General features: G+C 39.7%; 52 protein-coding genes, 1 tRNA gene and 1 riboswitch (2 of these 54 only partly in view). Of the genes, 50 read left to right on the forward strand and 3 right to left on the reverse strand.

Going from position 1 to position 57,671, the window contains the following annotated elements; all coding sequences use genetic code 11:
• The 3 genes from LG336_RS11605 to LG336_RS11615 form a co-directional block, all read left to right on the forward strand.
• Nucleotides 1-1,068, forward strand: partial view of a metallophosphoesterase gene (locus LG336_RS11605; protein WP_404332682.1) — the 3' portion only. It extends 30 nt beyond the left edge of the window; 1,068 of the gene's 1,098 nt are visible here — the last part of the coding sequence; its start codon lies beyond the left edge, outside the window; the stop codon is at nucleotides 1,066-1,068.
• 149 nt (nucleotides 1,069-1,217) lie between these two features.
• A complete protein-coding gene (locus LG336_RS11610; RefSeq protein WP_404332683.1) occupies nucleotides 1,218-1,703 on the forward strand; it encodes a hypothetical protein in 486 nt (161 codons plus the stop codon).
• A 107-nt stretch (nucleotides 1,704-1,810) separates the two neighbouring features.
• Complete coding sequence (locus LG336_RS11615; protein WP_404332684.1) at nucleotides 1,811-2,164, forward strand: hypothetical protein; 354 nt, start codon at nucleotides 1,811-1,813, stop codon at nucleotides 2,162-2,164.
• 85 nt (nucleotides 2,165-2,249) lie between these two features.
• Here the strand turns inward: LG336_RS11615 and LG336_RS11620 are convergent, their stop codons facing one another.
• Nucleotides 2,250-2,990, reverse strand: coding sequence for a TIGR02206 family membrane protein (locus LG336_RS11620; protein WP_404332685.1), 741 nt, complete (start codon nucleotides 2,988-2,990; stop codon nucleotides 2,250-2,252).
• Nucleotides 2,991-3,177: 187 nt separating this feature from the next.
• Between LG336_RS11620 and LG336_RS11625 the strand changes: the two genes are divergently transcribed.
• From LG336_RS11625 to LG336_RS11730, 22 genes are all read left to right on the forward strand, one after another.
• Entirely contained in the window at nucleotides 3,178-4,257 is a 1,080-nt protein-coding gene (locus LG336_RS11625) for a cytochrome c peroxidase (protein ID WP_404332686.1), read from the forward strand.
• Nucleotides 4,258-4,593: 336 nt separating this feature from the next.
• Nucleotides 4,594-6,066 carry a sodium/proline symporter PutP gene (gene putP, locus LG336_RS11630; RefSeq protein WP_404332687.1) on the forward strand — a complete coding sequence of 491 codons (1,473 nt, stop codon included), beginning with the start codon at nucleotides 4,594-4,596 and terminating at the stop codon, nucleotides 6,064-6,066.
• 142 nt (nucleotides 6,067-6,208) lie between these two features.
• Nucleotides 6,209-6,844, forward strand: a complete 636-nt coding sequence (locus LG336_RS11635; protein WP_404332688.1) for a TetR/AcrR family transcriptional regulator — start codon at nucleotides 6,209-6,211, stop codon at nucleotides 6,842-6,844.
• A gap of 126 nt (nucleotides 6,845-6,970) precedes the next feature.
• Nucleotides 6,971-8,113: an acyl-CoA dehydrogenase gene (locus LG336_RS11640; RefSeq protein WP_404332689.1), complete on the forward strand. Its 1,143-nt coding sequence runs from the start codon at nucleotides 6,971-6,973 to the stop codon at nucleotides 8,111-8,113.
• 17 nt (nucleotides 8,114-8,130) lie between these two features.
• Complete coding sequence (locus LG336_RS11645) at nucleotides 8,131-9,768, forward strand: AMP-binding protein (protein WP_404332690.1); 1,638 nt, start codon at nucleotides 8,131-8,133, stop codon at nucleotides 9,766-9,768.
• A 16-nt stretch (nucleotides 9,769-9,784) separates the two neighbouring features.
• Complete coding sequence (locus tag LG336_RS11650; RefSeq protein ID WP_404332691.1) at nucleotides 9,785-11,143, forward strand: acetyl-CoA carboxylase biotin carboxylase subunit; 1,359 nt, start codon at nucleotides 9,785-9,787, stop codon at nucleotides 11,141-11,143.
• Between the two features lie 13 nt (nucleotides 11,144-11,156).
• A complete protein-coding gene (locus tag LG336_RS11655) occupies nucleotides 11,157-11,369 on the forward strand; it encodes an acetyl-CoA carboxylase biotin carboxyl carrier protein subunit (RefSeq protein ID WP_221870584.1) in 213 nt (70 codons plus the stop codon).
• Nucleotides 11,370-11,381: 12 nt separating this feature from the next.
• Nucleotides 11,382-12,299: a hydroxymethylglutaryl-CoA lyase gene (locus tag LG336_RS11660; protein WP_404332692.1), complete on the forward strand. Its 918-nt coding sequence runs from the start codon at nucleotides 11,382-11,384 to the stop codon at nucleotides 12,297-12,299.
• The gene (locus tag LG336_RS11665) at nucleotides 12,296-13,090 is read left to right on the forward strand and encodes an enoyl-CoA hydratase (protein WP_404332693.1); all 795 of its coding nucleotides are present in this window, start codon (nucleotides 12,296-12,298) and stop codon (nucleotides 13,088-13,090) included. The genes LG336_RS11660 and LG336_RS11665 overlap by 4 nt, the downstream gene beginning before the upstream one ends.
• A gap of 52 nt (nucleotides 13,091-13,142) precedes the next feature.
• Nucleotides 13,143-14,681, forward strand: coding sequence for an acyl-CoA carboxylase subunit beta (locus LG336_RS11670; RefSeq protein WP_404333143.1), 1,539 nt, complete (start codon nucleotides 13,143-13,145; stop codon nucleotides 14,679-14,681).
• Between the two features lie 65 nt (nucleotides 14,682-14,746).
• Complete coding sequence (locus tag LG336_RS11675; RefSeq protein ID WP_404332694.1) at nucleotides 14,747-15,436, forward strand: CoA transferase subunit A; 690 nt, start codon at nucleotides 14,747-14,749, stop codon at nucleotides 15,434-15,436.
• Nucleotides 15,437-15,446: 10 nt separating this feature from the next.
• Entirely contained in the window at nucleotides 15,447-16,103 is a 657-nt protein-coding gene (locus tag LG336_RS11680) for a CoA transferase subunit B (protein ID WP_404332695.1), read from the forward strand.
• Nucleotides 16,104-16,251: 148 nt separating this feature from the next.
• Nucleotides 16,252-17,613, forward strand: a complete 1,362-nt coding sequence (locus tag LG336_RS11685) for a sigma-54 interaction domain-containing protein (RefSeq protein ID WP_404332696.1) — start codon at nucleotides 16,252-16,254, stop codon at nucleotides 17,611-17,613.
• Nucleotides 17,614-17,806: 193 nt separating this feature from the next.
• On the forward strand, nucleotides 17,807-18,583 hold the full coding sequence (locus LG336_RS11690; protein WP_404332697.1) for an enoyl-CoA hydratase/isomerase family protein: 777 nt from the start codon (nucleotides 17,807-17,809) through the stop codon (nucleotides 18,581-18,583).
• A 52-nt stretch (nucleotides 18,584-18,635) separates the two neighbouring features.
• Complete coding sequence (locus LG336_RS11695) at nucleotides 18,636-19,778, forward strand: acyl-CoA dehydrogenase family protein (RefSeq protein WP_404332698.1); 1,143 nt, start codon at nucleotides 18,636-18,638, stop codon at nucleotides 19,776-19,778.
• Between the two features lie 65 nt (nucleotides 19,779-19,843).
• Nucleotides 19,844-20,683 (forward strand): 3-hydroxyacyl-CoA dehydrogenase family protein, encoded by an 840-nt coding sequence (locus LG336_RS11700; RefSeq protein WP_404332699.1) that lies wholly within the window; start codon nucleotides 19,844-19,846, stop codon nucleotides 20,681-20,683.
• 12 nt (nucleotides 20,684-20,695) lie between these two features.
• Complete coding sequence (locus LG336_RS11705) at nucleotides 20,696-21,472, forward strand: enoyl-CoA hydratase/isomerase family protein (RefSeq protein WP_404332700.1); 777 nt, start codon at nucleotides 20,696-20,698, stop codon at nucleotides 21,470-21,472.
• 14 nt (nucleotides 21,473-21,486) lie between these two features.
• Nucleotides 21,487-22,668, forward strand: a complete 1,182-nt coding sequence (locus LG336_RS11710) for a thiolase family protein (protein WP_404332701.1) — start codon at nucleotides 21,487-21,489, stop codon at nucleotides 22,666-22,668.
• Nucleotides 22,669-22,688: 20 nt separating this feature from the next.
• Entirely contained in the window at nucleotides 22,689-24,176 is a 1,488-nt protein-coding gene (locus tag LG336_RS11715) for a class I adenylate-forming enzyme family protein (RefSeq protein WP_404332702.1), read from the forward strand.
• 163 nt (nucleotides 24,177-24,339) lie between these two features.
• Nucleotides 24,340-25,479 carry a TRAP transporter substrate-binding protein DctP gene (gene dctP / locus LG336_RS11720; protein ID WP_404332703.1) on the forward strand — a complete coding sequence of 380 codons (1,140 nt, stop codon included), beginning with the start codon at nucleotides 24,340-24,342 and terminating at the stop codon, nucleotides 25,477-25,479.
• A gap of 63 nt (nucleotides 25,480-25,542) precedes the next feature.
• On the forward strand, nucleotides 25,543-26,865 hold the full coding sequence (locus LG336_RS11725; protein ID WP_404332704.1) for a TRAP transporter large permease subunit: 1,323 nt from the start codon (nucleotides 25,543-25,545) through the stop codon (nucleotides 26,863-26,865).
• Nucleotides 26,866-26,924: 59 nt separating this feature from the next.
• Nucleotides 26,925-27,449 (forward strand): TRAP transporter small permease, encoded by a 525-nt coding sequence (locus tag LG336_RS11730; RefSeq protein ID WP_404332705.1) that lies wholly within the window; start codon nucleotides 26,925-26,927, stop codon nucleotides 27,447-27,449.
• A gap of 42 nt (nucleotides 27,450-27,491) precedes the next feature.
• On the opposite strand, the gene LG336_RS11735 is transcribed toward LG336_RS11730, so the two are convergent.
• Nucleotides 27,492-28,661, reverse strand: a complete 1,170-nt coding sequence (locus LG336_RS11735) for a pyridoxal phosphate-dependent aminotransferase (protein WP_404332706.1) — start codon at nucleotides 28,659-28,661, stop codon at nucleotides 27,492-27,494.
• Nucleotides 28,662-28,744: 83 nt separating this feature from the next.
• On the opposite strand from LG336_RS11735, the gene LG336_RS11740 reads away from it, so the two are divergent.
• The 7 genes from LG336_RS11740 (at nucleotide 28,745) to LG336_RS11770 (ending at nucleotide 37,917) form a co-directional block, all read left to right on the forward strand.
• Nucleotides 28,745-29,527 (forward strand): carbon-nitrogen family hydrolase, encoded by a 783-nt coding sequence (locus tag LG336_RS11740; protein ID WP_404332707.1) that lies wholly within the window; start codon nucleotides 28,745-28,747, stop codon nucleotides 29,525-29,527.
• 102 nt (nucleotides 29,528-29,629) lie between these two features.
• Nucleotides 29,630-29,734: riboswitch (SAM riboswitch) on the forward strand.
• 112 nt (nucleotides 29,735-29,846) lie between these two features.
• Nucleotides 29,847-30,860: a methionine ABC transporter ATP-binding protein gene (locus tag LG336_RS11745; RefSeq protein ID WP_404332708.1), complete on the forward strand. Its 1,014-nt coding sequence runs from the start codon at nucleotides 29,847-29,849 to the stop codon at nucleotides 30,858-30,860.
• On the forward strand, nucleotides 30,850-31,521 hold the full coding sequence (locus LG336_RS11750; protein ID WP_404332709.1) for a methionine ABC transporter permease: 672 nt from the start codon (nucleotides 30,850-30,852) through the stop codon (nucleotides 31,519-31,521). Before LG336_RS11745 ends, LG336_RS11750 begins: the two co-directional genes overlap by 11 nt.
• A gap of 210 nt (nucleotides 31,522-31,731) precedes the next feature.
• Nucleotides 31,732-32,565: a MetQ/NlpA family ABC transporter substrate-binding protein gene (locus LG336_RS11755; RefSeq protein ID WP_404332710.1), complete on the forward strand. Its 834-nt coding sequence runs from the start codon at nucleotides 31,732-31,734 to the stop codon at nucleotides 32,563-32,565.
• Nucleotides 32,566-32,989: 424 nt separating this feature from the next.
• On the forward strand, nucleotides 32,990-34,660 hold the full coding sequence (locus LG336_RS11760; RefSeq protein ID WP_404332711.1) for a class I adenylate-forming enzyme family protein: 1,671 nt from the start codon (nucleotides 32,990-32,992) through the stop codon (nucleotides 34,658-34,660).
• Between the two features lie 58 nt (nucleotides 34,661-34,718).
• Nucleotides 34,719-35,888, forward strand: a complete 1,170-nt coding sequence (locus LG336_RS11765) for an acyl-CoA dehydrogenase family protein (protein ID WP_404332712.1) — start codon at nucleotides 34,719-34,721, stop codon at nucleotides 35,886-35,888.
• Between the two features lie 397 nt (nucleotides 35,889-36,285).
• A complete protein-coding gene (locus LG336_RS11770; protein WP_404332713.1) occupies nucleotides 36,286-37,917 on the forward strand; it encodes a class I adenylate-forming enzyme family protein in 1,632 nt (543 codons plus the stop codon).
• 25 nt (nucleotides 37,918-37,942) lie between these two features.
• Here the strand turns inward: LG336_RS11770 and LG336_RS11775 are convergent, their stop codons facing one another.
• Nucleotides 37,943-40,081, reverse strand: a complete 2,139-nt coding sequence (locus LG336_RS11775; protein WP_404332714.1) for a sigma 54-interacting transcriptional regulator — start codon at nucleotides 40,079-40,081, stop codon at nucleotides 37,943-37,945.
• Between the two features lie 253 nt (nucleotides 40,082-40,334).
• Here LG336_RS11775 and LG336_RS11780 point away from each other — a divergent pair, with 253 nt between their 5' ends.
• From LG336_RS11780 to pstB, 18 genes are all read left to right on the forward strand, one after another.
• Nucleotides 40,335-41,120 carry an enoyl-CoA hydratase/isomerase family protein gene (locus tag LG336_RS11780; protein ID WP_404332715.1) on the forward strand — a complete coding sequence of 262 codons (786 nt, stop codon included), beginning with the start codon at nucleotides 40,335-40,337 and terminating at the stop codon, nucleotides 41,118-41,120.
• Nucleotides 41,121-41,145: 25 nt separating this feature from the next.
• Entirely contained in the window at nucleotides 41,146-41,364 is a 219-nt protein-coding gene (locus tag LG336_RS11785; protein WP_404332716.1) for an acetyl-CoA carboxylase biotin carboxyl carrier protein subunit, read from the forward strand.
• A 19-nt stretch (nucleotides 41,365-41,383) separates the two neighbouring features.
• The gene (locus LG336_RS11790) at nucleotides 41,384-42,748 is read left to right on the forward strand and encodes an acyclic terpene utilization AtuA family protein (protein WP_404332717.1); all 1,365 of its coding nucleotides are present in this window, start codon (nucleotides 41,384-41,386) and stop codon (nucleotides 42,746-42,748) included.
• A 3-nt stretch (nucleotides 42,749-42,751) separates the two neighbouring features.
• Nucleotides 42,752-43,096 (forward strand): hypothetical protein, encoded by a 345-nt coding sequence (locus tag LG336_RS11795; RefSeq protein ID WP_404332718.1) that lies wholly within the window; start codon nucleotides 42,752-42,754, stop codon nucleotides 43,094-43,096.
• A gap of 10 nt (nucleotides 43,097-43,106) precedes the next feature.
• Nucleotides 43,107-44,255 carry an acyl-CoA dehydrogenase family protein gene (locus tag LG336_RS11800; protein ID WP_404332719.1) on the forward strand — a complete coding sequence of 383 codons (1,149 nt, stop codon included), beginning with the start codon at nucleotides 43,107-43,109 and terminating at the stop codon, nucleotides 44,253-44,255.
• A gap of 18 nt (nucleotides 44,256-44,273) precedes the next feature.
• The gene (locus LG336_RS11805; protein ID WP_404332720.1) at nucleotides 44,274-45,449 is read left to right on the forward strand and encodes an acyl-CoA dehydrogenase family protein; all 1,176 of its coding nucleotides are present in this window, start codon (nucleotides 44,274-44,276) and stop codon (nucleotides 45,447-45,449) included.
• A gap of 26 nt (nucleotides 45,450-45,475) precedes the next feature.
• The gene (locus LG336_RS11810; RefSeq protein ID WP_404332721.1) at nucleotides 45,476-47,014 is read left to right on the forward strand and encodes an acyl-CoA carboxylase subunit beta; all 1,539 of its coding nucleotides are present in this window, start codon (nucleotides 45,476-45,478) and stop codon (nucleotides 47,012-47,014) included.
• 40 nt (nucleotides 47,015-47,054) lie between these two features.
• Nucleotides 47,055-48,572: a long-chain fatty acid--CoA ligase gene (locus LG336_RS11815; protein WP_404332722.1), complete on the forward strand. Its 1,518-nt coding sequence runs from the start codon at nucleotides 47,055-47,057 to the stop codon at nucleotides 48,570-48,572.
• Between the two features lie 14 nt (nucleotides 48,573-48,586).
• Nucleotides 48,587-49,024, forward strand: a complete 438-nt coding sequence (locus tag LG336_RS11820; protein WP_404332723.1) for a MaoC/PaaZ C-terminal domain-containing protein — start codon at nucleotides 48,587-48,589, stop codon at nucleotides 49,022-49,024.
• A gap of 18 nt (nucleotides 49,025-49,042) precedes the next feature.
• Nucleotides 49,043-50,590 carry an AMP-binding protein gene (locus tag LG336_RS11825; RefSeq protein WP_404332724.1) on the forward strand — a complete coding sequence of 516 codons (1,548 nt, stop codon included), beginning with the start codon at nucleotides 49,043-49,045 and terminating at the stop codon, nucleotides 50,588-50,590.
• A gap of 115 nt (nucleotides 50,591-50,705) precedes the next feature.
• Nucleotides 50,706-52,058 (forward strand): acetyl-CoA carboxylase biotin carboxylase subunit, encoded by a 1,353-nt coding sequence (locus tag LG336_RS11830; RefSeq protein WP_404332725.1) that lies wholly within the window; start codon nucleotides 50,706-50,708, stop codon nucleotides 52,056-52,058.
• 11 nt (nucleotides 52,059-52,069) lie between these two features.
• Nucleotides 52,070-52,834, forward strand: coding sequence for a 2,4-dienoyl-CoA reductase (fadH, locus tag LG336_RS11835; protein WP_404332726.1), 765 nt, complete (start codon nucleotides 52,070-52,072; stop codon nucleotides 52,832-52,834).
• 51 nt (nucleotides 52,835-52,885) lie between these two features.
• A complete protein-coding gene (locus LG336_RS11840) occupies nucleotides 52,886-53,662 on the forward strand; it encodes an enoyl-CoA hydratase/isomerase family protein (RefSeq protein WP_404332727.1) in 777 nt (258 codons plus the stop codon).
• Between the two features lie 388 nt (nucleotides 53,663-54,050).
• Nucleotides 54,051-54,124: transfer RNA gene (locus LG336_RS11845), tRNA-Arg, on the forward strand.
• A 240-nt stretch (nucleotides 54,125-54,364) separates the two neighbouring features.
• A complete protein-coding gene (locus LG336_RS11850) occupies nucleotides 54,365-55,333 on the forward strand; it encodes a PstS family phosphate ABC transporter substrate-binding protein (protein WP_404332728.1) in 969 nt (322 codons plus the stop codon).
• 109 nt (nucleotides 55,334-55,442) lie between these two features.
• Entirely contained in the window at nucleotides 55,443-56,387 is a 945-nt protein-coding gene (gene pstC / locus LG336_RS11855; protein WP_404332729.1) for a phosphate ABC transporter permease subunit PstC, read from the forward strand.
• 2 nt (nucleotides 56,388-56,389) lie between these two features.
• Entirely contained in the window at nucleotides 56,390-57,274 is an 885-nt protein-coding gene (pstA, locus tag LG336_RS11860; RefSeq protein WP_404332730.1) for a phosphate ABC transporter permease PstA, read from the forward strand.
• A 23-nt stretch (nucleotides 57,275-57,297) separates the two neighbouring features.
• A protein-coding gene (gene pstB / locus LG336_RS11865) for a phosphate ABC transporter ATP-binding protein PstB (protein ID WP_404332731.1) crosses the window boundary here: on the forward strand, nucleotides 57,298-57,671 show its beginning. It continues 457 nt past the right edge of the window; the window shows 374 of its 831 coding nt (coding positions 1-374); its start codon is at nucleotides 57,298-57,300; its stop codon lies beyond the right edge, outside the window.

Consider the following 57,671-nt stretch of genomic DNA (forward strand, 5'->3'; position numbering starts at 1 on the left):
CTATTTATCCTTATTTACACCGCCATTTGTTATTATGTTGGCTATAATGGTTGGGTGTGGCTGAAAGCGACACGCCTAAGATTGAATAAATGGGTATATATAGGTATCATCGCATTTCTTTCGCTTTCAATGTTTATTGGTCAGTTTAGTTTATTCCTTCCAATTAAACTAATTGGTTATCTTTGGATTGTTGTAATAGGTTACAGCCTTATTCTTTTACCTTTGGCGAATATCCTCGTTTTTATTTTAAAAAGAAGAGGCGTTTTTTGGATAGGCACAACGATTATCGGGATGTTTATCCTTATTTTAGGTTTTGGATTGTATAATGCATGGTCACCAGTTGTTAGAACTTATGATATAAACATTAGTAAAAACACAGACACAGAGGCTGTCAAAATCATGATGGCGTCAGACTTCCATCTCGGCCAAATTGTCGGTGAAAAACACCTTCAGAGATTTGTTGATATTGCGGATGAAGTGCAACCTGACATCATCTTAATTCCTGGTGATCTAATTGATGACTATATTGAGCCGTACCTAGAGAACGATATGGGTAAAACCATGGCAAAATTAAAGGCTCCACTGGGTGTTTATGCTGTTTCGGGAAATCATGACTATTACGGTAATGACCTAAAAATTTTGGTTGAAGAGGTTGAAAAAGCTGGAATTCAGATGGTCATGGATGAATCGGTGTTAATTAATGATGATTTCTATATTGTTGGGAGGAATGACTTAACTGACGAGAAGCGGAAGGAGGTGAAGGAGCTTGTGAAGAATTTGGATCGTTCAAAGCCAATAATCATGATGGACCACCAGCCAAAGGATTTAGATATTGCTGAAGACAATGGTGTGGATCTGCTTTTATCGGGCCATACTCATCGGGGACAAATGGCTCCTGCTCATCTTATAACAAGGAGGGTATTTGAAAATGATTGGGGATACCTACAAAAAGGCAACCTCCACTCTCTTGTTTCTTCAGGATTTGGTACATGGGGTCCACCGCTTAGAATCGGTAGTCAAGCAGAAGTCATGGTCATAAACCTAACATTTGGATCAACTAAGAACTAGGGATTGGTATCCTAGTTCTTTTTATATAGATATAAATAAATTGAAGAAATTTGAAAAAATAACAGGGTTTTAGGATGTACATGTTGAATAAACAATTAATCGAAATTTGACGTATTTTTTCAACTCCAGGCAGAAGGTAGGTATCGAAAATGAGCAATTGCTTTTTTGCTGACTACAAAAAATTTATTGTCATCCCCAAGGAAGAAGAAAAGTTTAGTGCAAAAGGCTTCGAGCCTCACGAATTTGCCTCTCATTTTATCCTAACATTGTCCATTTTTGATCCTGTTATTTCTAGTTGGGCAGAAGCTAGTAAACATGATATAGAAGTTGAAAAAAGCATCGAGCATGTTTTAGACGTCTTCAATCAAAGAAATCATGGAAATTATCATCTAAAATTACTCGAACTAGAAAAGGATAAAACCTATTTTGTCCTTGCACTCTCCGTCAAGGATAAAATCGAGAGGGGGCAGGCCGAATTTGAAATCTCAAATATCATAGAGAGAATGATTTCAAATCCTTTTTATATCGGTCAATCTTGGTATAAATTCACGAGTGAAAAAGGACGTGTGGAACGAAAGCTCTTTTGCTTTTCTTTTAAGGAATATACATACGGTCTTGTGACAGAAAACAGTTAGGATGTGTGAGGGCTGCCGGTAAGGTGGTTTCTTTTTTTTCTAGAAATATATCCTATCTGCTTTCATAAATATTAAAAAAGTTATTTTTTGATAAAGGTTGTGAATCCATGGAACTAAATCAACAAAAAGCTCTACTGTTAGCCAGGAATATTAAGGAATTCGTTGACATCGTTAAAAACGGTAAAAATCATCCATTCGGCCAGATGTCAAATCCAGAGAAATTGTATAGGTTAACCCTAATTGTCGAGGAGTTCAGAATTGGGACAATAGCTGATGAGTTGTTGCGAGTAAACACCTATACATGGGATGAACAAGCGTCGCGGATCCTTATCGAAAGATTTAAAACGGCATTTATTCATATTAGTGAATATGTCCAGAACAATTACAATGACTTGTTTTTCTTTTCAGCGAGAATTTATACGTTGGAGCATGATTGCCGTTTATTTCCTCCCACAGAATGACCTGAAAAGTGCTGGAGAACAATGCTTTTTCTTATCTAAACAGAACCTTAAAGCACAAAAGGAAAGCTTGCTCTAATTATAATAGTTAGCTTTTGTCATGAAGTTTATTAGCCTCCACCTTGTTGTTTTTTTCTCTTAAAAGCAACCAGACAACTAGACTCAAAATGAGGAGGAGCCCTTCTAAAGAAAGGATATACCAAGGGTAAGGACCAAGATAGTCTAGTAAGCTAGGGGTCCTTGGTTTGTGACTTAAAAACATATAATTTCCATCCACAAGTTTATTAACCACAATGACAATAGGAAGTAAGATATTCAGAAAAACAAAAACCTTACCTACTGAACGAATCGTTGGTCGATACCCCTTCACCCAAGTAAAATACAACGCCACCCAAATCATCATGATATGAGTATAGAAAAAGTAAAAGAAACGAATATGAGGAAAGTCATAATATAGTACGGGTGTGATTAAAGCCTGAGTCGCTCCTAATAGGGCCGTAAATAATAACAATTCATAGATGGTTCTATTTCCTGTTAACAGTAAGATAATGGCTAAAAATAAACTAATGCTACATAGCTCAATGGGTACGGAGTCACTTATGTCCCAATAGGTAGATGCAAGTAACCAGACATGAAAGGCCAGTTCGAAAAAAAACAAGGATAAGGCAATCCCGATTTCAATGGGTCTCCATTTTACTTGTTTTAATTTTTGACGACAGATGAAAATGACTATGGAGCCTAATAGAAAGAGGAGAAGGACAACAATATGGCTAGTTGAAAACATTTCAAAAATACTATGTTTGTCATTGTAAATAGTCGCCCACGTCATCAATCCATACCTCCCTTTTCTATCTTTATAGGATGTCGACCACAATCTCTTTCCTTTAGCATATCATTATTTCTTAATGCTAAAAAACTTTCACACTGTTAATAATATAGCCACAATAGATTCCTCTGTTGCCGGTAAACTCAAATTATAATAAAGATAAATCATTAAAGTGAGGTTTATCTTAGATATGAAACAGGTTTTGATGTTAATTCTGCTAACAATTGTTAGTTTGATTGGGTGCTCTTCTAACACGGATGAGGCTACAAATTCGGCAGTTTTAAGAATAAAAGAAGAAAAAGCCGAGGAAAAGTCACTAGATCAAATGAAGAGTGCTTTGCTAAGTAATGGAATGTTAATACCACTAGGTGAAATCCCTATTCCAGACGATAACCCAATGGATAAGGAAGTTGTAGAATTAGGTCAGATGTTATTCTTCGACTCTCGCCTCTCTGGTAATAATGAAAGAAGCTGCGCCACTTGTCATGATCCGGAAAAGGGCTATGGGGATGGGCGTGCTACGTTTGAGACTGTTGATGGTGGTGAAGGAGCCCGTAACAGCCCTACTATTATCAATTCTGGCTATTACACCACTAACTTTTGGGATGGAAGAGCAGAATCATTAGAAGAGCAAGCACTTGGACCAATTGAAAATCCCGATGAAATGGACCAGCCATTAAATGAGTTAGTAAATGAATTAAAAGCAATCAAACGATATGAAGAGTTGTTTGCTGCAGCGTTTCCAGATGGAATCACTGAGCAGAACATCGCCAAAGCATTAGCCGCTTTTCAAAGGTTAATAGTGGTAAAGGATACACCCTATGACCAGTTTTTAAATGGAGATTCCAATGCACTAACAGATTCAGAGTTACGTGGTATGAATTTATTCGCTGGTAAGGCATTTTGTAGTACATGCCATCAAGGTGAGAACCTCTCGGATAATAACTTTTATAATATTGGGATTACCACAGAGGATGTTGGTCGGTTTGCTGTGACGGGGGAGGAAGGAGATATTGGTAGAATTCGAACACCAAGTCTTTATGGGATTTCCCACACAGCACCTTATATGAGAGATGGGAGCTTGGAAACATTGGAAGCAGTGATTGACTACTATAATCGTGGCGGTGACGGTCATCCTAACACAAGCTTCTTCATCAAGCAGTTTATGAGTCCGCTAGGATTAACGTATGAAGAGAAAGCGGATTTATTAGCGTTTTTAAATGTTTTAGGTGGTGAGCCACCAATCTATTCGAAACCGGAGCTACCATGAGTAGCCTCTTTTTTTATTTTGGTCTGGAATTCGAATGTTAAAATGATAAAAACATGGCCATAGCAAGGTTTAGGTTAAGTATTTCAAAGGTTATGTAAAATTTTTACAATGATGGGAATTAGTTTTATCCGTAATATAATCTCAAAGATAAGAATATACCATCCTAATAAGGCTTTACCCTAAAAGAATTTCTTGTTTTCAAGGGGAAGGAGCAAGTCAGTCAACCCGTTTCCCTTGAAATAGAGTGGATTCCTTGTTAGGGTTATAAAGTCGGCTTTATTCATTTGGGCCATTTCTACTAGTTTAGAAGAAATAAAACAACAAGGGAGAGATTTGGTGCAGGTAGAAATATTAATTTCGTTAGGTGTTTATTTTTTAGTAATGTTATTGGTAGGGTATTATTCTTACAAGCGGACGTCTGATTTAACGGATTATATGTTAGGTGGGCGTAAAGTTGGTCCGTTCGTTACGGCATTATCTGCCGGGGCATCTGATATGAGTGGCTGGATGATGATGGGACTACCGGGAGCATTGTTTCTTGCGGGTCTTTCGGAAGCATGGCTGTCAATTGGTTTATTCGTCGGGGCATATGTGAATTATATCGTTCTAGCTCCTAGATTAAGAACATATACCATTGTGGCAAATGATTCGATTACAATTCCGGACTTTTTAGAAAATCGATTTAAGGATCACTCAAAAATGATCCGAACTGTTTCAGCAATTGTTATTTTGATTTTCTACACTCTATATACCTCATCTGGACTAGTAGCAGGTGGTACCTTATTTGAAAGTTCATTTGGAGCGAATTATCAAACAGGATTGTTGATTACAGCAGGTGTGGTCGTTGCCTATACTCTGTTTGGAGGATTTTTAGCAGTTAGTATGACGGATTTTATTCAAGGGGTAATCATGTTTACGGCGCTAATCCTCGTACCAATTGTAGCCTTTACTCAGATTGGTGGAGTTGGCGCAACCTTGGATGAAATTAGAAGTGTTGACCCAACGATGCTTAATTTGTTTAAAGGAACAACGTTTGTCGGGATTCTTTCATTATTAGCATGGGGTCTAGGGTACTTTGGACAGCCACATATTATCGTACGCTTTATGGCCGTAGGAAGTTTGAAACAGTTAAAATCTGCGCGTAGGATTGGAATGAGCTGGATGGGGGTTTCCCTTATCGGTGCTATGTTAACAGGTCTTACTGGTGCTGCTTATCATTCGATGAATGGAACAACACTAGAAAACTCTGAAACTATCTTTATCTACTTTGCAGATGTTTTATTCCATCCGTATATTACCGGATTTTTACTTGCCGCAGTGTTGGCAGCAATTATGAGTACGATTTCCTCACAGCTTCTTGTTACTTCTAGTTCTTTGACGGAGGATTTTTATAAAGCCTTCCTTAAAAGAAATGCGAGTGATAAGGAATTAGTATTAGTTGGTCGTATAGCTGTATTGGTTGTCGCGATTGTAGGTATTAGTCTTTCACTGTATCCAAGTGATACCATTTTAGGACTTGTTGGCTATGCATGGGCTGGGTTTGGTTCAGCTTTTGGACCGGTTTTATTGCTAAGTCTTTACTGGAAACGAATGACAAAATGGGGCGCTTTAGCTGGAATAATTGTAGGAGCTGTTACCGTTCTGATTTGGGCAAATATTAATATTCTTGCAGATTTCATGTATGAAATGATACCAGGGTTTTTCCTAAGTCTACTTGCCGTTATAGTTGTAAGCTTACTTACGAAAAAACCTGATGACGAGATCCATCACAAGTTTGATGAGATGGAACAGGTCCTGCGTGAAGAATAAAAGGGATAAATGAAAGCCGAGCTAATTTAGCTCGGTTTTTTTTAAAAAGTACGGGGAAATATACTGTTTATTTTTTTATTCTGAAAATTCAATTGATTCACTCTGCACTCATATGATACGATTGGTTTAAAGGATGATGAATATGAAAAAGACGCTTAAGGAACGAATCATTGAAACAGCCCTTGTCTTATTTGAAAAAAATGGCTACCACGGAGTCACGGTTGACCAGATTGTTTTAGAATCTGGAACATCGAAAGGGGGATTTTATCACAATTTTAAATCTAAAGATGAATTGCTTTACCACATCCACGATGTTTTTATCTCCTATGTTCTTGAAAAGGCACGAGAAGCATATGATAATTTCGATACGCCTGTTACTCGAATGTGTGCCATGATTCAATCTTTCACCAAAGTATTTGACTTATATAAACCACATATTACTGTATTTTATCAAGAGAGCATGTATTTAACCCGTGAATTTAACCAACGTATCAATGAAAAACGAGATGATTACAGAAAACTCCTGACTCAAGTAATCCGAGAAGGGCAGGAAAAGGGCGAATTTCGCGCTGAAGTACCTGCTGAAATCTCCACAATGGCGATTATTGGCATGGTCAACTGGACGTATAAATGGTTTAACAAAGACGGACCATTAACAATTGAATCTATTGCACAAATCTTTAATGATTTATTGCTCCATTCACTATTAACAGAACAGGCAATGAGTCAAGATAATGTGCAATCATTTTTAATCAAAGGTCAGCCTATAGAAAAGTAGCTGGCTATTAAAAAACTAAAACAGACCGACCAGTCGGTACTAACACCATTGATAATTAGTTGATATAGTTTTTCAGTTACTATAAAACAGACCGACTAGTCCGTTTGAAAAAAGGAGAGAACAGAGATGAATTTCGAATTAACCAATGAGCAGCAAATGCTAAAGGAAATGGTAAGAGAGTTTGCAGAAAAGGAAATTAAGCCCTACGCACGGGAAGTGGATGAATCCTCTAAAATGCGCTACGAGACGTTTGAGAGATTAGGAGAGTTGGGATTACTAGGGATCCCATTTCCAGAAAAGTATGGTGGTGCTGGCGGTGATACAATCTCTTATTGCATTGCCGTAGAAGAGATAGGGAAAGCATGCGGAGGGACCGGGTTAAGTTATGCAGCTAATACGAGTCTTGGGGCAAGTCCAATTTATTATTTTGGAACTGAAGAACAAAAGCAGGAATGGCTGGTGCCGATGGCGAAAGGAGAAACCATGGGTGCGTTTGGTTTAACAGAACCGAATGCTGGCTCTGATGCAGGAGGAACTCGTACGAAAGCGGTATTAGATGGTGATGAATGGGTCATTAATGGAGAAAAATGCTGGATCACAAATGCGAGCTATTCTCGACAAATTATTGTAACCGCTGTCACTGGAAAACGCGAGGATGGACGGAATATTGTATCCGCCATTATCGTCCCTAGTGATACACCAGGGGTTTCCATCTCCTCTAATTACGACAAGATGGGGGTTCGGGGATCAAATACTTGTGAGATTATCCTTGATAATGTTCGTGTGCCAAGAGAAAACCTCCTTGGTGATGAGAAGAAAGGGTTTAGTCAATTTTTATTTACCCTAGATGGAGGTCGTATTTCAATTGCTGCACTATCAGTGGGGATTGCCCAAGCCGCTTTGGAAAAGGCTCTTCAGTTTGCAAAAGAGCGTCAACAGTTCGGTCAGTCTATTTCTAAGTTTCAGGCCATTCAATTTAAATTGGCTGATATGGCGATGGAATTGGAACTGGCACGCAATCAGGTTCTTAAGGCTGCATGGTTAAAAGACCAAGGCAAACCATTTGGAAAAGAAGCTGCGTTTGCAAAACTGTTTGCATCAGAAGCAGGATTCCGAATTTGTAACCAAGCGATTCAAATTCATGGTGGCGCAGGATATATGAAGGAATATGACGTAGAAAGGCATTTGCGCGATATTAAATTAATGGAAATTGGCGAAGGAACATCAGAGATTCAACGCTTAGTCATTGCCCGCCACTTAGGATGTTAATTGTAGGAGGTAAATGAATGGCAGAATTGATTCGTAAAACCGTTGGTGAGCTGTTAGCCGAGAAAGCGTTGGAAATGCCTGACCATGAAGCCCTAGTCTATCCAGATCGTGGACTAAGATACTCTTATCGCGAATTCAACGATGTTTGCGAACAAGTGGCCAAAGGTTTAATGGCACTTGGGATTGAAAAAGGGGAGAATGTCGCAGTTTGGGCTTCGAATATTCCAGAATGGGTGAGTCTGCAATATGGAACCGGAAAAATGGGTGCTGTTTTAGTTACAGTCAACACAAATTACCGTTCTACAGAACTAGAGTATTTATTAAGACAGTCTGATGCGACCACTTTATTTTTAATTGAAGATTATAAAGGGAACTCTTATATTGACTCGATTTACGAGCTTTGTCCTGAACTTGAAACTTCTGCACCGGGCAAGCTCGAGTCTAAAAGACTACCACTTCTGAAAAATGTCATCGTTTTTAGCGAAAAGAAATATAACGGAGCATATAATTGGTCGGATATTATCGAGATGGCTGGAAATGTTTCTGATGAAGAGTTGCAGAAGCGAGCTGCAGAAATGGATCCAGATGATGTCATTAATATGCAGTACACCTCTGGAACCACTGGATTTCCGAAAGGGGTTATGCTTACACACAGTAACCTCACAAATAATGGATACAATATTGCCCATTGTATGAAACTTAGCGATGAAGACCGGCTATGTATTCCAGTACCATTTTTTCACTGTTTCGGCTGTGTGATTGGCACACTTGCTGCTGTAAGTGTGGGAGCCACAATGATCCCGGTTCAAGAGTTTGACCCGGAAACGGTGCTTACGACGGTTGAACAGGAGAAATGCACCGCACTTCACGGTGTTCCTACGATGTTTATCGCGGAGTTGAATCATCCGAATTTCAAAAATTATGACTTGTCTACGCTAAGAACAGGGGTAATGGCTGGATCTAATTGTCCAGTAGAGGTAATGAAAAGTGTGATCGATAAGATGAATATGACGGAAATCACCATTTGTTATGGTCAAACAGAATCTTCTCCCGTCATCACGCAAACTCGTACTGACGACCCACTACAATTACGAGTTGAAAGCGTTGGGAGAGCCCTTCCCAATGTTGAAGTGAGGATTGTTCAACCCGGGACCACAACAGAATTACCGTTTAACCAACAAGGCGAGCTCTGTACTCGTGGCTATCATGTGATGAAAGGATATTATAAAAACCCTGATGCCACAAGAGAAGCGATTGATGAGGATGGATGGCTACATACTGGAGATTTAGCGGTGATGGACGAAAATGGCTATTGTCGGATTACTGGGCGCCTGAAGGATATGATTATTCGTGGTGGTGAAAATATTTACCCACGTGAAATTGAAGAATTTCTCTATACTCACCCGAAGGTTCTCGATGCCCAAGTCGTTGGTGTTCCAGATGAAAAATACGGGGAAGAAGCAATTGCCTGGATTATTTTAAAAGATGGAATGACGGCGACAGCAGAAGAAATCCAAGAATATTTTAAAGGCAAGATTTCACGCCATAAAATACCTAGGAAAATCTTCTTTACGGATGCTTATCCGATGACTGCTTCAGGGAAAATTCAGAAGTTTAAGCTACGCGAAAAGTCTATCAATCAACTAACCCAGTAAAAAAGGAGAGATTTGCTTGTTCTCAAAAATTTTGATTGCTAACCGTGGTGAGATTGCCTTGAGGGTAATCCGTACTTGTCAGAAGCTCGGGATTAAAACCGTGGCCATATATTCTGAAGCTGATGCGGAATCATTGTTCGTTCGTGAGGCGGATGAATCCTACTGTGTGGGGAAACCACCTGTAAATCAGAGTTACTTGAATGCTGATGAAATTATCAGCATTGCCAAGAAAAGTGGGACTGAGGCTGTTCATCCTGGATATGGTCTATTATCTGAAAACGCCGCCTTCGCAAAAAAGTGTAATGAGCAAAACCTAGTGTTTATCGGACCTTCCCCAGAAATTATTGCTTCAATGGGCAGTAAAATTGAAGCGCGTAAAACGATGAAGGAAGCGGGAGTTCCAATTATTGAAGGAATTAATACATCGCTTGAAAGTGGAGAAGAAGCCAGTTTAGCTGCGAAAGAAATTGGCTATCCATTAATGCTAAAAGCATCAGCTGGTGGCGGTGGAATCGGCATGCAGCTTGTTCATTCAGAGGAAGAGCTCCTAAAAGCATTTGCAGGAAATAAGAAGCGGGCAGAATCCTTCTTTGGAGACGGTGCGATGTTCTTAGAAAAGTATATTGAGGAGCCGCATCATATTGAAGTGCAGATTCTGGCGGATACTCACGGCAATGTCGTTCCCCTTTGGGAGAGAGAATGCTCGATCCAGCGACGAAATCAGAAAGTGGTAGAGGAAGCGCCATCGCCTTTTATTAGTGAAGAGACCCGATCTAGGATGTTAGATGCGGCAGTAAAAGCCGCACAGCATATCGGATATACAAACGCAGGCACGATTGAATTTTTAGTAGATAAAGAGCAAAACTTCTATTTCCTCGAAATGAATACGAGATTGCAAGTTGAGCATCCCGTAACAGAGGAAATCACTGGTCTTGATCTTGTATCAGAGCAGTTAAAAGTGGCCGTAGGTGAGAAGCTCTCTTTTACAAGGGAAGATGTAAAGAGAAACGGCCATGCGATTGAAGTACGGATTTACGCAGAAGACCCGAAAACTTTCTTCCCTTCACCTGGAAAAATCACGGAGTTTCAGCTACCACAAGGTGAGGGCATTCGAAATGAATGTGCAATCGAAGCTGGCTCCCAAGTGACCCCTTTCTATGACCCGATGATTGGGAAACTGATTGCTTGGGGAGAAACACGCTCGGAGGCATGTTCCCGACTCCAGGCGGCACTTGAAAATTACAAGATTGAGGGGATAAAAACAAACATCCCTATGCTGATTCAAACCGTAAGTCATAAGCAATTTTTATCAGGTTATACAACAACCCAATTTGTAAATGAATATTATTTACCAACATTAACATCAACCAAGTAAAGGAGAATGAAAAATGGCTAAAGTAGAAGCAGGTATGGCAGGAAATGTATGGAAGGTTTTAGTGAAAGAGGGCGACCAAGTAGAAGCAGGGCAAGAGGTTGTCATTCTTGAATCGATGAAAATGGAGATTCCAGTTAGCGTTGAAGAAGGCGGGACAATTGCAAAGGTGTATGTTCAAGAAGGAGATTTTGTAAACGACAGCGATACGATTGTGGATGTTGAATAGGAGGCAGATTCTTTGAAACTACCAAAAAACGTGACAATCAAGGAAGTCGGTCCTCGGGACGGTTTGCAAAATGAAAAGCAACTAGTCCTGTCAGAAGATAAAATCGCTTGGATTAACTCGCTCTCAGAGACAGGACTATCTTATATTGAGGTAAGTTCATTTGTAAATCCCAAATGGATTCCTCAGCTTGCAGATGCTTCAGATGTTTTGAAGGGAATTAAACGGAACAAGGGTGTGACTTACGCAGCCCTTGTTCCCAATATAAAAGGACTGGACCGTGCCCTTGAGGCTGGCATAGATGAAGTGAGTGTTTTCATGTCTGCTAGTGAAGGACATAATCGAAGCAATATTAATAAGTCAATTGGAGAGACTTATCCGGTTCTGGAAGAAGTGGTGAAAGAAGCGAAGATGGCAGGTAAAACAGTCCGTGGGTATGTCTCAACTGTTATTGCCTGTCCGTATGATGGCTATGTCAAGCCTGCCCAAGTTAGAGAAGTGGCTGATCGCCTTTTCTCAATGGGAATTGACGAGTTGTCATTAGGAGAAACGATTGGGGTGGGTGTTCCAAATCAAGTTGAACGGTTGCTCGATGAACTGCTACCGCATTTTAATGCAAGCCAACTCGCGATGCATTTCCATGATACAAGGGGAACAGCGCTCGCAAATATCGTCAAATCATTAGAAATGGGCATTACCACCTTTGATAGTGCGCTTGGAGGCTTAGGAGGATGTCCTTATGCAAAAGGTGCCTCCGGAAATGTAGCCACAGAAGACCTGTTGTATATGCTCCATGAGATGGGAATTGACACTGGGATTGATTTGAATTTAGCCTTAAAATCAGCCCAATTAATTGAGCGTACTCTTGGAAAAAGCTTAAAAAGCCGACAAATGGAGATTTTGCGTGCGGAAGGAAAGGAGCGAATCTCATGAATGAAACGGTTATCAAAACTGTACTGGTGGAAAAAAGGGATGACGGGATTGCCATCGTCACATTGAACAGACCGGAAGCTGCAAATGCTTTGTCAAAACGGATGTTAGTTGATTTTCAAGACGCTTTATCCAAGTTGAAAAACGACTCTGACGTTAGGGTTGTCATCTTAACTGGTTCTGGCGAAAAGGCCTTTTGTGCAGGGGCCGATTTAAAGGAACGCAGGGATATGACAGATGCCGAAGCAAAACAGACTGTTCGCTTGATTGGGTCGACTATAAACGAAGTGGACGCAATGCCACAGCCAGTGATAGCGGCCCTGAACGGGGTAGCATTTGGCGGAGGACTTGAATTGGCACTAGCTTGTGACCTCCGAGTTGGGGCACTCGAGGCGAATGTCGGTTTAACGGAAACCTCGCTTGCTATTATACCAGGGGCTGGAGGGACACAACGACTTCCACGCCTAATTGGACTTGGCAAAGCGAAGGAACTCATTTATACAGCCAAACGCCTAACCGCCGAGGAAGCTAGGGATATAGGAATTATAGAATATGTCGTGCCATGTTCTAATTTATTGGAAAAAGCAATCGAGATTTCCAAGGAAATGGCAAAGAATGGTCCACTTGCACTTGCTCAAGCAAAAAAAGCGATCAATAAAGGAATAGAAGTAGACCTTGCAACAGGATTGAAGATAGAGGAACTAGCATACGACGCACTGATCCCAACAGAGGATAGAGTGGAAGGCTTAAGGGCCTTCGCTGAAAAGCGTCCCCCTCAATATAAGGGACGATAACTGCTGGAAATAGTGGATGGTGCTTTGCACCTTCCTATTTAGGAGGATTATGATGACAGAGACACATACAAAATCAGACTATGAAGTGAAAAAGGAGTCCATTTTACAAGGTGGGCAAGAAAAGTATCATCAAAAGAATAAGGAACAAGGGAAAATGTTTGTGCGAGACCGACTGAATTTATTATTTGATCATGGTCTTCAAGCAGAGGACGGCATGTTTGCAAATGTGTTGGCTGGTGATCTTCCTGCGGACGGTGTTGTTACTGGAATCGGGAAAATCCATGGTCGTACCGTTTGTGTGATGGCTAATGACTCCACGATAAAGGCTGGGTCTTGGGGAAAAAGGACAGTCGAGAAAATTATTCGTATCCAGGAAACAGCTGAAAAACTACGTTGTCCAATGCTTTATCTAGTTGACTCAGCTGGTGCACGGATCACGGATCAATTAGAGATGTTTCCAGGTCGAAGAGGCGCAGGTCGAATCTTTTATAATCAGGTGAAAATGTCAGGGAAAGTTCCTCAGATTTGTCTTTTGTTTGGACCTTCTGCGGCTGGCGGTGCCTATATCCCTGCATTTTGCGATATTGTTGTAATGGTTGAAGGAAACGCTTCAATGTACTTAGGCTCTCCAAGGATGGCAGAAATGGTCATTGGTGAAAAAGTTTCTCTGGAACAAATGGGTGGAGCGAAGATGCATTGCTCGGTTTCCGGTTGTGGGGATGTTCTGGTTAAAACAGAAGAGGAAGCCATTGCTTATGCCCAAAAATACTTAACGTACTTTCCAAATAACTTCTCTGAAAAGCCACTACAAACGGAGGCGAAACCTCCAGCACAATTTGAAAAGACAATAGAAGACTTAATTCCCAAAAATCAAAATGCCCCATTTGATATGTATCAGTTGATTGACCGCTTAGTTGATGAAGATTCGGTTTGTGAAATTAAAAAACTATTTGCACCAGAACTGATTACATGTCTTGGTAGAATAAATGGCCAGCCGATTGGAATTATTGCGAATCAACCCCGTGTAAAAGGTGGAGTTCTTTTCCATGACAGTGCGGATAAAGCGGCTAAGTTTATCAATCTATGTGATGCTTACCATATCCCACTATTATTCTTAGCTGATGTACCTGGTTTTATGATTGGAACCAATGTTGAAAAGGCTGGAATCATTCGCCATGGTGCAAAAATGATCTCGGCAATGAGTGAAGCTACTGTACCGAAAATGACGGTTATTGTTCGAAAAGCCTATGGTGCAGGGTTATATGCAATGGCAGGACCAGCATTTGAGCCTGACTGCTGTATCGCTTTACCTACAGCTGCAATTGCTGTGATGGGTCCAGAAGCGGCTGTTAACGCTGTTTATGCAAATAAAATTGCCGCACTTCCTGAAGAAGAGAGAGCAGCTTTCATCGCTGAAAAACGTGAAGAATATAAGGAAGATATTGATATTTATCGACTTGCATCGGAACTAATCATTGACGATGTTGTGGAACCAAATCGTCTTCGTGAGGAACTAGCTTCACGCCTGGAAGTCTATATGTCTAAGTACCTAGTATTCTCTGAACGCAAGCACGGAGTTTATCCAGTTTAACAAACATTGTCCTAACATCTTTGGGTGAAGGAGTAAACTCAATCCTGCTATAAGGAGGGAAATGAATGAAAAAGATTTATTCGGATTTTACGGAAGCAGTTGAAGGCATTAAGGACGGCATGACTTTAATGGTGGGTGGATTTGGCTTATGTGGGATACCCGAAAATTTGATTAAAGCATTAGCTGAAAAAGGTACAAAAGATTTGACGATTATTTCAAACAATTGTGGCGTCGATGATTGGGGACTTGGTCTATTGTTGCGAAACAAACAGATTAAGAAGATTATAGCTTCCTATGTTGGAGAAAATAAAGAATTTGAGCGGCAGCTTCTTTCCGGAGAAATTGAGGTAGAACTAACTCCACAAGGAACTTTAGCCGAAAAGATTCGTGCGGGAGGCGCGGGCATACCTGCTTTCTTTACGCCTGCTGGTGTGGGAACACCAATAGCAGAAGGGAAGGAAGTTCGTGAGTATAATGGCAAGGAATATCTTCTCGAGGAATCCTTAACAGCTGATTACAGTCTCGTACGTGCCTTTCAAGCAGATAAAATGGGGAATCTTGTCTATCGAAAAACAGCCCGCAACTTCAATTCAATGATGGCGGCCGCTGGAAAGGTGACAATTGCTGAAGTAGAAAACCTTGTCGAGGTTGGAGAATTAGATCCGAATTTTATCCACTCACCAGGAATCTATGTTCAGTCCATCATCCAAGGAGAGCAAGAAAAGAGAATTGAGCGGAGAACGATTAGGTCATAAAGGAGGGGTATTGGTGAATACAAGGGAAAAAATTGCTAGACGTGCTGAAAAGGAAATTGAAGATGGCAACTATGTGAACTTAGGGATAGGAATGCCAACAATGGTGGCCAATTTTATCAGTGAAAACAAGCAGGTTGTCCTTCAGTCAGAAAATGGACTCCTTGGAATTGGGCCTTATCCTACGGAAAATGATGTCGATGCTGACTTAATCAATGCCGGAAAAGAAACCGTTACAGTCATCCCGGGTTCCGTCTATTTCGATAGTGCCGAATCGTTTGCGATGATTCGTGGTGGTCATGTGGATGTGGCGATTCTAGGTGGGATGGAAGTTTCCCAGACGGGTGACCTAGCTAACTGGATGATTCCTGGGAAAATGGTGAAAGGGATGGGTGGTGCAATGGATTTAGTCCATGGAGCACGAAAAACCATCGTTATCATGGAGCATGTTAATAAACACGGTGAATCTAAAATCCTGAAAGAGTGTAGCTTACCACTAACCGGTAAGGGTGTGGTTGACTGTATCATTACCGACCGTGCTGTAATGCAGGTTACCGAAAATGGGTTAAAGCTAATTGAAGTGGCCAAAGACTTTACCGTTGAACAGATTCGGGAGTGTACAGAAGCAGATTTGATTGTGAGCGAAGATGTTAAGTTAGAGGCATTTTAATAAACAGCGAACAGTACTAACTACTGTTCGCTATTTAATTTCACGGTTGAATTATACATAAAGGTCTTTATAGGTAAGGTAAAGCCGGAATGCCTTTGTTTCCATCCGTTGGTATCACTAGCATTTTAATAAGAAAGGGTGACTGATATTGAGTCTTTCCACACTATCACAAGTGAATCAGGAGTTACTTTTAACAGCAATTGAGCAATCCTATGAAGGTTTCTTGCTAGCTGATTCTACTGGACGTATCTTTTATGCAAACAAAGTAGTGGAGCAAATCTCTGGTATCCCAATTACCGATATTGTCGGTAAAACGACAAGAGAAATGAGGAATGAAGGAATCATTATTAGTCAATCAATAAAAGTGTTAAAAAAGGACCCGTTAACCATTTCTCAAAAGGTATGCACGGGAGTTGAAGTGTTTATCACAAGTAAACCAGTTTACGATGATTCCGGAAATTTCCTTTGCTATGTTGCAAATTATCGTGAGTTATCTTCGTTAAATGAATTGCACAAAGAACATCATAATCAATTAAACATAAATTACTCCGAGCTTCAGCAGCTAAGGGAACAAGCATTAAAAACGGAAGACTGGATTGGAAATTCTTATAAAACAAAAGCCTTAAAGGAAAAAGTATATAAAGTGGCAAAAACAGAAGCGAGTCTCCTAATTGTTGGTGAATCAGGGGTGGGCAAGGAGGTCATCTCAAAAACAATACATAAAATGAGTGATCGGAAGGATTCCCCTTATATTCAAATAAACTGTGGTGCAATCCCAGAATCATTAATGGAGGCAGAGTTGTTTGGTTATGAAAAAGGGGCATTTACAGGAGCAGTTGCTTCAAAACCAGGGTTACTAGAAGTGGCAAATGGTGGGACTGTTCTGCTAGATGAAATTGGGGAAATGCCAATACATCTACAAGTAAAATTATTAAGGGTCATTCAAATGAAAGAAATTACCAAAGTTGGAGGAACGAAAACAAAAAAAATCAATGTCCGTTTCCTGGCTGCGACAAATCGTGACTTAAAAAAGCTTGTCCTAGAAGGAACCTTTAGAGAAGATCTATATTATCGGTTAAATGTAATTCCAATCCATATTCCGCCTTTAAGAGAAAGGAAAGAAGATATTCCACCTTTAGGTAAACATTTTTTAAAAAAGTATAATTCAAAATATTCTGCTAATAAAGTCATCACAGAAGAAACAAAGAAAATTTTAATGGAGTATCGGTGGCCAGGAAACGTACGTCAACTCGAGAATACCATTGAGCAATTGGTCATTTTAACAGAAGGAAATAAAGTAAGACCAACCGATCTACCTAGGGAAATGTCAGGGGAGATACCAAATGAACGCGAAGAAGAGATCATTCCTTTAAAACAACTCAGAGAATCTATGGAAAGGAAAATGATAAAACTGGCACTAAACCGTTATAAATCCATCCGTGAGGCTTCAAAGTACTTAGAAGTTGATCATTCTACACTTGTAAAGAAAATTAAAAAACTAGGCATTTAGAAGAAGTGGTGATAAATTTCACCACTTTTTATATTGGCAGCAAGGGTTGGTGAAATTTTTCCTTTTGAATGGTGAAAACATTCACCGTTTACGAATTTAGAGTTGCACAAACGTTGTTGCATTGAGGTTTTCACTGTTGGCACGAATATTGCATTGTTGTTATATAGAATAAATTCATGAAATGGAGGGGCAAATGGATCAATATCAGTATCTTTTCATAGAACGAAAAAGACATAAAGTTGCCGTTATAAACGTCCTTTGCCGACCATCAAGAAATATGCTTAATTCAGACTTGATAGTAGAGTTAACTAGAGCATGTAAAGAACTAAACGAGGACGATAAAATAAACTGTGTCATTTTGACAGGAGAGAAGGATGTATTTTTTGCTGGGGCTGATATAAAAGAGATGACGGGGATGTCGGTCTCGCAGGCTTTGGAAATGGCAGGAAAAATGAAAGCGCTCCAGCTCTCTATCATTCAATCTACAAAACCATACATTGCGGCTATTAATGGGTACTGCCTAGGTGGTGGTATGGAACTGGCACTGGTTTGCGATTTCCGCGTGGCAGGGCACAATGCCATGTTTGGTCTCCCCCAAGTCAATCTTGGAATTATTCCTGGAAGTGGCGGAATTTCTAGATTAACTGAAGTAGCAGGACGGACAGCAGCTTGTAAAATGATTTTAACTGGTGAAATGATAACAGCAAGTAAGGCGATGGAACTTTCTATTATCAGTGATCTTTTTGAGGATCCTCTATCGGGAGCAATCCTAATAGGAAACTCACTAGCTTCTAAAAGTAAAATGGCGATAGCTACTGCAAAAAAATTAATTAATCAAAAATATTGGCAATTGAATCAAGGACATTTCGACCAAGAAATGCAATCATTCGCATTATTGTTTGATTACCCTGACTCTGTGGAAGGCATGGGAGCCTTCTTGGAACATAGAGAGCCAACATTTAGAGACTGATAAAGGCAAAAAATTCATTAGCTTAAGAAGGTAAAGAAATGGAGGGACAATTGTGCTACTTACTGAACAACAGAACATGATTCAGAGTGTTGCCAAAAAAATCGCAAAAGAACAAATCGCCCCCCGGGCAAAAGAGGTAGATGAGAAGGGCGAGACACCATGGGAAAACCTTAAAACTTTAGCAGAGAATGGATTCTTTGGTATCCATGTTCCAGAAAAATATGGAGGAGTAGGTTCGGATATGGTTAGCCATGTGGCTGTTGTCGAGGAAATTGCTGCAGTTTGTGCATCAACGTCGGTTTCGTTATCGACACAGGCTTTAACAATTGCTCCTTTTCTGATAGCCGGAACAGAAGAACAAAAACGTAAGTATGTGACTCTGCTCGCAACCAGTCAAGTCCTAGGTTCTTTTGGAATCACGGAACCCGGGGCAGGATCGGATGTATCAAGCCTAAGGACGACAGCGGTCAGGGAAGGTGATTCCTATCGCTTGAATGGCCATAAGGTATTTATTACGAATGCAGGTGAATCTGAAATCTATGTTTTTGTCACGAGAACATCAGAAAACCGCACTCGTGGTGTAACTCTCTTCATAGTAGAAAAGGGAACACCTGGCCTTACGTTCGGAAAGAAAGAAGAAAAAATGGGAATTAGAGGGTCTGTAACAAGGGAAGTTTTCCTGGAGAATGTCATGGTTCCTAAGGAAAATATGCTGGGCGATGAGGGAGACGGATTCAAAATTTTAATGAACGTATTCAACGAAACAAGACCTGTAGTTGGTGCCCAAGCCACAGGCATTGCTCGTGGAGCTTATGAGCATTGTTTAGATTACGTGATTGAGAGAAAGCAATTTAATAAACCTCTCCATCATTTTCAAATGGTCCAATCGATGCTTGCAGACATGGCGATGAAAATAGAAGCATCTAGATTACTTGTTTTAAAAGCGGCGATGATGCTTGATCAACATGATTCGAATGTGGTTGCAAACTCATCGATGGCAAAATGTTTCGCATCGGATGTTGCTATGGAGGTCACTACGAATGCGGTTCAGTTATTAGGTGGCTATGGATATGTAAAGGATTATCCCGTTGAGAGAATGATGAGGGATGCTAAAATCACTCAAATATATGAGGGAACCAATCAAATACAAAGAATCATTATTGCGAAGGAAATTATTGCAAATGCACTTAAATAGTCAACTGTGATGTTAAGTGTAAGTTAAAGGAATAGCTGTGTAAAAAATCCAAGGAGTTGTTGAGAATGAATGTAACGGTAATTGGTGGAGGTTTGATGGGATCAGGAATCGGCCAGGTTGCTGCGCAAGCCGGTCTCAATGTAACCATAATTGATGTCTCAGAAGCATCGCTTGAAAAAGCTCAAAATAGAATTACAGATTCTGTTGATCGGTTAGCACAAAAAAACAAGATAACAAATCGAGAAGATGTTCTCTCAAAACTCACCTTTTCTTCTCAATGGGATTCCGTATCGCAAGCTGATGTCATCATTGAAGCTGTCCCAGAAAGACTGGAGCTTAAAAAGGATACGTTTAAAAAGCTCGATCAATTAGCCAAGGATGATTGCTTACTTGCTACCAATACATCATCTTTATCGATTACGAAGATTGCTAGTGTAACCACAAGACCAGAGAAAGTAATTGGGATGCATTTCTTTAGTCCAGTCCCAATGATGCCCTTATTAGAACTTGTAAAAGGCTATAAAACATCGGTAGAAACCTATGAGTTTGCTAGAGAAGTAGGAGAAAAACTTGGGAAACGAATGATTACAGCAGAAAAGGACTATCCTGGATTCCTTATGAATCGAATTTGGCTGCCAATGGTTAACGAGGCTTGTTTTGCTGTAATGGAAGGAGTAGGAACTCCAGAAGAGATTGATCAAGGGTTTATTGACGGGTATGGACATACGATGGGTCCACTAAAAACCATTGATATGGCTGGAATAGACACTGCTCTATGGGCAATGGAGGCGTTGTATGAAGGATTTAACGATCCAAAGTATCGGCCTTGTCCATTACTGAAAAAAATGGTAGAGGCAGGGGATTTGGGAAGAAAAACAGGAAGAGGATTTTATACTTATCGTTAAGGAGGAAAAGAGATGGAAGAAGTACTTTTATGCAAAATAGAAGGGAAAGTAGCGGTCATGGAAATTAATAGGCCGCCATATAATCCTCTGAATCCAGCAGTCTTTGAAAAAATGACGACTTTTTTGGAAGAGTTATATCGCAACGAAGAAGTAAATGTATTAGTGATCAAAGGAGCTGGGGAAAAAGCTTTTTCAGCTGGAGCAGACATTACTCAATTTGTGTCTAGGCTTGGGAGAAAAGACCTGTCGTTGACAGTTGGTTTTCATAAGGCATTTGAATTATTAACACAGCTACCAATACCTGTGATTGCTGCCTTGAAAGGTCATGTATTGGGTGGTGGGTTAGAGCTCGCACTCGCCTGCGATTTCCGTTTATGTGATGAACATACAAAAATGGGGTTGCCTGAAGTGAATTTAGGGATATTTCCAGGAGCTGGTGGAACCCAGCGTTTGCCAAGGTTAGTAGGAAAATCTAAAGCGATGGAATTGATTATGTTTGGGGCGCCAATCAATGCAGAAGAAGCAAAGGAGTTGGGACTCGTTAACAAGATCGTAGCTGCTGCGACTGTGGAAGAAGAAGCGATGAACTGGGCTAATATCCTTAAAGAAAAGCCGCGAGTTGCCATACAAAGGATAAAAAAGACCATTCAACATGGAGTAAATCTTCCATTAGCAGAAGGTCTTCGGTATGAAATGGAATTATTTTCGGAAATGTTTGTAAGCGAGGATGCGAAAGAAGGCGTCAGTGCCTTTCTTGAAAAAAGAACACCAAAATTTACTGGGAAATAGGGGGAAGTATGATAATGAAAAATGTTTATGTAATTGAAGGAGCGAGAACGGCGTTTGGAACGTTTGGTGGAAATTTAAAAAATACCGAGGTAACAGACTTAGGTGCGATTGCAACGAAGGAGGCGTTAAAAAAAAGCAAAGTACCAGTAGAGGAAATTGATCAAACATTTTTTGGGAATGTCATTCATTCTAGTACAAATTCACCGTATCTTGCACGGCATATTTCCTTAAAAGCAGGTATCCCGGAGACATCACCAGCGCTTACGGTCAATCGTTTATGTGGATCCGGACTTCAAGCGGTGGTAAATGCTGCACAAGCAATTAGGTTAGATGAGGCGAGTGGGGCAGTTGCAGGTGGAGCTGAAAATATGTCAATGAGCCCTCATGTCGTAAGAGATATCCGTTTTAATACCATCAAAATGGGAGTGCCACATTTTGAAGATGTCCTATCTGCTACATTAGTTGACCAATATTGTGGTTTAGGAATGGGAATGACAGCTGAAAACCTAGCGGACAAATATCAAATATCCCGTGAAGAACAAGAAGATTACGCCTTGTTAAGTCAAAATCGTGTGTCAAAGGCTAAAGAGCAGGGGATCCTTAAAAGGGAAATTACGCCTGTTCTAGATGCAAAAGGGGAATTGTTATTAGGAGAAGATGAACATCACAAACCAGAAACTACTTTGGAAAAGATTCAAAGGTTAAGACCTGCCTTTAAAAAAGACGGTAGTGTCACCGCGGCTACAGCAAGTGGAATCAATGATGGTGCAGGTGCTTTGGTTCTTGGTGATGATCAGTTGATTGAAAAACACGGAATTCAACCTTTGGCAAGAATCGTATCTTGGGGCATTGCAGGTGTTGACCCAAAAGTTATGGGAATAGGTCCAGTTCCAGCAACACTACAGGCGTTAAAAAGGGCAAACTTACAAATGGAAGATATCGATTTGATAGAAGTAAATGAAGCGTTTGCGGTTCAAGTTCTTGCTGTTAAAAAAGAGTTAGGATTTGATTTAAATAAGCTAAATGTAAATGGTGGTGCCATTGCTCTAGGTCATCCGGTCGGAGCTAGTGGTGCAAGACTACTATTAACACTTTCATACGAGTTACAAAGAAGAAATAAACGATACGGATTGGCTAGCTTATGTATAGGTGGGGGGCAAGGGATATCCGTCATAATTGAAAATAGTAACATTTAACCTTTAGGGGGTAAGATCATTTGAATTTAGATAGGCTTTTACAAAAGCATGCAGAAAGCAAACCTGAAAATTTAGCACTTGGCTGGGAAGGAGGTACTTATACTTATAGGGAATTAAATGAAAAAGTCCAAAAGCTTGCAAACCAATTTTACTTAAATGAGATTAAGCAAGGTGAGCGCATTGCCATTATTCTCGAAAACTCTCCGGAGTTTGTAATAAGTTATTATGCTAGTATGCGTGTAGGGGCGATTAACGTCCCGATTAATCCTGCACTAACTTCAAGGGAGTTCGAAATCATTATCAATGATAGTGCTCCTACAATTATTGTCACGAATGAAGCTGTAAATAACATACTAAAAAAAACAAAGCTCGTTTGTAATCCGAAATATTTACTTCCTACCGATCAAGGTTTTAGTGATCTTCTACAAGACGGGCCAGCCGAACGGTTAATAGTTGGGGTCGACACGGAAGATTGTACCATTTTATACACTTCTGGAACTACAGGTCTACCTAAAGGTGCGGTTCTTACTCATCATAATCTTTTTCATAATGCTAAAACTTTTGCGGAAGCATTCGATTTAAACGAGAAGGATAAAACATTAATCGTACCCCCATTATCTCATATTGCTGCACAATCAAACTGTTTGAATACCACGCTTTATTGTGGTGGGTTCAGCTTTATGTTATCGAGATGGAAATCAAGTACCAAAACATTAAGTACGATGGAAGAACAGAGGACAACATTCTTCTTTGGTCCGCCAACCATGTACACTTACATGTTGAATGACCCAGAGATAAATAGGTATCAATTGAAGTTAAGATTTGCATATACAGGTGCATCTCCTTTACCGGAACATATTTTTGAAAAATGGACTGAAATCTTTGGGTTTGAAATTGTTGAAGGCTATGGGCTAACAGAATGTTCCCCAGTAGTATCGGTGAATCCACCACACGGTAGAAAAAAATTAGGTAGTGTTGGCCTCCCTATTCATGATGTAAACGTTAAAATAGTCAATGATCTTCTTGAAGAGGTTCCGATAGGAGAATCTGGGGAGTTATTGGTTCAGGGACCAAATGTCATGAAGGGGTATTATAATCGGACAGAGGAAAACAATTACGCCTTTGTTGAAGGCTGGTTTAGAACTGGGGATATTGCGAAGCTGGATAAGGAAGGATATTTATATATTGTTGATCGAAAAAAAGATATGATTATTCGTTCAGGGTTTAATGTTTATCCGCGAGAAATAGAAGAAATATTATACCAGCATCCGGCAGTTTTAGAGGTTGCTGTCATAGGGTATCCGGATGAGGAAAGAGGAGAGATGGTGAAAGCGGTCTTAACTCTAAAATCTGAACATTTCGTCAATATAATTGAGGAATTAAAGGCATTTTGTAAAGAAAGATTAGCAACCTACAAAGTACCATCAAAATTTGAGATTGTGAAAGAATTGCCGAAAACAAGTTCAGGAAAAATTGTAAAAGGAAAATTAAGAGAGTTATATGCATAGAGAATCTGAAAGTTCTAGTTCTATAGGAACTGGAGTAAATAGGCTTCTTGATGTAAACGCAGTTAGAAAATGTCTTTAAAGATGAAAACGTTTTCTATATTAATGCTTTGTTTCATTAGTTTGCAGGTCAATAGTTCGCCAATAAAAAAATGGAGTGATAAGAATGAAGAAGCTGAAGATCCTTTTTTCGTTAATCATATTTGCTTTATTATTCTCTGGATGTGTACAGCAACCAAGTAGTGGAGGTGGAACGGAATCTGGAAATGAGGATGGAAATAATGGAGAGACAATTGTATTAAAACTCTCCTCCGCCTTAAGTACCCAAAATGGGTGGTGGGCAGGCTATTTCAAGCCATGGATGGAAAGGGTCGAAAAAGAGACAGATGGACGTGTAAAGTTTGAATTTTACGCTAACCAAGAGCTCATCCCGGTTAATGAAGAATTACAAGCTCTTCAGAATGGGACAATTGATATTGCCGCACCATTGTGGCCACTTTATGATCCGCAACGATTTCCTTTAAGTGAAGTCACAATGCTTCCGTTGCTAGACTCTGATACAATGCTTGCGACTAAAGCTTATGCCGACCTTGTAGAAAGTGACAAAGAGTTGATAGATGGAAAGTCGTTTAATGAATTGGAATACCAATCAAAGGGATTAAAAGTATTTGCGACACCAACTACAGAACAATATGTTATTTCAACTAAAGACTATCCGTTTAAAACAGTCAAAGACTTCCAAAATGTTTCACTTCGTTCCCCATCTAGGGTTCATGAAATTTTCGCGAAAAACGTAGGGATTAATACGATTTCAATGCCATCAGCGGATATGTTTGATGCAATCAATCGTGGTGCATTTGAGGGTAGCTTCTTTAGTATCGCTGACTGGACGGGATATGGGATGCAAGATGTGTTTAATTACACACTGGAAGGAATCAATCTCGGACATTATACGGGAGCGTGGGCTATGACGGAAGAAAAGTGGAATAGCTTACCAGAGGATATCCAGAAAATTATGGAGGAAATATCCTATGACCAAATTCTTGATGGCGCACAACTTTGGATGGATCGTTCAGAGGAAAATCGAACCTATGCAGAAGATAAAGGTGCTGTTTTTGCAACAATAGATGAGCTAGACCAGGAAGCAAAGGACCTTTTAGTAAAAGGTGTGGAAGATACTTGGTTCCAATGGATTGACCAAGTTGAAAAGAATGGTCACCCGGGGAAAGAAATGGCTAAGCTTTGGAGAGATTTAATTGTTGAACAAGGTGGTACGGTACCAGAAGAAGTTATGAATATTGAATAAATGAAAAAGAAGGTAAAGGGGAAGCCCCCTTTCCTTCATTTCTAATTAGAAGGGAGTGTTAAGATGCCAATTGAAGTATTTTACCTATTGATGCTTTTCCTTTTTGCGATATTTTTATTTTTAGGATTGCATGTTCATTCTGTATTACTCAGTATCGGGATAATTGGCATAATATTATTAGAAGGTCCTGCTTACATCACTTCTTTTCTACAAAGTAACCCTTATAAACAAGTTGCGAGTTATACCTTAACAACGATTCCTTTATTTGTTTTAATGGCACAGTTTATCGTGAAATCTGGAATTGTTCGTGATATGTACGGTATTGTATTTAATCTATCTAAAGGGCAATCAGGGTTGCTAGGTGTGTTAACCGTCATCATTGGTGCTTTCCTAGGCGCTGTATCGGGGTCTACGTCTGGTTCGTCAGCTGCTTTAGGGCAGGTTGCCGTTCCGGAGCTAAAGAAACATGGTTTTCGTGATGATATTGCGGGGGCAACCATCGCTGCTGCTGGATCTTTATCAGGGATCATTCCACCAAGTATTATTCTAATCTTATATGGTGTTGTAACAGAAACACCAATTGGTACTCTGTTTATTGCTGCAATAATTCCTGGGATATTAATGACACTCGTTATTATAGGAGTAATGCTATTTCTACATACCCGTGGTGATCAAACTGCTGCTGGGTTAGTTGAGGAAAAAGAGGATGAAGAAGAGGAACGACAACAACTAACTATATCAAGGGGTATTTTCGTTGCCTCTATTGGGCTCATCATTGTGCTAGCTATTTTTGGAGGCATATATTCGGGCGTATTTACGCCAACCGAAGCAGGTGCGGTTGGAGCGTTTATCGGCTTTATTACGGCACTCTTATTAGGGAAAGTAAATAAACAGTTTTTCGTTGAATCTTTTGCGGAAACGGTGAAAATAACAACTATGGTTTTGCTTATTATGGTAACAGCTCAGATTTTCGGGCGTTTTATTACAGTCTCTCAACTTCCAAAGGAACTAATAAATGCCTTGGGTCCACTTATTGAGTATCCGGTTGTTGTATTAATCTTACTCTCGCTTATTTATTTTCTTCTCTTTATGTTTATTGAAGGTGGAGCAGTTATTATCATGGCAACACCGGTCCTATTACCAATTGTTCAAGAGATGAATGTTGATTTACTCTGGTTCGGTATTCTTGTGTCTGTCATTTGTACAATCGGTCTCCTTACACCTCCTGTTGGACTAAGTGTTTTTGCAGTTTCGGGTGTGACAGGGATCCCTATTGAAAGGTTGTTCCGTCAATCAATGGTCATTGCAGTGGTGCTAGCTATAGTTGTTTGTGGTTTGTTGATTATTTTCCCGAGTCTTGTTACGTGGCTTCCAAGTTTAATGTAAGGATATTGGAAGGGAGACAACAATTAATGGCTACTCTTTTAGATAAGGAGGGATTTTAGTTGAATAAGGCATATAAAGTTTTTGAACATATCAAACTAGGTGGGTTAATTTTAAGTGGAAGCACAATTTTCATCATGATGTTATTTATTGTAGCTGATGTTATACTCCGAAATCTCTTAAATGCAAGTTTATTAGGAAGCTATGAAATTACCCAGTATTTCCTAATGCCATTAGCCTTTTTTCCAGGGCTAGCATTTGCCTATAGTTCGGGCATTATGCCAAGAATTGAAATGTTCGTAGTTAAGCTTAAAACTAGACATCAGCATAATATTTTTATGATGTTACTAGTATTAGAGCTGATCTTATTTTTGCTACTAACCTTTTATGGACTTCAATATGCGCTTATTGGTACCCAAGAAACGCTAGGTTTCAGTATGAAAGGTACAATCATTTCATATTATCCTATCCTATATTTTGTTCCATTAGGTTTTTTATTATTATCAATAGAGATTCTATTTTTAATTATTAAAAATGCTCATACAAAGGAACCAACTCTAAGTGTAAATAAGAATAGTCAATATTAATATTTATAGAAAAAGGCGAATGAAAAATATTCGCCTTTTTATTTATGTGTTAAATAGACTTAATTGACCGATCCGTTCAACAGCCTCAATCAGCCGATCTTCGTTCACCAATAATCCAACGCGAACATACCCTTCTCCATATTCGCCAAACCCATTTCCGGCCGCGACTGCTACACTTGCTTTTTCCAATAAAAGATCAGCAAATGCCTCACTAGTATACCCATCAGGTACCTGCAACCACGCGAAGAAGGACCCTGAAGGAGCTTCAACCTGCCAACCAATATTATGACAAGCTTGAATAAGGGCATTTCGGCGTCCTTCATATCGTTGAACAAGTTCATCCACACAGCTTTGGTCTTCAGTTAAAGCTATCGCTGCTGCCCTTTGGATTCCTGGAAAAAGGCTACAGTATAAATGATCCTGTATCAGATTGAGCGCTTCAATAATGATTGGGTTTCCGACCGCAAAGCCAACTCGCCAACCAGCCATATTATAAGTTTTCGAGAGGGTATACATTTCGACCCCAATTTCCTTAGCACCCTCTACCTCTAGGAAACTCGTGGGCTTTTGACCATCAAACCCAATGGCTCCATAGGCGAAATCATGTAGTACCGTGATATTGTGCTTTTTCGCAAATTCGACGGTTTCTTCAAAAAAAGCATGATCTGCTGTGGCCCCCGTTGGATTATTAGGATAATTTAAGTACAATAATTTTGCTGCTTCCTTTTGCTCTGATGGGATAGCCTTGTAATCAGGTAGAAATTTGTTCTCAGCCTTTAGTGGGAAGGTCTTATAGTCAACGTTTGCTAACACTGCACCCGACAAATAATCTGGGTATCCAGGATCAGGTAAGAGCATGAGGTCTCCTTCATTTAACAAGCACATTGGAAGTTCAACAAGCCCAGTTTTTGTGCCAAAAAGAATCGCGACTTCGGTATTAGGGTCAACGGTGACTCCATATTGCTTACGATAATATTCAGCCGCTGCTTCTTTTAGCTCGGAAATCCCTCTGAATGGAGAGTATTTATGTGTCTGTGGATCTTCAGCTGCAGCTTGTAATGCTTTAACAATATGGGCAGGAGTAGGCTGATCGGGGTTTCCCTGCCCTAAATTGATGATGTCTCGGCCTTCATTCACAGCTTTGGTCACTTTATTGACAAGGCTTGCAAAGAATTGAACAGGTAGTTTTTTTAATTTATCTGAGTATTCCATATAATCCACCTCTTTAAAAAATCATTGCGATAATATTTCAAATTCTATAACCTTTAAATATAATTGTCTAGAGGTGAAATCATATGAAGTTAGCAATTGTTCAAATGGACATCTTATTTGGTGAGTCAGAGAAAAATTATCAAGCTGTTGAAAAGTATATTGAGGAAGCAGTGAAGTCCGATGTGGATGTCATTGTTTTTCCAGAAATGTGGAACACAGCTTATGCTCTTGATAGGCTCAGTGAGTTGGCAGATGAAAATGGGCTTAAAACAAAAGAGATATTGTCAAGACTAGCAAAAAAACATAACGTAAATATTGTCGGGGGTTCTGTCGCAACTAAAAAGGAAAATCGTTTTTATAACACGATGTATGTTTCGGACCGAAACGGAAACATCATCGCAGAGTACGACAAAGCCCATTTATTTAAATTAATGGATGAGCATCTTTTTATGGAACAAGGGCAAAGAGACAATGTTTTTGAATTGGATGGTATCGTTTGTGGCGGTGTAATTTGCTATGATTTACGTTTTCCGGAATGGATTCGCGTCCACACTTTAGCGGGCGCAAAAGTAATTTTTGTCCCTGCTGAATGGCCGAAACTACGAATCGACCACTGGCAGCTTCTTTTACAAGCACGTGCCATTGAAAATCAATGCTTTGTTGTCGCCGTTAACCGAGTTGGAACTGATCCGAATAATGAATTTAATGGTCATTCGATGGTTATTGCCCCGTGGGGAGAAGTTATGTTAAGCAAAAAAACAGGTGAGGGAATATATTATCTAGAGATTAATCTCCAGGAAGTAGAGGATGTCCGGAATAGGATTCCTATTTATGAAGATAGACGAACGGATTTATATAAGTCTTAAATGATGAACAGAAAAATTATATAAAAAAACTATTTTTATTATTGACAAGATAGTAATAGATTAGTACTATCATAACTATATAAAAAATTTAAAAAATTAATAAACTTATCCAGAGTGACCGAGGGACTGTGCCCGATGACGTCCGGCAACCCCCAATTTGGGAAGGTGCCAATTCCTGCAGAATGTTTCCATTCTGAAAGATAAGTCGAGATTTATTGTATTTCGATGCCTCTTTCAGATGAAAGGGGCATTTTTACTAGGCAGTTAGTGTTTCTCAAAGAAGAACTTTGTAGAACTTTGTAGAAAAAGAGGTAGTGGTATGATTGAAATTCATAATCTTTCAAAAGTTTACAATACGAAAAAAGGACAAGTAAAAGGCGTAGACGACGTTTCGATCTCGATTCTAGAAGGAGAAATCTTTGGAATCGTTGGATACTCTGGTGCAGGCAAAAGTTCGTTGCTCAGGTGCATCAATCTATTAGAGAGACCAACAACTGGTCAAATTACCGTTAATGGTACAGATCTTACATCTTTGAAGGGGGAGAGGTTACGACTTGCTCGTCTAAAGATTGGGATGATTTTTCAGCACTTTTATTTAATCAGTCAAAAAACCGTATTTGAGAATGTATCATTCTCATTAAAGGCAGCAAAGTTTCCGGCTAATAAAATGAAGGAACGTGTCGAAGAGTTGCTTGAAATGGTCGGCCTTGCGGATAAAAGAGATGTTTATCCTTCCCAGCTCAGTGGCGGGCAGAAACAGAGGGTGGCAATCGCAAGGGCTCTTGCTAATAACCCAGCTGTTCTGCTTTGCGATGAAGCAACGTCAGCACTTGACCCTACCACCACGAAGTCCATTTTAAGGTTATTGAAAAAAATCAATGACGAACTAAACATCACGATTGTGTTAATTACACATGAGATGAATGTGGTGAAGGAAATTTGTAATCGCATGGCCATCATGCAGGATGGCAGAGTGATTGAACAAGGGTCTGTTTATGACATCTTTGCGAGCCCTGAGACAGATCTAACAAAAGAATTCATTGAAAGTGTCGTTTCCTTTGATGTTCCTGACATTATTTTACATCGTTGTGACGGACCAATCGTGAAAGTGACGTTTAAAGGGGAGGTTGCCGGGGAAGGGGTCATTTCGGATACACTTCAGCAATTCAATGTCAAAGGGAATTTCCTTCATGGTTCAATTGAATACATCCAAGAAATGCCACTCGGGATTTTTATTATGGAACTAAGGGGACAGGAAAAGGAAGTTCAATCAGCCCTTCAGTATATCAAGGAACGGGCAGCTCAAGTGGAGGTGGTACGAGATGGGCTTTGATTTTCAGCATTTCGTGGAACTTCTTCCTGAAATCAACAGAGCTTTCTTTCAAACGATTTATATGATTTCAATATCATTAGGGGTAGCGATCATCATTGGCTTACCAGTTGGAATCTTGTTATATGTGACAGACAAAGGGTTGTTTATGGAAAATAGGTTTGCTCAGACGATTTTAGGTTTTGTCGTGAATTTAGTTCGATCAATTCCTTTCATTATATTACTTGTTGCGCTACTCCCGTTAACCGACGCAATAGTTGGTTCCACCATTGGACCTGCCGCTGCAAGTGTCTCCTTGTCGGTTGCGGCAATTCCGTTTTTTGCTCGGATTGTTGAGACGGCGATGCGCGAAATTGATAAAGGTGTCATTGAAGCCGCCATTGCTGCGGGTGCCACACCATGGATGATTATTAAGGATGTACTACTTCTTGAGGCGAGATCGGGAATCATATCTGGTGTCACATTAACGCTGATTAGTTTAATCGGATTTTCGGCCATGGCTGGAACCGTAGGTGGCGGCGGAATCGGGGATTTGGCGATTCGCTTCGGATATTATCGATATGATAATACGATTATGATTGCAACAGTTCTTATTCTAATTATTTTAGTTCAGGTTATTCAGCTCCTTGGTGATTTTATCGCCAAAGTTGTCGATAAAAGATAAGGCTTTTTTCGTAAAGATTGGTGTTAAAATCCAAGTGCCGATTTTAACGTAAGAACAGCTAGTTAAAAGGTTTTAAAAACGTTTGTAAGCTCTTTTCTCATAATTGTGGTTTTTTTTGCAACCAAGATTTGGTGGAATCCATTGTTTTTATTTTCAAACCAACAAAGTTGAGAAAAGAGCCAAAGATAAAAAAGAAAAGGGGAAAATAATATGAAAAAATGGTTGTCTTTATTCATTCTATTATTTGTTGCAGGGACACTTGCTGCATGTGGAAGCACTGAGAGCAGTGGGAGTGAGGATGCAGGATCAGAAGAGTCAAAGGAAATTAAAATTGGTGCCACAGCTGGACCGTATAGTGACATGGTAACAAAAGCAATTAAACCAGGCTTAGAAGAAAAGGGCTACAAAGTTGAAGTGGTTGAATTTAGTGATTATATTCAGCCAAACAAAGCGTTAGATAATGGCGATATACAAGCAAACCTATTTCAGCATTCGATTTACCTTGAAAACTTTGAAAAAGAAAACAACATGGAATTAACAGGATTGATTTCTGTACCGACAGCACCGATGGGTATCTATTCAAACACGTACAAGTCTGTTGATGAAGTTAAAGACGGTTCAACAGTTACTGTACCAAACGATCCAACAAACGCAGCTCGCGCTTTTAACACTCTTCAAGATCAGGGCCTAATTAAAGTCGACGAGAATGCAGACCCACTAACGGTATCCGAAAAAGATATTGTTGAAAATCCAAAAAATTTAGTGTTCCAACCCATTGAAGCTGGACAGCTTCCTCGTTCTGTTGATAGTGCTGATTTAGCTGCTGTTCCTGGAAACTTTGCTCTAGCTGCAAAGATGGATTTACTAAGCGCATTAGCACTTGAAAACATGCTTGACCCTTACCGTAATGTTGTGGCAGTAACGACCGCTAACGAGAGTTCTCAAATTGCTCAAGATATCAAAGCGATTGTTGAGTCAGACGAGTTTGAAACAATCATTGATGAAGAGTTTCAGGGATTTGGAAAGCCTGAGTGGATGAAGTAATTTGAAGATTAAATAGATGAAAACCCGCTCCATTGTGAGCGGGTTTTTGTTTGTTTGGGTAATAGAAAATGGTGCTGTAAGTGGGAAATTGAGACCTGCTTCCTATTAATAGAACAATCGAATAGAGTAATAAACTACACCGGAATTTCCGGTGTTTTCTTTTTGTAATTCAGACGAAATAAATGCATTAAAGAATGAACAGATTGTTAAGGTTTTGAGACAGTAGTAAGGAAAAGTTATCAATATGCTATTTACACAGGGGATTTATCACCATTCGAATTGGCATGCTTATTGCATGATAATCATACAAGTTATCAGTTTAGCCGAAATTTCTTTTGGGGTGGATATTTTTTCAAGACTAGATTGTCATAAAAGTAATGGCGGAAGCTGTTAGAAAGGAAGTAGATTAAGAGGAGGAAAACATATGTTGTATGAAAGAATTGCGAACTCAAGCTGGAGTAAGAAGACCATACCGGAACTTTTTCAAGAAACCTGTCAAATTCGCAACAAGAAAGTAGCCCTAGTTTTTCAAGGAAGCGAAGTTTCCTTTGAAGAACTTTATAAAAATGTCTATAAATCTGCATCTATGTTAATTGAACTAGGAGTAAGACCCGGTGACCGTATCACCGTATTACCAACAACTCGCCCTGAGTTTATCTACCTCTACTTAGGAGCTATTCATGTAGGTGCTGTCATAAACGTGCTTAACATATTATGGGGAGAAAACGAAATTAGGGAGATTGTTGAACGGAACGACCCGAAAGTTATTGTCACAATCGATGAGCATAAGGGAAAAAATTTCATCGATTTAATCAATAATTCAGTCACGGATTATACAGTAAATGGGGATGAGGTAGCATCAAAGAAAGTAGCTAGTTTGAGGTATCTTATGCATGTAGGTGGGGACTCAAAAAATTATGACGGATTCCTATCATTTTCTTCTTTATTTGATAAAGCTAAAGATTATGATAATGAAGTTTTGAAACGAGTGAACTCACAAATCGCAACCGACGTTCAAATTATGTATCAGACCTCTGGGTCTACAGGTGTTTCCAAAACGGTAATGTTGGATCAGAGAACACCTTTGGCAGCCGCTAACTACATGGCTAAGAATACAGGTTTAGTAGAAGATGATAAGTATATTAATTTTTCTCCGCTATTTCATGTAGGTGGCTTGAATGCAATTAATTTAAATTTAGTATATGCAGGGACAACCCTCTATATAATGGATTCATTTGCCCCATTAGAAGCTCTTCAGCTTATTCATCAGCACCAGATTACGACGACTTTTGCTTTTGCCGCCCATCTACAAGGGATCAAACAACTGCCTGAATTCAGCAATTACTCTTTCAATATAAAGAAAATGCTTTTAGCGGGAGATCCAAAAGCATATGATCTAGCTGTTGAAATGTGCAATAGCGAGGAAGTAGTAATTAATATGCTATTTGGTCAAACAGAGCAGTGCGGGTTAATTGCCTTAGGAGATCACGATTGCATTAACTCTAAAATCAACAAATTTACTAACGGGAAACCACTTCCAGGTGTAGAGGTAGTTGTAAAAGATCTCCATACAGGTGAAAAGCTTCCTGAGCATCAAGCAGGTGAGCTTTGTTATCGTAGCCCTCTTTTATTTAAAGGGTACTATAAACAACCAGATAAAACGGAAAAGTCCATTGATGCTGAAGGGTATTTCCATAGTGGGGATTATGGAACGATGGAGCATGGGTATGTACGTTTCTTAGGACGATTAGGAGGCGTTATAAAATCCGGTGGTGAAAATGTTTCTACGTATAGAGTGAATTTACAACTTGTTGACCTCTTCTCGGATGAAATCGAAGATGTCCAGTCACTAGGTGTACCAGATGATTTTTGGGGAACAAAGCTAGTCGCATGGATTAGAATGAAAAAACAAGATAGTAATCTATCTCCTGACGAATTAAGGAATAGATGCAAAGGGAAAATGGCAGATTATGAGGTTCCAAAAGATATTCTTATTTGGGAGGGCGAATGGCCAATTTCCGCGGAAGGTAAAATTAATCAAAAGTTACTTACCCAAAAAGCTAAAGAAATGCTTCAAAATAAGTCCGTTCATTAAATCTGTGATCTGTCAGGGTAAAATAAACCATTAAAAGAAGACAAAGGAGGAATCTTTGATGGGACATTGGATTTTTAACGAAGAGCATGAAATGTTTCGCCAAACGATCCGTAAGTTTGTTCAAAAGGAAGTTACTCCGTATGTAGAGCAATGGGAAAAAAATGGTGAGGTACCTCGATTATTATTTAAACGAATGGCAGAAATGGGTTACTTAGGAATTAAATTCCCTACTGAATATGGTGGAAGTGGCTTGGACCTTATAACTGAAGCTGTTTTCATTGAAGAACTGGTTAAGTGTGGGGCTGGTGGCGTTCAGGCAACGATTGGCACACATACAGGGATTGCAATGACAAAGTTATGGAAGTTTGGAAATCATGAACAGAAGAAGAAGTATCTATTACCTGGAATTGAAGGGGAGATGATCTCCGCTCTAGGAATTACCGAACCTGGAGGGGGATCTGACGTTGCCTCCATTACAACTACAGCTAGAAGAGACGGTGACCATTATATATTAAATGGTTCAAAAACGTTTATTACAAATGGTGTGAATGCTGATGTTGTCATTGTAGCTGCTAAAACCAAACCAGAACCGAAACATAAAAACATCAGTCTTTTCATTGTGGAAACAGGTTGGGAAGGATTTTCTGTTGGAAAGAAGTTGAAGAAATTAGGTTGGCGTTCTTCTGATACAGGAGAACTATTCTTTGATAATGTGAGAGTACCAAAGGAAAATTTACTTGGTATTGAAAATGAAGGATTTAAATATATCATGGAGGATTTTCAATTAGAGAGAATAATCATGGCAATCGTTTGTGTTGCGCTTGCAGATAAAGCGCTGGAAGATACGATTAAGTACAGCAAGGAAAGAATCCAATTTAATAAACCATTGTCAGAATTTCAAGTGTTGCGTCATAAAATGGCGGATATGGCCATTGACATTGAAAAAGCAAGAAATATTACGTATCTTGCACTCTACAAATATATGAATGGCAAGGATGCTGTAACTGAAGCGACAATGGCGAAAGCGTATGCGGCAGAAATGGTAAATAGGGTCACAGATACTGCAATGCAAATTCATGGTGGGAACGGTTATATGATGGAGTACCCTGTTCAAAGATATTGGCGTGATGCAAGAATTAATGCAATTGGTGGAGGAACAACCCAAATAATGAATGAGGTACTCGCAAAACGGTTAGGGATATACGTAAAGAAACATACAAGTGTATAACCTTCTTTATTGTGCCTTGTCCTAATGTGTTTTTTTTAAGAAATAACAGGAATAATTGAAAAAAAACAAATTAATTTAAGAACGTAGCCTAAATTAACTTAAAAACTAAAGAACCTAGACACTTGGAGGCGTCGGTATTAACCGATGCCTTTTGTTTCTTTCATTGAACTTTTATTAGGACCTCCCCTTTTTACAATAGTTGATTACTACTATTTTTAGAGCAAATAAATCATCGTTTAGTGAACATATTGTTAAAATTTTATAACAGTAGTAAATAAAAGTACCCAAATACATATAAAGCTAAACGAAACAATCACATTAGATGTTGGCATGATTATTGCATAATAGTTTAATGAGTAATTGAATTTTGTTGGAAAAGTTTCTGGGGGTGGTCTTTTTGCAAAATTGGATTGTTCATAAAGTTTTGTCAGAAGCCGTTGTTAAGTATCCTAATAAGCCGTTTTTAATTTGCAGTGAACAAAGTGTTTCTTTTAAAGAGCTTGATGAGCTCTCCGATATTTTGGCCACAGCACTGTTAAAGGAAGGGTTTGAAAAAGGGGATTGTCTAGCGGTGCTAGCATTAAACCAAGTAGAATGGCTTTACACGTATTTTGCTGCCTCGAAAATTGGAGTGTGTGTAGTAGCTTTAAACGTTCGTTACCGGGAATCAGAGTTAGTTTATATGTTGAATAATTCTAAAGCAAAAGGAATTGTTTCCATTTCTGAATACCAAGGATTTAAGTTCTCTAGTTTATTAGAGCGGATTAAGGGGAAGATTCCAACTGTTGAAAAAATTATTTTCTTAGAGCAAGGGATTCTAGGTAGTCTAAGCTTCAATGATTTATTAAGTCTCCCGCTGGATAGAGAAGGTTTGGAATCAGTAAAACAAACCGTTCAAGAAGATGACTTGGTGCTAATCATCTATACATCTGGGACAACTGGGAAGCCTAAAGGGACTTTAATTACAAATAGGAGCATTTTAGAATCAGCTAAAGCGCAGGTAGATCATCTATCTATTCAAGAGGATGACCGCACGATTGGGTGTCTACCTCTTAACCATGTCGGGGGGATTACTTGTACGGTCCACTGTTCCTTAATAAGTTGTGGAAGCATCGTCTTGATTCCAGAGTTTATTCCAGAAAAAGTTTTAGAAGTAATAGATGAATTAAAACCAACGGTCTTTGGTGGGGTACCCACCATGTATATTATGCTGTTAAGTCATACTGGAATTAACAAATATAATTTAAATTCGTTAAAAATTTGCATTGTCGGAGGGTCTAATGTTGACCCTGGATTATGCCTGGCAATTGAATCGCAACTTCCTGAAGCAAAGATTATAAATTTATATGGTTTAAGTGAGTCATCAGGGGCATGTATTCTTTCAAGGTTATCGGATTCTATGGCAAAAGTGCTAGAAAGTATAGGGGTGCCGATTGGTGATTTCAAGGTGAAGATTGTTGACGATAAAAGAAAAGAACTTCCGAACGGTGAGGTTGGGGAGTTGGCAATTATGGGACGATGTGCCGCTAAAGGGTATTTGGGGCTTGAAAAGGAGACTAACAACGTGTTTAGCGAGGATGGCTGGCTTTATACGGGTGATATTGCTTATCTTAATCATGAAGGGTATGTTGTGTACAAGGGTAGAAAGAAAGAGATGTATATTCAAGGGGGATACAATGTTTACCCAGTTGAGGTTGAAAATATTTTAATGGAGCATTCAAAAGTAGCCTTAGCTGCGGGGGTGGGTGTTCCGGATGCATTTCTAGGTGAGATAGGAAGGTACTATATAATGCCTAAAGCGGGGCAAACCATTACTGAGGAAGAAGTAATTCTTTACTGTAACAAACACTTAGCTGATTATAAGGTTCCTAGACAAGTTGTGTTTGTCAAACAATTTCCACAAACTCCAGCTGGTAAGATACAGAAAACGGTCTTAAAGCAACAATATTTAGCTCAGGAAAGTAAAAATGAGAGCCCTTTCTTGCAGTTTAGTGATGATAACATGCCAAAGAAGCAACAATTGGAATAACTCTCCAATTGTTGCTTCTTTTTGTTCAGGAAGAGGTGAACCTTAACTCTAATTCCTCTTTTATTTGAAACTTTTTCATTTTTTGATAAAGTGTCGTCCTGCTAACTCCTAAAAGTTCGGCTGCCTTCGTTCGATTGCCCTTGCTTTTCTTCAATGCTTGGAGAATTACTTCTTTTTCAGTCTGATTAATGGACTTCTTTCGGTCAATACTTAAATTCTGTTCTTGTCTTGCAGGAATTGTTAATGGGTTGCCTGTGCCAAGTAAATCTAGTTCTTTTGGTAGATGGTCAAGTTCAATCCACTTTGAATGGCTATAATGAAACGCCCTCTCCAAAACGTTTTCTAATTGCCTAATATTCCCCGGCCAATGGTAATTCTGAAAACGATTAATCACATCTGGAGCGACCCCGATAATATTTTTCTTGGTTTTACTATTTATTTTATTGATGAAGTGGTTACACAATAATGGAATATCATCCAGCCTCTCTCTTAAAGGAGGGATGTGGAGATTGATTACATGGATACGGTAATATAAATCTTCCCTGAAAACTCCTTGTTTGACCAATTCAGCTAAGTCTTTATTCGTAGCAGCAACAATTCGAACATCGACTTTTGTTGTCTTTGTTGCCCCAATCCGTTCAAACTCTTGTTCTTGAAGAACTCTTAGCAATTTAACCTGTAAAGAAGAGGGCATATCGCCAATTTCATCAAGGAAGAGTGTACCGTTGTGAGCCAACTCAAATTTTCCAGGTTTCCCCCCCTTTTTTGCTCCAGTAAAAGCGCCATCAGCATAACCAAAAAATTCGGATTCCAACAGTTCCTCAGGGATGGCTCCGCAATTCACTTTAATAAAGGCTCCTTTTCGCCCGGATAAGTTATGGATACCTTCAGCAAATAACTCCTTTCCAGTTCCGCTTTCCCCCGTAATTAAAACATTTGACAATGATTTAGCGGCAATTGCCGCATCTTGTTTAAATCTCTCCATTTTAGGATTGATGGAAATGACAGCGGAAAAGGGGTTCGTTTCTTTAGAAATACGATATAATTCTCCGCGATAATAACTAATCTCACTTTCAAGCTTTTCCATATGATGTAGGATATCTTTCCAAGCTTCTAACTGTTGGAAAATAATTTTAAAAATTGCCCCAAACTTTTTCCCTTCCTGATAAATGGGCATTTGGGCGACAATGCACGGATGGTTATTAATTTGGATAAGCTCTCCTTCCATGTTTTCATTGTATTTAAGGCTTTTCTCTGATGGGATTTGGGGTGCAATTTTAGAAATGGGGCGACCTATTACATTAAGTTGATTATCTATTTGATAGAGCTCCATAAAGCCTTTATTCACCATCGTAATTTGGCCGTTATTGTCGGTGATGACAACCCCATCATAAGCGAGTTCGAGTGCACTATCTAAAATTCTTTTTAATCGGTTAGTTGTTTCTAGTTCATTGGCTATATTTTCGTAGGATGTAACATCGCGGAGGACAACCATTGCGCCAGTTACAAGATTAACTTCTCTTATAGGAATAAATGAAGCAATGACTGTGAGGTCTTGAAAAGTAATTCTTTTTGCATCTTGAATCTTTCCTGTTTTTAATGTTTCGATTAACCATCTTCTAAACGGCGGAAGAAAAAGATCAATTGGTGCTTCTAATAAATGCTTACCATTTAAGTTTAGTAAATTTATGGCTGTCTGGTTATACGTTGTAATTCTTAAATTTGAGTCAACGGATATGACTGCATCTTGAAGGTTTTCTATTAGTGATTTCATCCGACTCATAGTATCTTGAAACGCAGTCATATGTGAGTTAACTAGGTCTGACTTAGACATGATGCCATAAACATCTTGATTCTGATCAAGGACGACAGCTTGACTTACATTGCCTTTAACCATAATTTCCCTTGCTTCGTATAGGGATTGCTCTTTCTGAATAGTGATAACGTTTTTATTAATAAGGGGTTTAATAGGGTCATCTAGTGAAGAATTATCAATCAGAGCCTGGTAAATCGAATTCTTATGTACAATCCCTATTAACTTATTATCTTTTGTAATACACCCAATATCGACTCGGTATCCGAGAAAAGCGGATATAGTCTCCCGTATGGTAGCGAGGGGAGATAAATCGACATAGTTAACAGTAGTAAAACTTTTAACCTTCATTTAACTTCACCTCTACTATTCAGAAAATTTATATTATTCATACATCTATAATTATAGAATGTATGACGTCTAATTACAATCTGCTAATTGTAAACTTTACGAAACACCTGTAAACAGATGTGCGGTTTCATGTACATCTCTAATGGGGATATATGCTTATACGCAATGTTCAAGCATATTATTAGTTTTGGCACGCATCTTGCATTCATAACTAATAGTAGTTTGAGTATTGAGAGGAAATGAGGTGAAAGAAATGGCTTATGAAACTATTACCTATGAGGTTATAGAAAACATAGCTAAGGTAACTTTGAATTTACCTGAAATGAGAAACCCGTTGACAGAAACATCTACTCAAGAACTTATTTCCGCCATTAGGGATGCTGATGGTGATCCTAATGTCAGAGCCATTATTTTGACAGGTGCAGGAAAGGCATTTTCAGCTGGTGGGAATCTAAAAGAGTTCCAGAAAAACCTGGAGAAAACGGCTCCTGAACTATATTTTGAGGGGCGAGCAAGTACAGAGCTTTTTAAATTGGGGGCTGAAGTTACTACGCCCCTCATTGCAAGTGTCAATGGTGCTGCGCTAGGAGGCGGGACTGGGTTAGTGGCAATGTGTCATTTGGCCATTGCTTCTACGGAAGCAAAATTAGGATTGACTGAACTAAGGTTAGGGCTCGTACCATTCGTTATTATGCCATGGGTACGCCGGGCAGTTGGCGATCGAAAAATGATGGAAATGATGCTGACAGCTGAAATCATTTCAGCTGATAAGGCAAAAGAATTAAACTTAGTCCATCGTGTGGTGAGGCCGGATGAACTAGAAGCGGAGACACTGAAACTGGCAAAACAAGTGGCTAGCTTTAGCCCGCTAGCTGTCAAGTTGAGTCTAGAGTCATTTTTTAATACAGAACAAATGGATTTAATGAAGTCATTTGATTATTTAACAAATTTAAGACTTGTATCGTTTATGAGTGAGGATTTAAAAGAAGGGGCATCTGCTTTTCTTGAGAAGCGGCCGCCGAAATGGATTGGAAAATAAAAAAATATAAATAGGAGTGGTTGGAATGGAAGATGTTTTAGCATCAATGTCAGGTAATGTTTGGAAAATCGAGGTAAAACAAAATGATGTTGTAAAAGAAGGCGATGTATTAATAATCTTGGAATCAATGAAAATGGAAATTCCAATTGAAGCAACGCATGCTGGGATTGTTACAGCCATTGAAACTGCTGAAGGAGAGTTTGTACAAGAAGGTGATGTCCTTGTAAAAATTAATAACGATTAAAAAAGGGGGGACTTAACGTATGAAAACTGTAAGGATAGGGGCTGCCCAAGGTTTCTATGGAGATACAATCGAACCAGCGGTTGCAACGGCAGAAAAAGGGAATGTTCAATATATTTGTTTCGACGCATTGGCTGAACTTACCATGGCGATATTGGTCAAGGATAAGCGGAAAAATGAAAATGCAGGCTTCACGAAGGATATATCGGTGCAAATGAAAGCATTGCTTCCGTATGTAAAAGAAAAAGGGATTAAATTACTAACGAATGGTGGGGGAATCAATCCTACCGGCGCCCAACAGGAAATCATTAGAGTAGCAAGGGAAATGGGGATTAAGGATTTAAAGGTGGCTGTTGTAACAGGCGATAACGTATTAGATAGAATTCCAGAGTTTGAAGAAAAAGGATATTCTCTTAATCATTTAGATACTGGGGCTTCGATTAATCAAATAAAAGACAAACTAGAATTTGCGAACGCTTACATCGGGGCGCAGCCGATTGTTCGAGCCTTAGAAGCTGGTGCAGATATTGTCGTAACGGGTAGGACAACGGATACAGCCCAGTTCTTAGCTCCATTAATCCACGAATTTAACTGGGGAAAAGAAGAATGGGATAAGTTAGCCAGTGGTGTATTTATGGGACATTTACTTGAATGTTCTGCACAATCAACTGGGGGCAATTTTAGCGGTAATTGGCAGGACATCGAGGGCTTTGATCAGATTGGTTATCCCATTGCAGAGGTTTCAGAGAATGGGGAATTTATCGTTAGTAAAGTGGAGGACCGTGGCGGATTAGTAACTGTCGATACGGTTAAAGAACAGATGCTATATGAAATCCATGACCCATCAGCTTATCTTACTCCTGATGTTGTCGTCGACTTAACAAACGTAAATTTGGAGAATGTCGGACCTAATCAAGTGAAAGTAACTGGGACAAGAGGAAAGCCTAGACCCGATACATTAAAAGTGGTTATGGGCTATGAAAACGGCTACGCAGGGCAAGTAATTGTAGGGTTTTCTTGGCCGGATGCCATGTTGAAGGCCAAGAAGGTCGATGAAATTATCCGGATTCAATTGGAGAGAAAAGGCTTAATTTATGACGAAGTCAGAACTGATTTTATGGGATATAACTCTTTAAGTGGTCCTCTCGCTCATGATAATGAAAGTGAATTAAATGAAGTATTTTTACGCATGGTTGTTAAGGCAAAAACGAAACAAGAAGCCGCAAAATTCAGCAGACTCTTTCCACCACTAGCCCTAAACGGACCCCCATCGATGAGTGGATTTTCCGGGAATGCGGCTCCAAGGGCGTTATTAGGCATGTGGGCGACCTTGCTTCCAAGAGAAGAAGTTGAAAATCATATTAAAGTCGAAATCGCGGAGGTGTAATTGATGGCGATTGTAAAGCTAAAGGATATTGCCCAATCTCGTTCTGGTGATAAGGGTAACATTGTAAATATAGGGGTGTTCGCTTCTAATCAAGCAATCTATGAAGAATTCCTTGCAAAATTGACACCAGACAGAGTGAAAGAACATTTCTCAGGCCTTGTTGAAGGGGAAGTAATCCGTTATGAGGTACCGAATATTTTCGGGTTGAATTTTGTATGCAAAGAGGCTCTGGATGGTGGAGGCTCTTCCTCCACACGACTAGACAATCTTGGGAAATGCTTTGGCTCCAATATGCTCCGTCTTGAGCTAGAAATCGATGATCACTTATTAAAAGATATTAAAAATTGAGGTGATGGAAATGCCATATGAACCATATTTTACCGAAGAGCACGACCAATTGCGGAGTATGATTCGTAAGTTTGTTGAAAAGGAAATAGTTCCTTTTGTTGATGAGTGGGAAGAAGCAGGTGAATTTCCGCGATCTGTGTTTACAAGAATGGGAGAACTTGGTCTATTAGGCTTACATTACCCTGAAGAGGTTGGCGGTCAGGGTGGAGATTATTTTTCAGGTATGGTTCTTGCAGAGGAACTAAATAAATGCGGTTGTGGTGGGTTGCCAATGGCAATTGCAGTGCAAACCGATATGGCGACTCCGCCGGTATTTAAATTTGGAACGAAGGATCAACATGAGCGGTTTTTAAAGCCAGCCATCCAAGGGAAAAAGATTGCGGCAATTGGGATATCGGAACCAAATAATGGCTCAGATGTCATGGGGATTCAAACCAGAGCAAAACGTGATGGCGATGAGTGGGTCATCAATGGAACGAAAACGTTTATTACGAATGGGACTCGTGCCGATTTCGTCACGCTTGTTACGCGGACTTCCGAAGACCCAGGGCCAAAGGGAATTAGTCTATTCCTAGTTGAAACGGATCGGCTAGGTTTTTCGGTTGGGAAAAAGCTAGATAAGGTGGGAATGCGTTCATCTGATACGGCAGAGCTTATCTTTGATAACGTCCGTGTTCCGCATGAAAATTTGCTGGGTGAAGAGGGCAAGGGTTTCTACCAAATCATGTGGCAGCTACAGGGTGAACGAATGGTTGGAGCAGCGGGGGCAATTGGAGCAGCAGAATTTGCATATGAGCAGGCTTTGAATTATGCGAAAACAAGAGAAGCTTTTAACCAGCCAATAGGAAATTTTCAGGTAATCGCTCATATGCTTGCAGAAATGAAAACAGAGATTGAGGTTTGCCGTGAATTAACCTATGCGACAGCTTACAGATTCTCAAAAGGAGAAGTCCCTTCAAAGGAGATATCGATGACGAAGCTAGCAGCTGCGCAAATGGGGCATTGGGTTGCAGACCGCGCTCTGCAAATTTTCGGTGGGAATGGATATATGGCGGAATATCCAATTGAACGAGCTTGGAGAGATAGTCGCTTGCCACGAATTGGCGGCGGGACCGATGAAATTATGAAAGAAATCATCTCCAAGCAAATTGGCTTGTAAAAAGAAAGGGGTGAAATAATGTCACATTGGATTTTCACTGAAGAACATGAAATGTTTCGTAAAGCTGTTCGCTCTTTTTTGGAAAAGGAAGTAATCCCGTTCATCGAATCATGGGAAAACAATGGGGAAACTCCTAGAAGTTTATATCGAAGAATGGGTGAATTAGGCTATTTGGGGATAAAATTCCCTGAGGAGTATGGTGGTAGTGGACTGGATGTAATCATGGAGGCAGTCTTTACTGAAGAACTAGCACGTTGTGGTGCTGGTGGAGTAGGGGCTGCAATTGGAGCTCACACAACAATTGCGATGACAAACATATGGCGATATGGAACCCACGAGCAGAAACTGAAATACTTAGTACCCGGGATTAAGGGAGAGGCAATCTCTGCATTAGGGGTTACCGAACCAAATGGTGGCTCAGATGTTTCAGGTATTAAAACAAACGCTAAAAAAGATGGTAATTATTACATCTTAAATGGTTCGAAAACATTTATTACAAATGGTGTCAATGCAGATTATGTAATCGTTGCTGCAAAGACGCGGAAAGAACCGATCCATCGTAATATCAGTTTGTTTATTGTTGAAACCAATTCAGAAGGATATTCAGTTGGAAAAAAGCTTAAGAAATTAGGCTGGCGTTCTTCTGATACAGGAGAGATTTTCTTCGACAATGTAAGAGTCCCAAAAGAAAACCTCATTGGGAAAGAAAATGAAGGATTCCTTTATATCATGAACAATTTTCAATATGAAAGAATGACATTAGCTGTAGGCTGTATTGCAGCCGCAGAGAAAGCGTTGGAACTGGCGACAAAATATAGTAAAGAGAGAATCCAGTTCAAAAAACCTTTATCTGAATTTCAAGTGCTTCGCCATAAAATGGTAGATATGGCCGTAGATATTGAAAAAGCAAGAAATATTACCTATCGAGCGCTTTACCTATACAACAAAGGCGAAAATTGTATAACGGAAGCAACGATGGCAAAGGCTTATGCTTCAGAAATGTTGAATCGTGTGACTGATCAAGCACTACAAATTCATGGTGGAAATGGCTATATGATGGAGTATCCAATTCAAAGAATTTGGAGAGATGCCAGAATCCAAACAATTGGTGGCGGAACGACACAGATCATGAATGAGATTCTCACGAAACAATTAGGGATACTCTCTTACTCAAGTAAATTACAAACTCAATAAACATAATTAAATACACTGAAAAGGATGTGCTTGCTTTGGAACGTGAACAGAGAATACTTGCCGAAAGAGAAAGAATCCAAAAGGGTGGACCAGATCATGAGAAAATAAAAAAACTAGGGAAATTATTTGTTCGTGACCGCTTAAAGCTCTATTTCGACGGAGAAGAGCCTTTCTATGAAACGGGCTTATTTGCTAACGCAAATAAGGAAAAATTGCCTGCTGATGGTGTTGTGACAGGTACAGGGAAAATTGAGGACCGACTCATTTTCTTTATGGCTAGTGATTACACAGTAAAAGCGGGTAGTATGGGTACCTATCATAGTGAAAAAATCTTGAGAATCCAGCAAGCTGCTATGCGTGGAAAACGGCCAATTGTTTATATGATTGATTCCTCCGGCGGAAGGATTGATGAGGCAGGCGGGTATCATGTCGAAAAGTATTCGGGAGGAAGAATCTGGTATAATCATAGTTTGCTTTCTGGGCGTGTCCCACAAATAGCCGTTCTTTATGGACCATGTTTTGCAGGCACTGCTTATATGCCAGTATTCTCTGATTTTAATATCATGGTGGATAAAACTTCAGGGATGGCCATTGCTTCTCCACGTATGGTACAGATGGCTACCGGGCAAAAAGTGGATATTGAAGAACTTGGTGGGGCAACCATGCATGCTTCCAAGAGTGGATCAGCTGATTTCGTTGCCAAGTCAGAGGAAGATGCGGCTAAGATTGTTAAGAAGCTATTATCCTATCTCCCAGATTCTTTTGATGCAAAACCACCAGTCTATCCAGTAGTTGAACCAACAAGAGATCCGAAAGAGATTGATAGTATTATTCCAAAAGAACCAAATCGTGCGTATGATGTGCGTAAATTGATTGAGTCTGTTGTCGATGGAGACAGTTTCTTTGAAGTAAAAGCAAATTACGCAAAAGAGTTGGTAACAGGTTTTGCAAGGCTAAATGGTAAAACTGTCGGGGTTGTTGCGAACCAACCAATGCAAAAAGGTGGAGCAATTTTCCCTGAATCATCCGATAAAGGGGCAAAATTTGTTTGGACGTGTGATGCGTACAATATTCCATTACTTTACTTATGTGATACGCCTGGGTTTATGGTTGGAACAAAGGTTGAGCAAGAAGGGATTTTACGTAGGGGGCGAAACTTCATTTTTGCTAGTTCAAGTGCGAATGTTCCCAAAATGTGCGTAATTGTCCGTAAGGCATACGGAGCAGGAATATATGCAATGGCAGGCCCAGCTTACGAGCCAGATACAACTATCGCATTACCGTCTGCGGAGATTGCGATAATGGGTCCAGAAGCGGCCATTAATGCCGTTTATTATAATAAAATTCAAGCCGTGGAGGATCCAGAAGAACGAGCTGAATTAGTAAATAAACTTCGAGAGGAATACAAAGCAGGGTATGACATTGTCAAGTTGTCGAGTGAGCTTGTTGTCGATGATCTTATTGTGCCATGTGAATTAAGAAAAGAATTAATTAGTCGGTACGAAACATTTGAAAACAAGGATTACCCACTTCCAGAGAAAAAGCATTCTACGATTCTTAGCTAATCGGTTAGTAGAATTTATGTGAATTAGGGGGTAAGTGGAGATGGGAATTGGAAGTTGGCTAGTAAAACACAGTAAGGTACGACCGGAGAGACTTGCACTTGTTTATCATGATAGAAGGTTCACATATAGTGAACTCAATGAACGGGTAAACCAATTAGCACACGGGCTTCTTTCATTGGGGGTAAGAAAAGGGGACCGTGTAGATGCCCTATTACTCAATACGAATGAAATGGTTGAAGCGATGTTTGCTTGTGCAAAAATAGGCGCTATTTTTGTTCCAATTAATTTCCGCTTAAGTGTTGACGAAGTTCTTTATATTGTCAACGATTCTAGGGCATATCACTTTATCTATGATGTAAGAATGAAACCATTAGTTGACCAATTAAGAACTAAAGAGTCGAGCGTTCAAACTTATATCCATGTAGGCAGTAATCCTCATAAAGAGGATACTGTCTACGAAGAGTTGGTTGTCAATTCGTCAAAATCTGAACCTCAATTTGAGGTTCCATTTGATGGAGTTCACATGATGATGTATACATCCGGTACAACAGGTAGGCCAAAAGGAGCGATGCTAACCCATGGCAATACGCAGTGGAATGCCATAAACTCTATCCACAGTACTCCTTTTGATAATAACGATATTACCCTATCTGTGGCACCGTTGTTCCATATTGGCGGAATGAGTGTTTTTACGACACCATTAATGTATAAAGGTGGAACGATTATCCTGGATGATGTGTTTGATCCGGTTAGAATCATGCAAAAAATCCATGAAGAACGAATTACTTGTTTGTTCCTTGTTCCAGCGATGTGGCAGGCGTTGATGACTGTCCCTAATTTTGAGGATTACAATATTTCTTCACTACGGTTTGCGGTTTCTGGCGGGGCACCGTGTCCGATAACGGTCATTGAGTTTTTCCAAAGGCGAGATATTCCATTTTATGAAGGGTTTGGATTGACTGAAACGGCCCCGTTTGTAAGCATACTCGACAAGGAAAATACAATCCGGAAAAATGGTTCAGTTGGTAAAGAGCCAATGCATACCACTGTCCGTATTGTCGATCCGAATGATCGAGATGTTCCACCAAATTTTGTTGGAGAATTGATTGTCAAGGGTCCGAATGTCATGGCTGGTTACTGGAATAAGCCTGAGGAAACAAAAGAAGCGATTAAAAATGGTTGGTTCTATACAGGGGACCTAGCAAAGTTCGATGATGAAGGCTTTATTTATATCGTTGATCGGAAAAAAGATATGATTATCACTGGTGGAGAGAACGTCTATCCGATTGAGATTGAACAAGTCTTGTACCGCCATGAGAATATAGCTGAAGTGGCAATTATTGGTTTTCCTGATGAAAAATGGGGTGAATCAATAAAAGCGATTATTGCATTAAAAGACAAAAGTAAAACACTTACAGTTCAAGAAGTAGAAGGTTTCTTAGATGGAAAGATTGCTAGGTTTAAAATACCAAAGCAAGTAGAAGTTGTCGAAGCTTTGCCACGAAATGCGACAGGGAAAATTTTAAAAACGGTTTTAAGACAGAAAACAAAAGTATAAGAGGAGGGGATTGCGTGTACAACAAATATTTTGAATATTTCGAAGTAGGGAAGAAATGGGAGTCTAGAGGGCGCACAATCACTGAGACTGATTTAGTGATGTTTTCAGCCCTCACAGGAGATTACTACCCACTTCATACTGATATAGAATATGCCAAGAACACTGCTTTTAGGCAAAGGATTGCCCATGGAATGTTGGTTCTCTCTTTCGCTACTGGTTTGACCCAAATGGACCCAGATATCATTGTCGCGAATTATGGAATTGATAAATTACGTTTCATTAAACCAGTATTTATTCATGACACCATCCATGTTGAACTAGAAGTTTTAGACCTTGAGGATAAAGGAAATGGTACAGGCGTAGTGACTGTAAAACAATCAACCGTTAAGCAAACGGGCGAGGTTTGTATTGTTGGTATTTCCAAGGGACTTGTTAAAAAAGAAAAAATATAAAAGCGGGGGGAGATTAAGTTGCAAAATATAATCAATCGAGTTGCGATTGGAGATATTATTAGGCGAAATGCAGCAAGGTTTCCGGAAAAGGTAGCTCTTCTCGATGGGCAAAAGGAGATCACCTACAAAGAGCTAGATGAAATGACCAACCAGTTTGCTAACTATTTATTGGGTTCCGGTTTGAATAAAGGGGATACTGTTGCGACAATCTGTGGGAATTCATGGGAATACGTTGTTATATTCAATGGGATTGCCAAAGCAGGCCTCGTATGGGTCCCGATGAATCCAGCAATTTCTATAAATGAAAAACTTTATATTTTAAATCAAATCGAAGCAAAGATGATTTTAGCAGACGCCCCATTGATTCAGAATGACCTTGGAGAGGTAAGAAAGGTTTGTACCAAGATCATTGCAGTAAGGGGAAACCTAGGGGATACAAATACCCTTTTATTGGCATTAGATGGGCAATCAAAGAGGGAACCAGAGGTTGATATTCAGGATAGGGATGTAGCTCAAATTATGTTTACAAGTGGTACGACAGGACGGCCAAAAGGCGTAATGACGAGTCATGTTGCCGTCTATATCGCTAGTCTTGGAAATATCATCGAATCGAACTTCAGTGAGGATGAGGTTGTTTTAACTATGATGCCGTTGTTCCACTGTGCACAACACACATTTACAATGTCCGCTTTGCATCGTGGGGCGAAATGTGTGATTATTAGCGGTTTTGAACCAGAAAATTTGATGAAAACGATCCATGAACAAAAAATTACAAATATGTTTGCCCTCCCAATGATGTACAAAATGATACTAGACCATCCAAACAGGACCAAATATGATCTTAGTTCATTAAGAAGATGTACTTATGCAATGGCACCAATGGATAAAAAGTCATTAGAAAGATGTATTGCGGAAATCTGTCCTGAATTTGCTTTAGGAACTGGTCAAACAGAAATGTACCCTTCAACTATGGTCTTTAGGCCGGAGGAACAGCTCCGCCGTTTTGGATCTTATTGGGGAACATCCTCACTCATTAACGACACTGCGATTATGGATGATAACGGGCATATTCTGCCAAAGGGAGAAGTAGGGGAAATAGTCCATCGTGGTCCGAATGTAATGAATGGCTATTTTAAGAATGAAGAAGAAACACAGAGAAGTAGAGAATTTGGCTGGCACCATACTGGTGATCTTGGGTACTGGGATGAAGACGGTCAACTGATTTTTGTCGACCGAAAAAAGGACATCATAAAGACGGGTGGCGAAAATGTTGCTTCCATTCTGGTTGAAGGAACCTTGTTGATGCATGACAAGGTCGCGAATGCCGTTGCAGTTGGCCTTCCACACGAGCATTGGGCAGAAGCTGTCACAGCATTTATTGTTTTAAAACCTGGAACAATTTGTACTGAAGAGGAGATTATACGTCACTGCCGAGAGCATTTAGGTGGTTTTCAAGTGCCAAAGTCTGTAATATTCCTTGATCAATTGCCAATGACGGCTACTGGGAAAATACAAAAGCATCATTTAAGGAAGAAATTCCAAGATCATTATCAAGCAATCAATTAAACACTTATTTATGAAAGCGCTTCATTAAATGGAGTGGGGAAAAACGGACACCAAAGCGAGGGATAGAAACTTTCTTTGGTGTTTGAGTCAGTTGAATATCACGAGGGGGGATTAGGTGTTTACGAAGATATTAATAGCCAACCGGGGTGAGATTGCCGTAAGGGTTATCCGTACTTGTAAAAAGATGGGGATTGCGACCGTAGCCATTTATTCGGAGGCTGACGTCGATGCACCACATGTTCGAATGGCCGATGAGTCCTATCTTGTCGGGGGACCAAGGGTGAATGAAAGCTATTTAAATATTGATAAAATCATAGAGGTGGCAAAGAAGTCTGGGGCCGAGGCAGTTCACCCAGGTTATGGCTTGTTATCGGAAAATACAACGTTTGCAACTAGTTGTGAGGAATCCGGCCTCGTTTTTATCGGACCTTCATCTGATGTGATTTCTAAAATGGGAAGTAAAATTGAGGCGAGAAAAACAATGAAAGAAGCTGGAATTCCTATTGTCCCAGGAATCGCTTATCCATTATCCGATGCTGAAGAAGCCTCTGTGATCGCCAGGAGCATTGGGTTTCCAGTAATGCTCAAGGCATCAGCAGGTGGAGGCGGGATAGGAATGCAAGTGGCCCATAGTGAGGATGAAGTTAAAAAGGCTTTTGCGGGAAATCAAAAGCGTGCTACGGACTTTTTTGGAGATGGCGCGATGTATATTGAGAAGTTTATTGAAAACCCACGCCATATTGAAATTCAATTATTGGCAGATACACATTGTAATGCCCTTTATTTATGGGAAAGGGAATGCTCGATTCAGCGTCGGCATCAAAAAGTAGTTGAGGAAGCACCTTCTAGCTTTCTCGATGAACGAACACGTGCAAAAATGGGTGAAGCTGCAGTGAAAGCGGCAAAAGCGATTGGATACGCAAACGCAGGAACGATTGAGTTTCTTGTCGATGAAAAGAAAAACTTCTATTTTCTTGAAATGAATACTCGGCTGCAAGTTGAGCATCCCGTTTCAGAGGAAATTACAGGACTTGATTTGGTTGAATGGCAGATTCGCATTGCAGCTGGCGAACCGCTTCGAATGAAGCAGGAAGATATAAAGAGGGATGGCCATGCAATTGAAGTCCGTATTTATGCCGAGGATCCAAAGACATTTTTTCCTTCACCAGGTCAAATTTCAAAATTGGAACTACCACAGGGAGATAATATTCGCCATGAGCTAGCAGTACATGGTCAATCGAAGGTTACCCCGTTCTATGATCCAATGATTGCCAAATTGATTGTTACCGGGGAAAATCGTGGGGAAGCAATTCTTACTTTAAAGACGGCACTCGACGATTATCAGATTGAAGGAATTAAGACGAATATCCCAATGCTTCAAACAGTAATCAGTCATCCAGCGTTTAAAGAGGGTCGTACCACGACTAATTTTATATCAGAGCACATCCAAGCTAAAATCAAAAATTGAGGAGATTGGTTATGAAGGATCAAGTCATTATTATCACTGGTGGGTCGAGTGGGATGGGAAAAGCAATGGCGATGAATTTTGCTAAAAAAGGAGCCAATGTTGTTATTACCGGAAGAGACCCAGATAAACTCGAAAAAGCCAAAAGAGAGATCCAACATTCCGAAGGTCAAGTGTTAACGATTGCAATGGATGTTCGGGACCCTGAACAAGTGCAAGCGATGGTCGATGAAACCGTCAATACATACGGGAGGATTGACCACTTAATCAATAATGCTGCTGGGAATTTTATTTGTCCTGCTGAGGACCTTTCAGTAAATGGTTGGAAAGCAGTAATCGATATTGTTTTAAATGGTACATGGTATTGTAGTCAAGCTGTTGCCAAACATTGGATTGCATCGAGTACAAAAGGGAGTATTCTTAACATGGTTGCTACCTATACTTGGGGGGCGGCAGCTGGTGTAGTTCATTCGGCTAGTGCAAAATCTGGTGTACTAACGATGACAAGGACGCTGGCAGTTGAATGGGGCGAGAAATATGGAATTCGTGCCAATGCGATTGCTCCAGGGCCTATAGAGAATACTGGCGGAGCCGATAAGCTCTTTGGATCGGAAGAAGCATTACAAAAGACGATTGAAAGTGTGCCATTAAAAAGAGTAGGCCGTCCAGAAGAAATAGCGGCATTAGCTGCATTCTTGTTGTCACCTGAAGCGGAGTACATTAACGGTGATTGCATCACAATGGACGGTGGGCAATGGTTGAAACATGAGTACTTTTAAAGATGGTTCTGATGAATAAATTTAGTTCATTTTGAGAGGTGGAATGAGAGAGTGTCTCAAGCAGTTTTATATAGAAAAGAAGGATATAAAGCATATATCACCTTGAATCGGCCAGAAGCGATGAATTCAATGACACCAGAAGGCTTTGAAATGATAGGAAACTACTTTCTTAAAGCGCAAGAAGATCGTGATGTTCGCGTGATCATCCTAACAGGAACTGGAGATAAGGCGTTTTGTTCAGGTGCTGATTTGAAAGAAACGATCCCCTTAATCATGGAAGGAAAAATTGATCCTGAAAAAACAGATGCCGCGATGTTAAAAAATACCCCGGTTTGGAAGCCAATCATTTCTGCCGTCAATGGGTACTGCCTTGCAGGAGGGACAGAAATCTTACAAGCAACCGATATACGAATTGCTTGTGAGGAAGCAAGGTTTGGGTTGCCAGAAACAAAATGGTCCATCATGGCTGCTGCAGGTTCTCTTGTCAGGTTAGTGCGACAAATCCCATATTGCCGTGCAATGGAAATCCTCCTTACAGGTGAACAACTTTCTGCTCAGGAAGCAAAAGAAATCGGCCTTATCAATAAGGTGGTGCCGAAGGAGCAATTAATGGAAGAAGTAGAAAAATATGCGGACATCATCTGTAAAAATGGACCAATTGCCGTTCAAAGCACGAAAAAAGCCGTGTTACGTCTAATGAATCAACCGATTGATTTGGCCTTTCGTGAAGAATGGGATTATTCGCAAGAAGCATTCCAGAGCAGAGATGCCAAAGAGGGAATTCGGGCATTTGCTGAGAAAAGATCCCCCAACTTTGAAGGGAGATAGTAAATTACGAAGAAGGAAAGCGAACGGTCACGACTGTTCGCTTTTTTATTTAACTTAGGAGGGGAGTGTCCTTTATAACTTCCTGAGGTCGGTTGGAGGGACAATGTTTGAAAAGTTGACAGTTGTTTTTGAACTATTTAATTATGATGAATGGAAATCTTCCTATTCTTTCACAGTATATTTATTTGTGCAGAGCCTAACTTTACTTTTTTTTCAATATATGCTGCATGTCCACTCCTTAAATAAGAGGCGAAATGAAACTTTTGTGAAAGAAACCTCATGACACTCTATTTGCTTTAAGTTCACCGGGAGTAGTCCTGTATTATGGTTATTTTAATCTTGAATTTTTTAAGAAGCTATCATATAATAAATAAGTCGCTTAATAAATGTCTCAGTAGCTCAGTAGGATAGAGCAACAGTTTCCTAAACTGTAGGTCGGGGGTTCGAATCCCTTCTGGGACACTAAAATAGAAAACGCTGATTTTATACTATTTTTACCATTGTTACTTGATGGTTAAGTAGTGTGAAGTCAGCGTTTTTTTGTTATTTTTCGCCATCCAACTAAATATAGGCATTGTAAGAAGTGCCTTAATAAACCCAATAATATTAAGGATTTTACCCACTTTTTTATTTCTTATTAAATAATTTAAGTTTTTAGAGGGAAATGTAAATGAGAGAAAATAATAGGTAGGGTGATGGTTGATGAAACTCAAGAGAATAAATATCATTTTTATGTTCATGTTAGTCGTCATGTTAGCTGCATGTGGTGGTAATGATGGCGGTGGCGAAGGCGAAGGTTTAGAAGGTAGTGTTGTCATTGATGGATCTGGAACTGTTTATCCTTTAATGTCAAGACTTGCCGAAGATTACATGATCAATGAGCAGGAAAATGTGTCAGTTGAAGTGAGTCGATCTGGAACAAGTGCTGGCTTCAAAAAATTCCTCGTTGAAGGTGGCGGAACGGATTTCAATAATGCATCACGCCACATAAAAGAAGAAGAGCTTGCTGAAGCGGAGAAACTAGGAATTAATGTAAAAGAATTAAAGGCTGCTCTAGATGGAATTACCATTGTTGTGAATAAGGAAAATGACTGGGCAACAGAGCTTACCCAACAGGAAGTAATTGATATTTTTCTTGCTAGCGCAAATAAAAAGAATTGGTCCGATGTCCGCGAAGGATTCCCTAACGAGCCGATTCAGACATATGGTCCAAATGAAAACCATGGAACATATGAATTCTTTTGGGAAACCATTATTGGTGAACAGGATCTCGTAGATAACATTAATCTACAGCAAGATTACGCAACCTTAGTAGACTTGGTTACAAAACAGAAAAATGCGATTGGATTTTTTGGATATGGCTATTATGAAAGCAACAAAGATAAGTTAAATGCTGTGAAAATCGACTTTGGAGATGGTCCGGTTGAACCTTCTCTTGACACCATTAAAGAAGACGGTGCCTATGCGCCATTTACGCGTCCTGTGTTTACCTACTTAAATGAAGGGATGGCAAAAGAAAAGCCGCAAGTTCTAGATTTCGCGATTTATGCGATGAAAAATGCAGGTACTGCGGCACAAGAAACCGGCTTTGCACCATTACCGGAAGAAGAGCTTCAATCTTCTGTTGATTATTTAGAAGGATTAAATGAAACAAACGAAACAAAAGAATAAAAATTAGGGGATGAGATGCTCTTATAGATCTCATCCTCTTAACAAAAAATGAATCACATTTAGAGTTTGATTTTCTCCTTGAATCGAAAAGGGAAAGGGGATGTAAAAGATGGAAAATGGACAGGGAAGAGACTTAAAGGTAAGAGAGATGATTCAACAAAACAAGAATACGGTTAATGTCACCAGTGTAACCGAGACAATCATGCCGAAATTTTTATTAGTCGTTGCGATTATCTCAATCCTTACCACAATTGGAATCCTTATCACCTTATTAACTGAAACCGTCTATTTTTTTAGAGACGTTTCTTTCATTGAATTTTTCACTGGCACTGAATTGTCACCACTTGGTACTAACGCAAAATTTGGAATTTTACCTTTAGTAACCGGTACCGTCATATCCTCAACGATCGCTATGCTTGTGGCAATCCCAATAGGATTAATGTCAGCGATTTACCTAAGTGAGTATGCATCTGAAAGAGTTAGAAGAACATTAAAACCACTATTGGAGATACTAGCTGGTATCCCTACGATTGTATATGGGTTCTTTGCCTTTACCTTCGTAACTCCATTATTACGCACATTCATACCTGGATTAGAACCAACAAATATTCTTAGTCCTGGTCTGGTAATGGGGGTCATGATTATCCCAATGATTGCCTCGCTATCTGAAGACGCGATGAGTTCTGTTCCAAATGCCATGCGAGAGGGTGCTTTAGCTCTAGGTGCGACAAAGCTTGAGACAACATGGCGTGTCGTCATCCCTGCCGCGATGTCGGGTATTGTGGCATCCTTTGTTTTAGGCATTTCCAGAGCTATCGGTGAAACGATGATTGTTACAATCGCAAGTGGAAGCTCAAAAAATTTCACTTTTGATGTGACTCAATCGATGCAAACCATGACCGCTTATATTGTTGAAGTTACCGGTGGGGAAGCCGCTGCTGGTTCAACCTTATATTATAGTCTATATGCAGTGGCCATGACATTATTTGTCTTTACATTGATTATGAATTTAATTGCCCAATATATCTCAAAGAGATTTAGGGAGGGATATTAAAGATGAAGTATGTAGATACAGCTCAAGTACAGAAAAATATGAATGGGCGCTTGCTAACAAATCGTTTAATGAAGGTCCTTTTTCTTATCTCTACTTTATTGGGACTCATTGTACTTATCGTTTTGTTTTACCGGGTTTTAGCAGATGGTCTTGGGTGGATTAACCTTGATTTTCTTACAAACAAATTATCCACAGATGCCGAAAGGGCAGGGATCATGGGAGCGATTTTAGGAACCTTATGGCTGATGCTTGTTGTTGCACCGGTTACGATGTTTCTTGGAATTGGCACCGCGATTTACTTAGAGGAATATGCGAAAAAGGGACGATTTCAGTCTTTCATCCAAACCAATATTGCGAATTTAGCTGGTGTGCCTTCCATTGTCTTTGGCATACTTGGATTAACGGTTTTTGTGAGGGGCATGGGTCTTGGAAATATTGTTCTAGCTGGCGGGCTTACGATGGCACTCCTCGTTCTTCCAGTTGTAGTGGTGGCTAGTCAAGAAGCACTCCGGGCAGTCCCGCAATTTTTAAGAGAAGCGTCTTATGGGATGGGAGCGACGAAATGGCAAACGATAAAAAAGGTGGTTCTGCCTGCTGCAATACCAGGAATTTTGACTGGGATTATCTTAGCTTTATCCCGAGCAGTTGGTGAAACCGCTCCACTTGTTGTAATTGGAATACCAGCACTTTTAATTCCATTTCCTGATACGATTTTTGACAAGTTCACTGTCTTACCGATGCAAATTTATTATTGGACAATTGACTCCGCACTAGTGGCCGAATATGCGAATTTGGCTGCGGCGACAATAGTCGTGCTGCTTGTGGTTCTGTTGATTATGAACTCAATTGCGGTGATTATCCGAAATAAATTTCAAAAAAGGTATTAACAACTTATTGGAGGAAAACACAGATGGCCGTTTTAACTGAAAATAAGCAGGAAAAAAAACAAGGTAAGAATCAAAATACCGAATCATCGAACAATGAAAAGAAAATTGTATATGATACAAAAAATTTAAACTTATGGTATGGAGATGACCAAGCATTAAAAGAAATTAATCTTCAAATTGCAGAAAATGAAGTTACGGCGATTATCGGCCCCTCAGGGTGCGGGAAATCAACTTATCTAAAAACATTAAACAGAATGGTGGAATTGATTCCAGTCGTCCGTACTTCAGGAGAAATACTGTACCGCGGAAAAAATATTTTTGATAAATCCTTTAAGGTAGAAGCATTAAGAACGAATGTGGGAATGGTGTTTCAAAAGCCGAATCCGTTTCCGAAATC

Origin of the sequence: Mesobacillus maritimus (genome assembly GCF_044803185.1) — a bacterium.
Lineage (GTDB): Bacteria > Bacillota > Bacilli > Bacillales > Cytobacillaceae > Mesobacillus_B > Mesobacillus_B maritimus_B.

Bases quoted from the DNA above. Each gene is read 5' to 3' on its own strand.
- LG336_RS11780 (WP_404332715.1), top strand. From the start codon at position 40,335: ATGGCTTATGAAACTATTACCTATGAGGTTATAGAAAACATAGCTAAG.
- fadH (WP_404332726.1), top strand. From the start codon at position 52,070: ATGAAGGATCAAGTCATTATTATCACTGGTGGGTCGAGTGGGATGGGA.
- LG336_RS11765 (WP_404332712.1), top strand. From the start codon at position 34,719: ATGGGACATTGGATTTTTAACGAAGAGCATGAAATGTTTCGCCAAACG.
- dctP (WP_404332703.1), top strand. From the start codon at position 24,340: ATGAAGAAGCTGAAGATCCTTTTTTCGTTAATCATATTTGCTTTATTA.
- LG336_RS11785 (WP_404332716.1), top strand. From the start codon at position 41,146: ATGGAAGATGTTTTAGCATCAATGTCAGGTAATGTTTGGAAAATCGAG.
- LG336_RS11725 (WP_404332704.1), top strand. From the start codon at position 25,543: ATGCCAATTGAAGTATTTTACCTATTGATGCTTTTCCTTTTTGCGATA.
- LG336_RS11615 (WP_404332684.1), top strand. From the start codon at position 1,811: ATGGAACTAAATCAACAAAAAGCTCTACTGTTAGCCAGGAATATTAAG.
- LG336_RS11675 (WP_404332694.1), top strand. From the start codon at position 14,747: ATGAAAAAGATTTATTCGGATTTTACGGAAGCAGTTGAAGGCATTAAG.
- LG336_RS11620 (WP_404332685.1), bottom strand. From the start codon at position 2,990: ATGACGTGGGCGACTATTTACAATGACAAACATAGTATTTTTGAAATG.
- LG336_RS11665 (WP_404332693.1), top strand. From the start codon at position 12,296: ATGAATGAAACGGTTATCAAAACTGTACTGGTGGAAAAAAGGGATGAC.
- LG336_RS11645 (WP_404332690.1), top strand. From the start codon at position 8,131: ATGGCAGAATTGATTCGTAAAACCGTTGGTGAGCTGTTAGCCGAGAAA.
- LG336_RS11850 (WP_404332728.1), top strand. From the start codon at position 54,365: ATGAAACTCAAGAGAATAAATATCATTTTTATGTTCATGTTAGTCGTC.
- LG336_RS11700 (WP_404332699.1), top strand. From the start codon at position 19,844: ATGAATGTAACGGTAATTGGTGGAGGTTTGATGGGATCAGGAATCGGC.
- LG336_RS11640 (WP_404332689.1), top strand. From the start codon at position 6,971: ATGAATTTCGAATTAACCAATGAGCAGCAAATGCTAAAGGAAATGGTA.
- pstC (WP_404332729.1), top strand. From the start codon at position 55,443: ATGGAAAATGGACAGGGAAGAGACTTAAAGGTAAGAGAGATGATTCAA.
- LG336_RS11815 (WP_404332722.1), top strand. From the start codon at position 47,055: ATGGGAATTGGAAGTTGGCTAGTAAAACACAGTAAGGTACGACCGGAG.
- LG336_RS11670 (WP_404333143.1), top strand. From the start codon at position 13,143: ATGACAGAGACACATACAAAATCAGACTATGAAGTGAAAAAGGAGTCC.
- LG336_RS11740 (WP_404332707.1), top strand. From the start codon at position 28,745: ATGAAGTTAGCAATTGTTCAAATGGACATCTTATTTGGTGAGTCAGAG.
- LG336_RS11760 (WP_404332711.1), top strand. From the start codon at position 32,990: ATGTTGTATGAAAGAATTGCGAACTCAAGCTGGAGTAAGAAGACCATA.
- LG336_RS11735 (WP_404332706.1), bottom strand. From the start codon at position 28,661: ATGGAATACTCAGATAAATTAAAAAAACTACCTGTTCAATTCTTTGCA.
- LG336_RS11800 (WP_404332719.1), top strand. From the start codon at position 43,107: ATGCCATATGAACCATATTTTACCGAAGAGCACGACCAATTGCGGAGT.
- LG336_RS11795 (WP_404332718.1), top strand. From the start codon at position 42,752: ATGGCGATTGTAAAGCTAAAGGATATTGCCCAATCTCGTTCTGGTGAT.
- LG336_RS11655 (WP_221870584.1), top strand. From the start codon at position 11,157: ATGGCTAAAGTAGAAGCAGGTATGGCAGGAAATGTATGGAAGGTTTTA.
- LG336_RS11690 (WP_404332697.1), top strand. From the start codon at position 17,807: ATGGATCAATATCAGTATCTTTTCATAGAACGAAAAAGACATAAAGTT.
- LG336_RS11790 (WP_404332717.1), top strand. From the start codon at position 41,384: ATGAAAACTGTAAGGATAGGGGCTGCCCAAGGTTTCTATGGAGATACA.
- LG336_RS11710 (WP_404332701.1), top strand. From the start codon at position 21,487: ATGAAAAATGTTTATGTAATTGAAGGAGCGAGAACGGCGTTTGGAACG.
- pstA (WP_404332730.1), top strand. From the start codon at position 56,390: ATGAAGTATGTAGATACAGCTCAAGTACAGAAAAATATGAATGGGCGC.
- LG336_RS11625 (WP_404332686.1), top strand. From the start codon at position 3,178: ATGAAACAGGTTTTGATGTTAATTCTGCTAACAATTGTTAGTTTGATT.
- LG336_RS11755 (WP_404332710.1), top strand. From the start codon at position 31,732: ATGAAAAAATGGTTGTCTTTATTCATTCTATTATTTGTTGCAGGGACA.
- LG336_RS11635 (WP_404332688.1), top strand. From the start codon at position 6,209: ATGAAAAAGACGCTTAAGGAACGAATCATTGAAACAGCCCTTGTCTTA.
- LG336_RS11745 (WP_404332708.1), top strand. From the start codon at position 29,847: ATGATTGAAATTCATAATCTTTCAAAAGTTTACAATACGAAAAAAGGA.
- LG336_RS11610 (WP_404332683.1), top strand. From the start codon at position 1,218: ATGAGCAATTGCTTTTTTGCTGACTACAAAAAATTTATTGTCATCCCC.
- LG336_RS11705 (WP_404332700.1), top strand. From the start codon at position 20,696: ATGGAAGAAGTACTTTTATGCAAAATAGAAGGGAAAGTAGCGGTCATG.
- LG336_RS11805 (WP_404332720.1), top strand. From the start codon at position 44,274: ATGTCACATTGGATTTTCACTGAAGAACATGAAATGTTTCGTAAAGCT.
- LG336_RS11750 (WP_404332709.1), top strand. From the start codon at position 30,850: ATGGGCTTTGATTTTCAGCATTTCGTGGAACTTCTTCCTGAAATCAAC.
- LG336_RS11775 (WP_404332714.1), bottom strand. From the start codon at position 40,081: ATGAAGGTTAAAAGTTTTACTACTGTTAACTATGTCGATTTATCTCCC.